Origin of the sequence: Yersinia aldovae ATCC 35236 (assembly GCF_000173735.1) — a bacterium.
Lineage (GTDB): Bacteria > Pseudomonadota > Gammaproteobacteria > Enterobacterales > Enterobacteriaceae > Yersinia > Yersinia aldovae.
The window spans coordinates 115,343-173,013 of record NZ_ACCB01000003.1 but is presented as its reverse complement, the minus strand read 5'-3'; the positions used below and the strand labels follow the sequence as shown (position 1 = coordinate 173,013).

The window sequence follows — 57,671 nt, the reverse complement described above, 5'->3', positions numbered from 1 at the left end:
CCCAGCCAAATTTATGTTCATCGATCAATAAACGCATCATTTCAGGAATTGAAAGCACCGGGTGCGTATCATTGAGGTGAATGGCGATTTTATCTGCCAGATTGCTGAATGGATTGCCAGATGGGTTGTCGGACTTTTTGTGCATCATCCAATGGCGGTTGAGAATGTCCTGCACCGTCGCTGACACTAAAAAGTACTCTTGGCGCAAACGCAGTTCTCGCCCGGAGTAGGTGGAGTCATCGGGATACAGCACGCGGGATACGTTTTCTGAGTGGTTTTTATCTTCAACCGCGGCAAAATAGTCACCTTGATTGAATTTACCCAGATTGATTTCATTACTGGCCTGTGCAGACCATAAGCGCAGTGTATTGGTGGCATCTGTATCAAAACCAGGAATGATTTGATCGTAAGCACAGGCGAGGATCTCTTCGGTTTCCAGCCAGCGGGCCTTGCTACCTTCCTGCTGGATACGGCCACCAAAGCGCACTTTATAGCGGGTATTGTGCCGTGGGAACTCCCAGGCGTTACCGTATTCCAACCAGTTATCTGGTGATTCCATCTGTTGGCCGTTCACTATCTTCTGGCTGAACATACCGTACTCGTAACGGATACCGTAACCGCGCCCCGGCAGTTCCAGTGTTGCCAGCGAATCAAGGAAACAGGCTGCCAAACGCCCCAGCCCCCCATTACCTAAACCGGGGTCGTTCTCTTCTTGCAACAGCTCAGACAGGTTAAGGCCCATTTCATCCAGCGCCTGCTCGATATCGCCATATATCCCCATCGATAACAGAGCATTAGATAGCGTGCGGCCCAATAAAAACTCCATCGACAAATAGTAAACCTGCCGAACGTCTTGTGATAATTGAGCGCGGTTGGAACGTAACCAGCGTTCGACCATACGGTCGCGAACTGCGAATAACGTCGCGTTCAGCCAGTCATGCTGAGTTGCAATGGAAGGATCTTTGCCAACAATAAACATCAGTTTGTAGGCTATGGAGTGTTTCAACGCATCCACACTGACTATGGGTGAGGTATAACTGAACGGTGATGTCATAGCGGTTTTCCCAATTCGTGTTTACAGTCGTATTTACAACCAATCGTCTTTACAACCGATCGGCAAACTAGAGACGCCGATAAAGTGACAGATAATCTGCCGCAGCGACTTGCCAGCCGAAATCCAACCCCATCGCATGGCGCTGAACATGACGCCAATGCTTTGGCCGGCTCCACAGTACAAAAGCACGGCGTATTGCCCGTACCAATTCCTGCACATCGCATTCATCAAACACAAACCCCGAGGCCGTGCCATCTGCCAGATTCTCCAGCGCACAATCCACCACGGTATCGGCCAGCCCACCGGTATGCCGCACCAGCGGCAAAGTGCCATATTTCAAACCATACAACTGCGTTAACCCGCAGGGTTCAAAGCGGCTCGGTACCAGAATGACATCCGCACCGGCGATAATCCGGTGGGAGAATGCTTCGTGATAGCCAATTTGTACCCCAACCTGGCCGGAATAGTCTGCGGCGGCGGCCAAGAACTCCTCTTGTAAAATGGCATCCCCGGCCCCCAGTACCACCAACTGCCCACCCAGTTGCAGTAAATCTGGCAAGGCTTCCAGCACCAAATCCAACCCTTTTTGTGCCGTCAACCTGCTAACAACCGCAAAGATGGGTTTCTTCTCCGTCACCTCCAGCCCCATCGTGGTTTGCAAGTGTGCTTTGTTCACAGCTTTTGCTTGCAGGTTTTCTACGTCATAGCAAGCATGTAGCAAGGCGTCGCTCTGCGGGCTCCAAATATTGCTATCTACCCCGTTGAGAATCCCGGTTAACCGCCCCTGACTGGCCCGCTCTTGCAGCAGCCCTTCCATGCCGTAACCAAATGCAGGCTGGGTTATCTCTTTGGCGTAAGTCGGGCTGACGGTGGTGACGTGGTCTGCAAAGAATAATCCGGCCTTCAGGTAAGAAATTTGCCCATAAAACTCCAGCCCGTACATTTGAAAAAAGGTTGCTGGCAGTTGTAATTCAGCTAAGTGATGGCCAGAGAATAGCCCTTGGTAAGCCAAATTATGGACGGTAAAGACCGATCGTGCAGGCCGCCCACGCGCCGCGAGATAAGCACAAGCTAGCCCGGCATGCCAATCATGGGCATGAACAACCTCTGGCCACCAGTACCCGTCCAACCCACACGCCAGTTCGCACGCCATCCAGCCCAATAAGGCAAAACGGCGATAGTTATCGGCATAAGCATGTAAAGATTGGGAGTGATAAGGGCTACCCGCCCGGTCATAAAGGCCCGGTGCATCAATCAAATAGATGCCGATCCCCTGATAGTGGCCATAGCGCAGAGAAACTCGGCCAGCAAAGGTATCAATCTCCCTGACCAAAACAGTGTCCGGAATACCTCTGCGCAAATCAGGGAAAGCAGGTAGCATCACCCGGACATCCGCCCCCTCAGCTATCTGAGCGGCAGGTAAAGCACCAACAACATCGGCCAGCCCCCCCGTTTTCAGCAAAGGGAACAGCTCAGTACATACGTGTAAGACCCGCATCGTGACTCCTGACACCTATCAGATAAATAAAATCGCCCTATTTTGCTGCCAGGTTCGCCAGCATTTCACGCGTGACCAGCACCACCCCGCCCTCCGAGCGATAAAAACGCTTACTGTCTTCATCGGCGTTCTCCCCAATAACCGTCCCTTCGGGTATGTGGCAGGCACGGTCAATTATGCAACGGCGCAGGCGGCACGAACGGCCAACATTGACATCCGGCAGCAGAACGGTGGAATCAATGGTGCAAAATGAGTTCACTCGTACCCGCGGGAACAGCACCGAATGCACCACGACCGATCCAGACACAATGCAGCCACCGGAAACCAGCGAGTTCATAGTCATACCGTGGCTGCCTGAGCGATCCTGCACAAACTTGGCGGGCGGCAACGGCTCCATATGAGTACGAATCGGCCAGGCACGGTCGTACATATCCAGCTCGGGTGTCACCGAGGCTAAATCAAGATTCGCCCGCCAGTAGGCATCCAGTGTCCCGACATCACGCCAGTAAGGCGGCAGCTCAGCATTAGACGTCACGCAGGAAAGGTCAAACGGATGCGCCCAAGCCACTTTTTGCGCTGTCAGTTTCGGGATCAAATCTTTGCCAAAATCATGGGTGGAACCGAGGGTGTTCATATCCTCTTCTAATAATTTAAAAAGATAATCAGCATTGAAAATATAGATCCCCATGCTGGCGAGCGCCATATCCGGGCGACCCGGCATTGAGGGTGCATTCGTGGGTTTTTCATAAAATGCGGTGATGCGATAATCATCGGCCACTTCCATCACACCAAACTCATTTGCCTCTTTAATCGGTACGGGAATACAGGCGACAGTACATTCCGCCCCTTTCTCCACATGATCGATTAACATGCGCGAATAATCCATTTTGTAGATGTGGTCACCGGCCAGAATAACGACATATTCCGCCTCATAGCGGCGAATAATATCCAGATTTTGATACACCGCATCAGCGGTGCCTTTGTACCAGTGCTCGGTGCTCAAGCGTTGTTGGGCAGGTAATAAATCCACAAATTCGTTCATTTCTTCGTTCAGGAATGACCAGCCGCGTTGAATGTGCTGAACCAAAGTATGGGATTGATACTGAGTGATGACTCCGATGCGACGAATTCCGGAGTTCAGGCAGTTGGATAAGGCAAAATCAATGATGCGGAATTTACCGCCAAAATGTACCGCAGGTTTGGCTCGGGTGGCGGTCAAATCTTTCAACCGCGAGCCACGCCCCCCTGCCAGAATCAGCGCAACAGATTTGTTTGGTAATACTCGGGCTAACATCAACGGATCTTTGTTTTCGAATTTAACCACAGCTAACCCCTTAAAATTTCTGTACGAACACGCAAACAGCGTGTGCGGCTCCGTTCCATGCAGTAAATGATTCCGCATGTTCTGATGGCCCAAAAGGAGGAATAACCCCCCATTCCCCCGCAGGTAAACACATTTCACACTCTTGGCCGGTAGCGTTAATCACCACCAGCCAGCGCTCAGATAACCGGATTTGCAGCTGTTTTTGACAACCTTGCTCCCAAGCTGCATCACTCAGTACTTGCCCCTGACCATCCAACCATTGCACATTGCCATCACCTTCCCGCCACCATTTATCTTTTATCAGGGCCGGAATTTGCTGACGCAACCGAATTAGTTCAGCGGTAAATGTTATTAACAAATTATCTGCACTGCCCCAATCGAGCCAGGTAAGAATGTTGTTCTGACAATACGCATTATTATTACCTTGCTGACTATGACCATGCTCGTCACCGGCCAGTAACATCGGCGTTCCCTGCGAAAGTAATAAGGTGGTCAATAACGCCCGCTGGCAGGCTTTACGCCGCTGCCAGGTGGCCTCATCTACGACTAACCCCTCACACCCAAAATTAGTGCTGATATTGTTATCACTGCCATCGCGATTATCTTCTCCATTGATTTGATTGTGTTTTTGGTTAAAACACAATAAATCCAATAAAGTAAAACCATCATGGGCGGTAATTTGATTAATACTGGCGGAGGGCTGACGATCCCGTTGTTCGAACAACGCACTGGAGCCGGCAAAATGCTGGGCGAATTGCCCCAGAGGTAAATCATCCCGTAGCCAGAAACGGCGCATCGCGTCACGATACTGATCATTCCATTCGCTAAAACCGGGGGGGAATTGACCCAGTTGATAGCCACCCAGCCCGATATCCCAAGGCTCTGCAATCAGCTTGCAGCGGCTGAGGCGCTCATCAGCTTCCAGTGCGGCAAAGAAAGGCGCATGTTGATCAAAAGCCGGAGTGCGGCCCAAAATAGTCCCTAAGTCAAAACGGAAGCCATCAACATGGCAGCTATCGAGCCAATGATGGAGGCAGTCAATGACCCACTGCATGACATAAGGCTGACTCAAGCGCAGTGCATTGCCGCAGCCTGTCATGTTGTCGTATTCGCCTTCGGCATTAAGCCAATAGTAGCTGGCGTTATCGATACCACGCTGACACAGCGTTGGGCCAAAAATATCCAGTTCCGCCGTATGGTTAAACACCACGTCCAGAATCACTTCAATACCGGCTTTGTGCAGCGCTTTCACCGCATCACGCAGCTCCTTTAGCGGTGACACGCCCTCACGGCCTGAAGCGTAATCAGGATCAACCGCATAAGGGGCCAACACGTTGTAGCCCCAGTAATTACTCAGCCCCATTCTCTGTAGGCGAGGTTCATCGACGTGGAATTGCACCGGCAGCAGCTCCAGCGTGGTAATGCCCAACTTTTTCAAATACTTAATCATGACCGGATGCGCCAGAGCGGCATAGGTACCACGCAGATCAGCCGGAATATCAGGATGCAATTGGGTGAGGCCACGCACATGAGCTTCATAGATAACCGTATTGCCCCAAGGAATGTTTGGCGAGCTATCCCCCTGCCAGTCATATTCTTCATGGACGACAATGCATTTCGGCACGGCGGCTGCGCTATCACGCTCATCAGGCTGATTAACCCCTCCGTTTAATCGCGGATCATCGCCCACCTTGTGGTCCAGCGCATAAGCGCAAGGGTCTATCAATAACTTATTGGGGTTAAACAGATGACCTTGTTGTGGTTCAAAAGGGCCGCTAACCCGATAACCATAGCGCTGGCCCGGCTTACCGCCGGGCAGATAGCCATGCCAGATATCGCCACTACGGGCAGGTAACGGAATACGCAGCTCTTGGTTATTATCATCAAACAGGCACAGTTCGACCTGTTCTGCATTGGCCGAAAATAGTGTGAAATTTATCCCAGCCCCGTCAAAACAGGCACCCATAGGTTGCGGGGAACCACGAGTCAACATCGTCATCCCGCCTCTCCCACAACAAATTCCTCCCGCAATAAATAGATAGTCGCGAGCGGTGGCAGTGTTAGCAGCAATGAGTGGCTGTGATTATGGCTACCAACATGATGACTATAAATTCCGCCTTGGTTACCCAGATTGCTACCGCGATAAAACTCGGAGTCAGAATTCAGTACTTCGCGATAATGGCCACTTTGCGGAATGCCTACGCGGTAGTTATAACGTGGCACTGGCGTGAAATTACTGATAGCAATCAGCTCGTTGCCGTTAGCATCACGGCGCAGGAAGGCAAAAACCGAGTTCTCATGGTCATCGACCACCAGCCATTCAAAACCGGCAGGCTGGTAATCCAATTCATATAACGGCGCATGTTGTTGATAACAATGGTTAAGGTCACGAACTAACCGCTGAACACCGGTATGCCAGCCATTCTCATCATCCAGCAGATGCCAATCGAGGCTGGTATCGAAATTCCATTCGCGCCCTTGGGCAAATTCACAGCCCATAAACAACAGTTTTTTACCCGGATGCGCCCACATAAATGCGTAATAGGCGCGCAAATTGGCGAATTTCTGCCACGCATCGCCCGGCATCCGATCAAGAACTGACCGTTTGCCATGAACCACTTCATCGTGGGAAATCGGTAGGATAAAGTTCTCGGTATAGGCGTACAACATACCGAAAGTCATCAAATTATGGTGGTATTTGCGGTGAACCGGATCACACTGCATATAGTTCAGCGTGTCATGCATCCAGCCCATATTCCATTTGTAGTTAAAACCTAACCCACCCGCATCCGGTGGCAATGTTACACCGGGGAAGTCGGTGGACTCCTCCGCCATCGTCACACCACCAGGGCGCTCAACGCCAATGGTATGGTTGGTATAACGTAGAAAAGCGATCGCTTCCAGATTCTCCCGCCCACCGTAATAATTAGGCACCCACTGCCCTTCGGCACGGCTGTAATCACGATAAATCATTGAAGCCACCGCATCGATGCGCAATGCGTCGATACCAAAACGCTCCAGCCAGTAAAAAGCATTACCCGCCAGATAGTTACGAACTTCATTACGACCATAGTTATAAATCAGGGTATTCCAGTCCTGATGATAACCTTCGCGCGGATCGGCATATTCATATAACGAGGTACCATCAAATTGCGATAACCCGTGCTCGTCGTTGGGGAGTGGCCGGGCACCCAATCAAGGATAACGTTAATCCCCGCCTCATGAAATTTGGCAACGAAATCTTTAAAATCCTGCGGCGTACCAAAACGGCGGGTTGGCGCATAAAGGCCAAGTGGCTGATAACCCCAACTGCCATCGAATGGATGCTCGTTAATCGGCAACAGTTCGATATGGGTAAAACCCATATATTTGACGTAATCGACCAATTGTTCTGCTAACTCGCCATAACTTAGCCAAAAGTTATTATCCGTGTGGCGACGCCACGAGCCGAGATGGACTTCATAGATGGAGATCGGTGAGCGCAGGTCATTGGCTTTTTGTCGGGCTGGGGTATTCTGCACCACTTCCGGCAGCGGGCTGACCAAAGAAGCCGTTTCTGGGCGCATCTGAGCTTCGAACGCATAAGGGTCAGCCTTCAGCCGCACCTGGCCATTGCTGTCAATCATCTCAAATTTATAGAGTTGCCCCGCTTGCACCCCTGGTAAAAATAACTCCCAAATACCATTTTCACGCCGCCGCCGCATCGGATGGCGGCGACCATCCCAAAAGTTAAACTCACCAACCACTGAGACTCGCTGAGCATTCGGCGCCCAAACAGCAAAACTGACACCCGGCACATCATCAAGCGCCATTAAATGCGCGCCTAAGCGTTCATAAGGGCGCAAATGAGTCCCTTCGGCTAATAACCAGCTATCAATATCTTGCAATAATGTGCCGAAACGGTAGGGATCGTCGATGATTTGGGTGCTTTCTTGCCAGCTAACAGCAAATTGATAACGAAACGGTTTTTTACGGCGCGGAAGCTTGGCAATAAAGAAGCCACGCGGGTCTTCGCTGGTGAGCTGCGCGACATTACGCCCGGAGTCGGTGTCTACCAACCACACTTCTTTAGCATCCGGCAGTAAAGCACATACCTGTAACCCCTGCGCAGTTTGATGCATCCCCAAAATGGAAAAGGGATCGGCATAATGGCCGGAAATAATCTGATGAATCACCTTACGATCGGGAAGTAATGGCATGGTATTCTTCCTATGATTAATGGCATGATTTTTGAGCCAAATTCTGAATACATACACCAGAACCGACCTTTTCATCATGCAATCCATTTAGCGTTTAAAGCGTGACTAAGGTCAATGATTAACCAATTAACTGATTTCATGCCCTAATACACTTTTTCTGACAATAAAGCTCTGTCAGCAAATTTTGCTTACCCAAGCGATAAGCATAGTCAATGGATGCTAAAAATTGCTTTACTGCTAATGAAATTTTTTTCACGTAAAACGATGAGAGAAATATAAAAAATAAGTAACTCACCTGATGTTTACCCACATCAGGCCTTTTTTCCCTTAAAAAGGGTTTCCATCATAATTTTCTGCGCACAAATAGGGCTACAATAGCGGCAATAATAAGCATTTGTGGTTACCAACATGGGCGTAAGCCAGTTTGAACTGATTTTTTCTTTGCTACAGCAGATGTGTGTGTATTTGGTCATTGCCTATCTGTTAAGTAAAACACCGCTTTTTATCCCGTTAATGCAGGTCACCATCCGGTTACCGCACAAACTGGTGTGCTATCTCACGTTTTCCATGTTTTGCATCATGGGCACCTATTTTGGTCTGCATATTGAAGACTCCATCGCCAATACCCGTGCTATCGGGGCAGTATTAGGAGGCGTGCTGGGAGGGCCATCGGTCGGTTTTCTGGTCGGATTGACGGGGGGGTTGCACCGCTATTCAATGGGCGGGATGACCGCCACCGCTTGTATGCTGTCTACCGTCGCTGAAGGGCTGCTAGGGGGCTTCCTGCACAGCTATTTGATACGTAAAAACCGCCTTGACTTGCTCTTCCAACCGCTGGTGGTTGCAGGCATTACGCTGGTCGCTGAAGTTCTGCAAATGCTGATTATTCTGGCAGTCGCTCGCCCGTGGCACGAGGCCGTCGAATTGGTAGGGAATATTGCCCTGCCGATGATGATCACCAATACTATCGGTGCCGCCATGTTTATGCGCATCTTATTGGATAGACGCGCTATTTTCGAGAAATACACCACAGCATTCTCAGCCAAAGCCTTACAGATTGCAGCACGGTCAGAGGGGCTGTTACGGCATGGTTTTGACCAACAAAACAGTATGCGGGTGGCGCGTATTTTGTATGAGGAATTGGGGGTTGGCGCAGTGGCAATTACCGATCGCGAAAAGTTGCTGGCGTTCATCGGCACCGGCTCTGACCACCACTTGGTCGGCGGCACGATCACCTCAGACCATACTCATCGGGCCATTGAACTGAACCAAGTCGTTTACGCCGATGGCAATGCCGTGCCTTATACCTGTTCCATTTCTCCGACCTGCAAACTCGGCTCAACACTGGTTATTCCCCTGCGTGGCGAAGAGCACCGAGTGATTGGCAGCATCAAGCTGTATGAGCCGAAAAGTAAGCTATTCTCCAGCATCAACCGCACATTAGGGGAAGGGATTGCCCACTTGCTGTCAGCCCAGATACTGGCCGGTGAGTTCGAACAGCAAAAGCAAATGCTGGCACAATCTGAAATCAAACTGCTCCATGCTCAGGTGAACCCACACTTCCTGTTTAATGCGCTCAATACTCTGTCGGTAGTGATCCGCCGCAATCCTGATCATGCCCGTAAGTTAGTGCTTTCTCTGTCGACATTTTTCCGCAAAAATCTCAAGCGCAGCCACGATGTAGTCACGCTAAGCGATGAAATTGAGCATGTGAATGCGTATCTAGAAATAGAAAAAGCGCGCTTTGCTGATCGCCTGTCAGTGGCGATCTCATTACCCGATGAATTAATGGATGCACGTTTACCGGCATTTTCTCTGCAACCGGTTGTCGAAAATGCCATTAAGCACGGTACGTCGCAGATGTTCAGCGGTGGGCGTATTACGCTGCGCGGCCAGTTGGATGGCAACACACTGAGACTGGAAGTAGAGGACAACGCCGGTTTATACCAGCCTCGGCCCAACGGCGATGGGCTGGGGATGAACCTTGTGGATCGACGCATTAAAGTGCGCTATGGCAAAGAATATGGCGTAACAGTGCTAAGTGAGGCTGAGCAATTCACCAGGATTATCATCAAGCTGCCGTTTATCACTGCGAATGACAGTTAAGACGGGTTGCTATCAGTTTCACCATGTTCAGCACCGTTGCCGAACGCTCATGGCGACGCCAGGCCATCGTAATTCTGGTTTTTAGTAGGTTATCGTCAATGTCATGATATGTGACATTATTCGCCTGAAGTGTCGCCAGTGAGCGGGGAACAAGCGTGAAACCAAACCCGGCAGAAACCATCGCGATTGCTGAAACCATCTGCGGTGATTGCTGCCCCAGAGTGGGCTGGAAGCCCGCACGGTAGCAGGCTCCAATAATGGTATCAAACAATCCGGGGGCAACTTCGCGTGGGAAAGTAATCAGCTTCTCATGCTGTAACACGTTCAAATTGATTTTTGGGCAGCCATGTAACGGGTGGCTCTGCGGTAGCACCAGCAGCATATCTTCCTCCTCCAACACCGCGCAGGTAAATTCATTACTGGCATCACACGGCTGACGGATAAAGGCCACATCAATATGCTCATTATGCAAATCATTCATTAATATTGGCATTGTCTCTTCACTGGGCGATAACACCACCTCAGGGTATTTCTCCCTATAAACATGGAGAAGCTGCAAAACGATCAACTGAAAAGCGGTAGAGCTGGCAAAACCGACCCGCAGTTTACCCGTTTCTCCACGTGCAATACTTTTGGCTCGCTCAATCGCTTCATCCGTTAACTTCAGTATATGACAAGCATCTGCATAGAAGATTTGCCCCGCCTCAGTCAGTTCAACTCCACGCGCTAATCGCCGTAGCAACGGCGTACCTATCTCTCGCTCCAGTTTTTGAATTTGTTGGCTCAGCGGAGGCTGGGAAATACCCAGCATTTCAGCCGCCCGGGTAAAGTGCCGGGTGGATGCAACAGCGACAAAATAACGTAGATAGCGTAATTCCATATATTTTTGATATCAAAAGAGTGGGGTTTCTATATTGGTACTTAAGTTCTTTCAGCGTCAATCTTTAGATAAGCATAACTTATGTTATTTAAAGACGGAGAAGAACATGATTAGACCAATGGTATCAGCGTGCTCATGCGTTCAGGATGTTACTGACAGCTTCACTGCCTACAAAACCATGCATTCAGAGTGTGTTATTTATCAAACATCACTTATGAGCGCACTCATAGGTGGCGTTTATGAAGGTAATATCACCATGAGCGAGTTGCTTAAATACGGTAATTTTGGATTAGGAACATTTAATAATCTTGATGGCGAACTGGTTGCATTCAATAGTAAAATTTATCAATTGCGATCCGATGGTAGCGCCCGCATGGCACGGCCAGAACAAAAGACGCCTTTTGCGGTAATGACCTTTTTCCAACCGACAGAAGAACGGCGCTTCGAACATAAAATGAGCCGCAAGCAGCTCCACGATGTCATCGACGACGTTGCCAAAACGGATAACCTGTTTTGCGCCTTACGCATCAACGGAAAATTCAGCCATGTTGATACCCGCACCGTCCCTTGCCAACAGCGCCCCTACAAACCCATGTTGGAGGCCATCGCCGAGCAACCTACGTTTGCATTTAAGCATCAAAGTGGCGTGATCATCGGTTTCCGCAGCCCCAACTATACCCAAGGTATTAATGTTGCCGGTTACCATGAACATTTTATTACCGATGACCGCAGCGGCGGTGGCCATGTACTGGATTATCAATTGGAAAACGGCGTACTCACATTTGGTACTGTCGCAAAATTGGTTATCGATTTGCCGCAGGCACCAGATTTTCTTCACGCCAACCTCTCGCCCGATAATCTTAATAACGCCATTCGCACCGTAGAGAGTTAACCCCAGCACACAGCCGCTATCAGTGATAGAGAGGACAAAACATCATGACGAATAAACCGAATATTCTGGCGTGGAAATGCGGAGCCGATCTGGTTGTTAATCATTTAGAGCAGCAGGGGGTGAAGCAGGTTTTCGGCATTCCTGGCGCTAAAATCGACCGGGTATTTGATTCTCTGGAAGACTCCAGTATCAACACCATCGTGGTGCGCCACGAAGCCAATGCAGCCTTTATGGCCGGGGCCATTGGTCGTTTGACCGGTAAAGCCGGAGTCGCGTTAGTCACATCAGGGCCGGGTTGTGCCAACTTAGTGACCGGGCTGGCAACCGCCACCTCCGAAGGCGATCCGGTAGTGGCATTAGGTGGCGCGGTAAAAAGGGCCGATAGCCTGAAAATCACTCATCAAAGTATGGATACCGTCAGTATTTTCCGCCCGGTGACCAAATTCAGTGCAGAAGTCACAGCATCAGCAGCACTTTCGGAAGTGTTAGGCAATGCATTCAGAACCGCTGAGTTTGGCCGGCCGGGAGCCGCATTTGTCAGCTTGCCACAAGATATTCTCAATGAACCCGTCACCAGTCATGCACTGATTCATCAACCCTGCCCCCATAATGGTAGCGCCCCGCTGAATGAAATCATTGCGGTGACAAAGCTGATTGAACAGGCTAAAAATCCTATTTTATTGCTTGGATTGATGGCGAGCCAGCCAGCAAATGCAGAGGCCATACGCCGTTTCCTGCACCACAGTAAAATACCGGTTACCAGCACCTATCAGGCGGCGGGGGTGGTCGATCAGGCACATTTTGACCATTTCGCCGGAAGAGTGGGTTTATTTAATAATCAGGCAGGCGATAAACTGCTACAACAAGCTGATTTGATTATAACTATCGGTTACAGCCCAGTGGAATATGATCCTGCACTGTGGAATAACGGCCAAACCACGCTGATACATATTGATATTTTACCCGCCGAAATAGAGGCCGCCTACCAACCAGAAAAAGAGCTACTAGGCGATATTGCCGCCACTCTGGATGCATTGGATCAGCGGATAAATGGCCCACTAATATTGACTCCACAAACGCAGGAGATATTGAACGATCGTTGCCGCCAACGGCGGGATTTGGCTAATCGGGCAGAACAGATGAGTGGCTTTGCTATCCACCCTTTGCGTCTGGTTCGAGCGATGCAAGATATCGTCAACAGCGACGTGACATTATGTGTTGATATGGGGAGTTTTCATATCTGGATTGCTCGTTACCTTTACAGCTTCCGTGCGCGACAGATTCTTATGTCGAACGGCCAGCAGACAATGGGCGTAGCACTGCCGTGGGCCATTGCCGCTGCGTTGGTGAATCCACACCAGAAGGTAGTATCCGTATCAGGTGATGGGGGCTTTATGCAATCCAGCATGGAGTTAGAAACCGCTGTGCGCCTGAAAAGCAATCTGCTGCATATTATTTGGGTCGATAACGGTTACAACATGGTGGAAATTCAGGAGCAGAAAAAATATAAACGCCCATCAGGTGTCAGCTTTGGCCCCATTGATTTCAAAATGTATGCCGAATCCTTTGGTGCTAAAGGTTTTGCCGTCGAATCAGCCGATGAGCTAACCCGTAAATTGCATCAAGCGATGGATGTATCAGGCCCAGCAGTGATTGCTATCCCAGTGAATTACTCAGATAACCATCGTTTGATGGAAGAGCTTAATATCAGTCAGTTGTTATAGTCGGCCCCATTGGCAACCCGATTTAGACCGACGTCCTTCTGATAAATGAATGTAATATTTATATAATGCATCACCACAGATTGATGATGTATTATATATAAATACACGAATTTAAATAATGATAATCTTTGTTGTAAATAGACTCAAATCCATTGAAATATAATAACTTTCCGTCGTTCATCCTGGGGAATTGAACCTCGGTAACGATTTAATTACATGATGCGCACCATCATAAGTTTCGCCTCCGACAAAGTGACCAAGTGTGGCTTCCCCTTATCTTATTTAAATAACCGCCTCAATATTGAGTCGTTTAATTAATAACCACTCATATACCTGTAAATTAATTTATCGGGATGAAACACACACTAATAATATACAGTTTAAAAAGACAAACCTTCCTAGTATAATCCGCCGTTGGCTAATTACATTATTTCAACTCAGTGTAATTATGCGGTCAGTTGACGCAATGGTTGAAGGCCGGTGGGCAATAATTACCCTGGTAATAGCTAATGCAGCAATACTGGCATTGATATAGGTTTCGTTGGCCAAATCTAAGTGACTGGTCGCTTCATCCATAAACAGAATACCGGGTCGGCGATATAGAGCACGAGCAATTAATAATCGCTGCTTTTGCCCTCCAGATAAACTGCCCCCTAACTCACCAAGCAACGTTTCATACCCCATTGGCATTTTCATTATATCATCATGAATATTGCAATGACGGGCACAGCCCATTACCCACTCCATATCTAAAGACAGCTCAAAACTGGCAATATTCTCAGCGATAGAACCAGCGAACAGTTTGTCATCTTGTAAAATGCAGGCAATGCATTCTCGGTAATTATTAATACCAATCGCGTGGATATCCAGCCCATTGGCTAATAAGCGCCCCGAACTCGGTTCCAATAATCCGCTCATTAATTTCATCAACGTTGTTTTTCCCACTCCAGATGGCCCTATAATAGCAACACTTTCCCCTGGTTTAATTTCAATATTAAGTGCATTAATAATAGCCTTAGATAGGCTGTCATACTGATAAGACAGATTACAGACCGAAAAGGCTACCGGCGCGTTGGGAGGAAATAATTGCCGGGTCGGCATTTCCTTTTCCGGCTCAGACAAAACAATATCTGCCACTCGCTCATTATGTAGGCTGAGCATACGTAATTGCAGCACCATATCAATCAGGCTACTGGCACGCACTGAGAATTGACCACGATAAGCATTGAATGCGACAAACATCCCCAGAGTCATCTGATTATCAATAACCCATGATGCCCCTAACCATAGAATAATGATCTGATCGCAAGCGGCGATAAAAGTATTCACGCCCCCGAATAACATATCTAATCGAGTAATGCGAATACCTGCGTTAGTAGTATCAATATTCAGGTTCAACCAGAATTGGGAACGCGTTTTTAACAATCCCAGCGCTTTCAGGGTGCCAATGCCATAGAGCGTTTCCATAAAATGTGAACTGGCTTTAGCGCCCTTAACCAGTAATGCTTCAGATGCTTGCCGGTAGTGATTATAAGTAATCAGACGCATGATGATATAAATAGTAGTAAACCCCAGCACCACCCAGACCAGCCAACCACCATATAACAACATCATGCCGAGTAAGCCGATAGACATAATGCAGTCGATAATCGAGCTAACAATACTGGTAGTAAAAGTAGTACGGATTGTATCCAGCGAGCCAAAACGTGACTGGATATCACCCAATTTACGTTTTTCAAAATAGGCTAACGGGAGCTTCATAAGATGGTCGAACATACCGGCCTTCCACTGCACATCTATCAGTGAATCCATCACGATAGTTATCCACGAGCGCAGCATCGCGACAGCAGTTCGAAATATAATGAAGAACAGCAATCCAGTACAAATAAGCGCTAATAAATGATGATCGCTGGCTTGAATCACATGGTCTAAAACCAGTTGGGTACCTACAGGCATTAGCAAACTCACTGCTTCAATAACCAGTGAGAGACAAAATATTTTGGTTAAAGCACCTTTTAATCCACTTATATTGGATAATAAACGACGTAACTGTAACCGGCTTTGTTGAGTTGAAGAGGTAAAATCGCTGGCAGGCCATAGTTCCAGCGCAATGCCGGTAAAATGCTGTGATAACTCATGCAAACTAATAACTCTACGTCCAAAGGCGGGATCGTGAATAATGATGCCATTTCGTCTTACCGCGATGAGTACGACAAAATGATTGAGATCCCAATGCAGGATACACGGCGTTTTAAGTGCGAAAAGTTCATCGATATCCAGCGATAAAGCGCGGGATTTAAATTTGAGTGAACTAGCTACATCCATTAATGTATTAAGCGTTGCACCGCGAACTGAAATACCAAACTGCTGACGTAAATTGAATAAATCAATATTCAGTCCAAAATAGTGAAACACCATCGCTAAACTTGCCAACCCACACTCGGATGATTCAGTTTGTAAAATCTGTGGCACTTTTCTCCGCCATGCTAAATTTAACTTACTCATAATAGATGAGAAGACAATGTCATTCATGGATAGGCCCCATCAGGCTTTTTTTCATGTCATAGAAAGGGGAGAACATCCATTGATAGAGGGGACGTTTTTCAAGGAAAAGAGTCGATTGTGCTTTCATTCCCCCAGTAAGGCGTAATGTTTTTTCTTGATAGTGGAACTGGGTTTGATCCAGAACTACCAACATTTTATAGTAAGATTCTGCGCTTAAATTTGAGTGATAACGTGGCGTGCTATTGTAACTGGCCATCTCCTGAGTAGAGGCTGGCACAGAAGAAACAGTTTCAATGCGGCCAGGGAACTGACCAAACTTCTCGAAAGGAAAAGCCTCGTAACGCACATTTACAGAATTACCTACAGTTATATAAGGTATGGCTCCATTAGGCAGCCAAAGTACCAAGTAATACTGAGGTTCAGTACCTGGAATCAATTGTGCCAGGCTGTCCCCTATATTAACCATTTGCCCAGTTGTTACACTAAGTGATTCTATTCGGCCATCGACTGGCGCATTAATAACTAAGGTCCCTGTGGCATCAGTTTCGGCTAGTTGCCTTCGTAGGTCACCATATTGCAATTCATATTGTGAAATCTGATTATCGAAATCAGCTGCACGGGTAACAATCTCACTTTCCAGATTAGCTATTTGTAGTGCTTCCTGCATATTTTGGCCATATAGATTATGGGCGGCACTTTGTTGCTGATAGTAAGAATAGGTTTGATTATTGACTTGTTCTTGGGTAATAAGCCCCTGCCGTAGATATTCTCTATAATCATTCGCCATTCTACGCATAGACTCAACATTATCTTGACTATTTTTTACTAATTGAGAGGATTTTTCATAAGCTATCTCATACTTTATTTTTCTGTCTTGAATGTTACTCAAGGTGGCGAGTTTGTTCCCTTGTAGCTTTTTAATAATGTTCTTAACCTGTACCAACTGACGCTCAATGGCGTGCTGGTTATTCTTACTCACCACACCGGAATCAGTCACTTTACTTACATCTATTTGATAAAGTGCTTGTCCTCTGACCACCTCATCACCCACACTCACCAAACTTTGAGTAATAAAACCTTGGTGAGAAGAAAAAATATTAATTGGACGAGGAAGTGTTGTGATTTCACCATAAACATTCACTCTCCGAGTATAATTACCAAAAATAATAAAAGTCAGAAAAATAATAATAATTACTGATACTCCTGATGCGATGACCCAAACTGGAAGACCAGAAATAAGTAGTACCTTCCCTGTCCACTTTGCTTTCTGGTAATCAAAGGCTTCCTGCCTGAACATATATTATCCTGTTATATTTCACTAACTATCGCGTAAAGCCATTAATAAATACATGTCATGTTAAGCATCAATAACACATAATTAATTAGGTGTATCTTGTGGTTTCATATATCAAAGCCTACATATTAACTACAATTTAACCTTCCGGTCATTCTGAAAATATAATAACTATCAGAGCCACTCAAATAAGCCGTTCCACCCAGTTTGGCTGGATTATAACTCACTGCCGGAATAGTAATTTGGGGAGTGGAATTGATTACGTGAAAGATACCATCATAGGCTTTCCCTTCTGCAACCCCACCCAATGCACAATGCGGCTCTCCCTGCTGCTCTAGCCGTTTCCCCCACCTGCACTCCAACGACAGAACCCACCAAGGAACCAGAAGCCTGAGCTAATTCTCTTCCAGCATCACTGACATGTTAGATTTCTAATACTGATGAATTTTTCATATGATGATTCCCCCGCAATGACCAAAACCAATAATATTAAGTTGAGGTTATTTACTTCTTATACTTAAGTAAGTATCGATAAAGGTCTTCATTCCATCAAATGATGGAATGAATGTACATAGCGTTGCGCAGCCAACTGATATAAAAACCTTACTCCCAACTTCCGGTAAATCACCATCTAACAAAAAACCAGACACATACAGCATAGCCATATAAAATAATGTATAAAAAAGGATCTTTATCAGAATATTTATAATTCCAATAGCAAACCCCGCACCATTCATACAACTCCCCTACCAAGTTAAATGCCAATACAGATCACGATGTTAGACATTACAAAACCCATTTAGGTATAAAAGAAGTTTACATATGCAGTTTTTATATAGTCGGCAACAGATTATATGGATTTTTTATTTAAACAATAACCAAACTTACCCTCTTGGTAATGAATTATTAATAACTATTCTGGTTTCACTCGTCGCTAAAACATTATGACTATCTGTGGAGATGGTTATGTCAGGATTGAAAATAGACTTTGCATAATATGCATTCACACTCATAATTTCGGCGGTTACTGGTGATACTGATGACCACGGTACCTTTCCAGCAGAAGCATTTAAAGCATAGGATGATTGCATTTCAGAATAACCACCGCTAACACTTTTAGTTTCATGTATAGATAAAGTTTTCATATAAAAACCCCTTTCATTAAAGAGAAAAATAAGATAGCAACACTCATCATTACTTTATCTAAATTGACCTTATACATTCACTATAAAGTCTGAAAATGGAACAAGAATGAAAATCATTTAAAATAATGCCGACCGATATAATTTAGTTAAAAACAGTAGCAATTAATAAATATAATTTATAGGACACTTAAACTAAAATCACGATGAACAAGTGCCACGTTACAGTTAATTATTATTTTATTCAAGTCCTAATTTATTTTTTGTAATTTCATTTACTGGTACGACAAAGCCATGCAATAACAAACCATTTCACGTTATTAATTAGGATGAATATATAAAAATTACTTTTATTAATTTAATGGGTTTTATTTAAATAAACATAATTTAAAACAATTAATGCCATATATAAATTAACTATTTAATTAATTTATATTATAAAACAAAAAAGCCCTGACCATAAGGGCCAGAGCTTTACCGCTATTATTCTAAATGACCGTTACAGCAAGATACGCAACATACGGCGCAGTGGCTCTGCTGCACCCCATAATAGCTGGTCACCTACGGTAAAAGCGGAGAGGTATTCCGGCCCCATATTCAGTTTACGCAGGCGACCAACTGGCGTATTTAAAGTACCCGTTACCGCTGCGGGGGTTAGTTCACGCATACTCAGCTCACGGTCATTTGGGATAACACGAACCCAGTCATTGTGAGTTGCCAACATTTGCTCAATTTCTGGCAATGGCACATCTTTTTTCAGTTTCAGCGTAAAGGCTTGGCTATGGCAACGCAGCGCACCAATACGCACGCACAGGCCATCGACTGGAATAACGCTGCTGGTATTCAGAATTTTGTTGGTTTCAGCCTGGCCTTTCCACTCTTCGCGGCTTTGACCATTATCCAGCGCTTTGTCGATCCAAGGAATCAGGCTGCCCGCCAGCGGTACACCAAAGTTATCGGTCGGTAATTTGCCGCTGCGGGTTGCCGCTGTCACTTTACGCTCAATATCCAAAATGGCCGAAGCGGGGTCTTGTAACTCTTTTGCCACATCAGCATGTAACATGCCCATTTGGGTCAGTAACTCACGCATATGGCGCGCGCCACCACCGGATGCTGCCTGATAAGTAGCAACTGATGCCCACTCAACCAAGTTATTAGCAAACAAACCGCCCAGTGACATCAGCATCAGACTCACGGTACAGTTACCACCAGCAAAGGTCTTGATTCCTCTATCCAGCCCCTGCTGAATAACACTCTGGTTTACCGGGTCCAGAATGATAATTGCGTCATCTTGCATCCGTAGAGAAGAAGCGGCGTCAATCCAATAACCTTGCCAGCCAGTTTCGCGCAGCTTTGGATAAATTTCGTTGGTATAATCTCCCCCCTGACAGGTGATGATAATATCCAATGCACTCAGCGCATCAATATCATAAGCATCTTGCAGCGTGCTTTGCTCACCGGTGAACGCCGGTGCAGCTTGACCGTGTTGAGAGGTAGAGAAAAAGACTGGGTGGATACTGTCAAAGTCGCGCTCTTCAATCATGCGTTGCATGAGCACTGAGCCGACCATACCGCGCCAGCCGATAAAACCAACGTTTTTCATGTTTACTGTCCTGCCTTGGAAGGTGACACCGATTAATGGATGCCTGTCTTGTATAACTGCGCGCTGTAAGGGTACGGCAGACTGACTAAGATAGACCTGATACCACCTTACAAAATATGGACAAAGTGGCAAGTGAATTTATTCGATACCAGAATGATTCAAAGCAATCTTCCTAATATGTGGCTTTGATTGGCGGGAAACGCCAGTCCCCTAGAGGTAATAATGACTGAGATGATTGCAGCAACTGTGTTGCTGTTTTTGATTATGGACCCGTTGGGAAACTTGCCGATTTTTATGTCGGTGCTTAAACACCTGGAACCTAAACGGCGGCGAGTGGTTTTGATCCGCGAATTGCTGATCGCACTCACATTGATGCTAATTTTTCTGTTCGCCGGCGAGAAAATCCTGGCATTTCTCAATCTGCGTACAGAAACAGTGTCGATATCAGGCGGTATCATTCTGTTTTTAATTGCTATTAAGATGATTTTCCCCTCGCCTGAAAGTACCGTGACCGGGTTATCTGCGGGGGAGGAACCATTCTTAGTTCCGTTGGCGATTCCACTGGTGGCAGGCCCGTCAATTCTGGCGACCTTGATGCTGCTATCCCATCAATACCCAAATAAAATCAGCCATTTAGTTCTGGCATTGATGATCGCCTGGGGCTTGTCCGCCGCAATTTTGCTGATGTCGAACCTGTTCCTGCGGCTGCTGGGCAGTAAAGGCGTCAGTGCGTTGGAACGGTTGATGGGCTTAATTTTGGTGATGTTATCGACGCAGATGTTTTTGGATGGCGTGCGGGCGTATTTGACTCAATAAGGTTAGGCCCGGTTACACAACCAAAGAGGTGCGCACGCCCTCTTTGGTATTGAATTATATTGGTTTTCAGTAAGGGATTTAAACGCGACCTTTCAATGCCAACACACAGCGCTGCGCCACTTCATCAATATCCGCATCAATATCGACACAAATAACATCAGGCTCTTCCGCTCCGGGTTCTTCCAATGCTTCAAACTGGCTTTTCAGTAAGTCGGTTGGCATAAAATGACCTGACCGCGCTTTGAGCCGTTCCATGATGACGTCAAAACTGCCTTTCAAATATAAAAATACCATCCCCTGATTGCCTTCCCGCAAACGGTCGCGATAGCGGCGCTTTAGCGCCGAACAGACAATAATACCGGTTTCATTTTTATGGTTAAGGCTATAGGCCGCATCGCTCAGGCGCTCTAGCCACGGCATACGGTCTTCATCATTAAGCGGGTGTCCGCTGCCCATCTTTTGAATATTGGCTCGAGGATGCAGGTCGTCACCATCAATAAATTTAGCGTGGATCTGACGCGCTACTGCTTCTCCCACCGTGGTTTTACCACTGCCTGATACACCCATCACGATAATGCTACGTCCCGCCATAATTTTGATCTCTATCTCAGAATGGGAATTTTACCGGTTCTATGGTTCCGTATTTTACCATGTTACCGGTATCATGATACCGGTAACAAATGAAGATGTGATTTTTATCACAAAGGCCACCTTCCTACCCTACTGATGATAAAAAGAAGCTGATCGCAAACCATAACAAAAACGAACTACCTGAAGTTATTGGAGAAACACTATGCCATTAGTCATTGTTGCGGTTGGCGTCGCCATGCTGCTGTTGCTGATGATTCGTTTCAAACTGAACGGATTCATCTCCCTGATACTGGTCGCGTTGGCGGTCGGTATTATGCAAGGAATGCCGGTCGATAAAGTCGTCGGCTCAATCAAAGCCGGGGTCGGCGGAACGCTGGGTAGCCTGGCGCTGATCATGGGCTTTGGTGCCATGCTCGGGAAATTACTGGCTGACTGTGGTGGCGCTCAACGCATCGCCACTACCTTGATTGATAAATTTGGTAAAAAACACATTCAATGGGCGGTGGTGCTGACCGGTTTTACCGTCGGTTTTGCGCTGTTTTATGAAGTGGGTTTTGTGCTGTTACTGCCGCTGGTATTTAGTATCGCCGCATCAGCGCGTATTCCACTACTTTATGTGGGTGTACCGATGGCAGCAGCATTATCTGTCACCCACGGCTTCCTGCCACCGCATCCTGGCCCGACCGCGATCGCTACTATTTTCCATGCTGATATGGGCAAAACCCTGCTGTATGGCACCTTGCTGGCAATTCCGACGGTTATTTTGGCCGGCCCGGTGTTTGCCCGTTTTCTCAAAGGTATTGATAAACCCGTCCCGGAAGGATTGTATAACCCGAAAACCTTTACCAATGAAGAGATGCCAAGCTTTGGTGTCAGTGTCTGTACCGCGCTGGTTCCAGTTATCTTGATGGCACTGCGTGCCGTGGCAGAGATGATTCTACCAAAGGGCCATCCAATTCTTGCTTACGCAAAATTCTTTGGTGATCCGGTTATTGCTACGTTGATTGCGGTATTGATCGCGATTTTCACCTTTGGCTTAAACCGAGGCCGTTCAATGGAATCAGTCATGGAGACGGTGACCGATTCCATCAAAATTATTGCGATGATGCTGTTAGTCATCGGCGGTGGCGGAGCGTTCAAGCAAGTATTAGTCGATAGCGGTGTTGATCACTATATTGCCGGCATGATGAACAGCAGCGGCTTATCACCAATTCTGATGGCATGGTCAATCGCTGCGGTATTACGTATTGCGCTGGGTTCCGCGACCGTTGCAGCAATCACGGCTGGCGGCATCGTGGCACCATTAATCGCGACTACCGGTGCCAGCCCTGAGTTAATGGTGATCGCAGTCGGCTCCGGCAGTGTTATCTTTTCGCACGTCAACGATCCAGGCTTCTGGCTGTTCAAGGAGTATTTCAACCTGACCATCGTCGAAACCTTCAAGTCATGGTCAGTGCTGGAAACCATCATTTCCGTCTGTGGGTTGATCGGCTGCCTGTTGTTAGCAATGGTGATATAACAGCGACTGTGATTTAAATACTGCCACCGGGGAGGATGGTGAACCCGACATCAATCATCTTGGGCGTCACCGCCTCTCCGCACAGCCGAGCCAATAAGCGCTCGGCACCGATTTGCCCCATACGCTCACGGGGTGTCAGTACGCTGGCCAGTTTCGGCACCATCGACTGGCCAATATCATGGCCGTGGAAACCAGCAATGGCCATATCATGTGGGATAGATAGCCCCTGACGTTGGCATTCAAATACCGCACCGATTGCCAGGTCATCATTGGTACAAAAAATACTATCGATCTGCGGGTAGCTCGCTTGCGCTTCACGCAGCAGCTCTGCCCCTGCCGAATATGATGATGAGCGGCTGGTCATCACACTTATCGGAAGCAGACCTGACTCATACATTGCCTGCTCATAACCTTGCTGCTTAATCACCGTTCGTTCATCCTGACGCGCGCCGAAGTAAACCACATGACGATGCCCTTTGGCGATAATCTGTTGTGTCATCTGCCTTGCCGCTTCAAAGTTATTAAAACCCACGGCCAAATCAATACACGGCGAAATACAATCCATCAGCTCAATAACTGGAATCCCCGCGACCTCAATCATTTTCAATGTACGGACTGTATGGTGGCGTTCGGAGAGGATTAAGCCATCAATATTATAAGAGAGTAACGAGGTTAGCCGCTGCTCTTCACGCTCTTTTTGATAGCCATAGTGCGCCAGCATGGTTTGGTAGCCATGTGCATCCGTCACACTCTCAATACCGCGCAAAACCTCGGCAAACACCTGATTAGTTAATGACGGCAACAGCACGCCAATCGCATGGCTGGTGGCATTGGAGAGAATATCGGGGGCACGGTTGGGGATATAACCCAGTTCATCCAACGCCAAGGCAATTTTTACCTGCAATGCAGCCGAAACCTGTTCCGGATTACGCAAATAGCGGCTGACGGTCATTTTAGTAACCCCAACCATATCGGCGACGTCTTGTAGCACTGGCCTTTTTTTCTTCATTATCAATGAGCTGAGGCAGGGTGGGTGGGATATAATTCTAGCAAAAAAAAGGGTATAACGCGATGCGTATACCCTTTATTACTCAGGACTATCAAACTTAAACTGGCGGTAAATCAAACAATAAAATTTCGCTGTCTTCATCCGCATGAATCGAAAGCGCAGTTTCATCCCAGATGGCGAAGGCATCGCTAGTTCCGGCCTGGTGACCATTGATAGATACTTTACCGCGCACCACCTGTATCCAGATACGGCGCTCCGCCTGAATCTGATAAATCGACGTCTCTTCGCGTTTCAATGCCCAGCGCCATAATGTCATGTCCTGGAACACTTTCAATGAGCCATCACGAGCATCCGGTGACAGCACCAGCTGACGGCCTTGTGGATTATCAAACATCTGCTGTTCATAACGCGGCTCAAGACCAGTTTTATTTGGAATAATCCAGATCTGATATAGATGCAGCGGTTGATCGTCACGGCCATTATATTCTGAATGACGAATACCAGTACCGGCGCTCATAATCTGGAACTCACCGGCATGGATCTGCTCTTTGTTGCCCATGCTGTCCTGATGTTCAACAGTACCAGACAGCACATAGGTCAGGATCTCCATATCTTTATGTGGATGAGTTCCAAACCCCTGCCCGGCATCAATAACATCTTCGTTAATGACTCGCAGTGCTGAAAAACCCATAAATTCTGAGTCGTAATAATCGGCGAATGAGAAGGTGTGCCAGCTATCCAGCCAACCGTGATTAGCATGGCCACGTTCTTCTGCTTTGCGTAAATAGATCATGTTCAGTTCTCCTCAACGTTTTCTTTAGTCTAGATATCGCGTGAGAATATGAAAGCGCAAAAAACTCATCTCTCTATTCAAAAAATTCGACCGACTCGAATAGAGAACAATAAATGATTTGGATTTGAAGCTATTAGAGTGAAAATTATTGTGGAATTTAGCGATATCGCCGTTTTCGAATAGAGGATTTGAAGTAAAAATAGCAAAAAAAAAGCCAGCACCCGGCTGGCTAAGTAAACACTGGAAGCAATGTGAGCAATGTCGTGCCTTCGTCATGTGAACACCTAAACTCTGATGCCTCATCTGAAAGCACAGCAATGATAATCATTATCACTCTCACTTGTAAAGCGTTTTTTTTAGCCAATACCAATATTATTGACTCACGTAAAAAAATTGTTACTTTATTAAATTATTCAAACAGTAAGAGTAAGGGTATGTTTATGACAAATGTGCAGATACGCCATGTGGAATCCACCGATTATCCGGCTTTGCAGCAGTTATTTTCTCATCCACAGGTTTATCGCGACACATTACAGCTCCCCCTACCTCCTGAAGATATGTGGGCTAAAAAAATTAAAGACATTCCTGTGGGAATGCATAACCTGGTGGCTTGTATAGACGGGGAAATTGTCGGGCAACTTACTGTTGAAGCGAATCAACGAGCTAGCCGCCGCCATGTGGCGACTTTTGGTATTGCCGTTGCAGCAAATTTTTGCGGTAAGGGTATCGGCAGTCGTCTGATGGCGGCTATGATTGATTTATGTGATAACTGGCTGAATATACAACGTATTGAGCTGACGGTGTTTGTCGACAACGCAGCAGCGATCGCACTTTACCATAAGTTTGGTTTTGAAATTGAGGGCACCAGCCCGCGCTTTGCTTTCCGCGATGGCCAGCATGTTGATGCACATCATATGGGCCGAGTCAGGGTATCAGCCTGACCATTAGGGGATAGTGAATGAATCTATCCCCCTGCGGTTAAAACTAGATTCCTGCGGTTTCTTTAATATAACGGCGTGCTTTTACTGCATATTCGAACGGGTTGGCAATAGCGGGATCCTGCTCTGCTTCAACCACCATCCAGCCCTGATAGCCTTTCTCATCCAATAGTTTAAACACCGGCCTAAAATCAATCACGCCATCACCCGGAACAGTGAACATACCTTTTTTCACGCCATCAAGGAAACTGCGTTTTTTTGGTTTTTAACATCAGCCACGATTTCATCACGCACATCTTTTAAATGGATATGATTAATACGTGGCAGGTATTTCTCCAAAATAGCTAACATTGCTTCCTGGCTACCCTCAGAAACATAAGCATGGCCGGTATCAAATAGCAGATAGACATCATCGTTAACCATACTCATATAACGATCTATTTCTTCGGTGGTTTGAATACCGGTTCCCATATGGTGATGCAAACACACTTGCATCCCTTTAGTGGCAGCTATTTTGGCTAATGCATTATAACCATCAGCAACTCGCTGCCATTCCACATCAGTAAAGTAAGGCTTTTCTTCAAAAACAGCTTTTGTAGTTCCTTGAATACTTTTACTTTGTTCTGAGCAACCAATCACTTTTGCACCCATCGCATGAAGGAAGTTCATATGATTAGTGAATTCATCAATGGTTTTAGCCTGCAGATCATCGGCAAAGAAAGTGCTGAACCATGCATTACAAATCTGCATACCACGCAGCTCAAGCATGGGCTTAAGTATTTTAGGATCTCGTGGATATTTACTGCCGACTTCGCAACCAGTGAATCCGGCAAGCGCCATTTCACTGATACATTGCTGGAAGGTATTTTCTTTCCCTAACTCCGGCATATCATCGTTCGTCCAGCCAATAGGGGCGATTGCCAATTTCACACGTTCTTTATTCATAATAAACCTCTGCGATACATCTAATTTATACAGATGAACACAATTAAAAGGTGATTAATTGCCCGTCCTTTAATACAGAAAATAATCTTTAGAGAAGAATAAGGTTTCTTTTTTGCCTAAAAATCAGATTGCTATACGGCCTTATTTACCCAGCAATTCACGCTCAATTCTCTTGCGGGTGGCGACAGCCTGATGCACCATTTTTTCCGGATAACCAAACAGTGAGGCCGCAATAATAGATTCTCCGCCAACTTTAAAAGTGCGGTTGGCAAAATCCATATCGCGCAGCGCCTGAAATAAAGCAGAGAAATCGACTTCCCCCTCACCAATACCAACATGTTGATGAATAACCGCATCCACACCCGGCGGATTGACAATATAACGGCAGTGTTTGGTGTGATTCATGGTATCGGCAACCAATACATGGGAGAGGTCGTCACCGGCATATTTCAGCATATTGGCAATATCGCCTTTGCCTTTATCGTAGAAAAAAGTATGCGGCACGCTATACAGATACTTCACGTTATCACTGCGGAGTGATTTAACCAGATCCACCGTTTCATTATTCTCTTCGCAGAAATCCCACGGATGCGATTGAATCTCTACGCGAATACCTTCGCGCTCGATAATCGGCAATAGCTCTTCCATCGAGCGATACCACATCTCTTCGCAAATTTCAGGTTCGTTTGGATCACCGGAAAGCTCGGTGTTAATGACTGAAACACCCATTTCAACAGCAATTTCAATCATTCTCTTCCAATTGGTTACCGCCGCCTGACGCCTCGCCTCTAGTGACCCAGACCAGCGATAGACCACGATGAATGACGATATTTGGACACCGGTTTCTTTTAGCGCTTTCTTATATTCAGCAACGACTTCACGCCCTGCTTTGGGGTGTTTATAAAAAGGATTAAGCTGCGGATGTGGCGACTGCTCAATATAGTCATATCCCCAATCTGCTACCTGACGAACCATCTTGGTAATACCCAAGTATTTAATGACATCAACATCAAATGCAATCTTCATAGCGCTCCCAGTTTAAGGTGAGAGATATTGACGGTTTACTCTCAACATGGGCCTTGCAATGCAATGCGACCACATCGAGCTGAGGCACAGGTAGCAGGTAGCAGGTAGCAGGTATTGATATCACTTGTCGTAAAAGACAGGCCGTGGCGGCAGACTCACAGGGACAATCTCACCATTGCTTTGTGCTGCGATACAGGCATCTGCCGTAACAGCGGCAGCATAGCCATCCCAAGCAGAAGGCCCGGTGAGTTTCTCGGCCAGCACATCGTTGATAAAGGCTTGCAGTTCAACATCATAGGCATCGATAAAGCGATCTTTCCAATCGACCAGGATCTCATGTGATAACCGCGCGTCACTACGTAACAGAACCGATGAAGGCTCAGGTAGTTTTGCAATACCGCTATCCCCTACCACTTCACATTGAATATCATAGCCATATTGGCAGTTCACGAAGATTTCTACATCAATACGCGTTCCTTTAGCCGTTTCAAATAAAACGACTTGCGGGTCTCTTAGGTGCGCTTTGGCATGTTTGGCTTTACGTGGGAAAACTACCTGAACAGAGATATAGTCATCGTCCAATAGCCAGCGCAGCACATCGATCTCATGAATTAATGTATCGGTAATCGCCATATCAGTTTTATAGTTATCGCCCACCCTTGGGTTACGGTGAGCACAGTGCAACATTAATGGCTCACCAATTTTCCCGCTGGTAATGACATCTTTCAGCGCACGATAACCTTGATCATAAGGGCGCATAAAACCGACCTGAACCAGACGTTTCCCCTGTGCTGCTTCTGCTTCGACTATCCGTTTACATCCTTCAGCAGTAACTGCCAACGGCTTTTCGCAGAAAACATATTTACCTGCGGCGATAGCTGCCAGAACGAATTCTTCATGACTTGGCCCCCAAGACGTAACCAATACTGCATCAACTTCTTTTGCATTAATCACTTCATGGCCATCGGCGTAAACATTCGCTTCGATACCCAAATCACGAATAACCTGCGTAGCCTGTTCTCGATTGATATCAGTAACCGCGACCACACGGCCACCCTGTAAAACCTTACTGCAACGGCGAATATGATCCTGACCAATAGCGCCCGTTCCGATCACACCAATATTTAGCGACATATTATTTTCCTTATGAAGTTTCGGTTTGCAGGTTATACCTGCTCGTTGTACGACTTCACATCCAGGCCAAAAACACCCAACAATTTGAATTTGTTGGGTATAATCTGTTTATTGCTTATTTAATCAGCACTAATAATCGCGGGCTTTAGCGATATTTTTTTCCAGTTCCCGAACAACAGCGTCAGTCCTTTTACTTTCAGAAACCTGAGCTACCCCGACTCGCCACCAACTCAGGTATTTATGTACCATCGTCTTTGGCAGCACTTTTATGTCTATCAAGGTAGAAATAGTCTGTAAACGAGCATCGGCCAGCGCGTCAATTAGCTGTTGCTCTGTGGAAACCCGATATGTTTTACAGCCATAGGCGGCAGCTAGCATTGCGAAATCTACTGGGACAAACCCACCATCGAGTTGACCCGTTTCCTGATTACGGAAGCGGAACTCGGTGGCATAGCTGTCCATGCCGTGTTCCATCTGAAGATTGTTTATGCAGCCATTCGTCATGTTATCGAACAAGACAACGTTGATTTTGCAGCGCTCCTGAATCGAAGTGACCAGTTCGGAGTGCAGCATCATAAAAGCACCATCGCCTACCAGTGAATAGACTTCGCGGCCCGGTTCAGCCAGCTTCACCCCCAACGCAGCACTGACTTCATAGCCCATGCAGGAATAGCCATACTCAACGTGATAGCCATTATTCCCTTTCGTACGCCACACGCGTTGTAAATCGCCGGGTAAGCTACCTGCGGCCGCAACAATGACAGCGTCTTGAGGTAATTGATGATTTAGAATGCCCAGTACCTGGCTTTGTGTCAGGAATGAGCCGGTTTTATTGATAAACTCAGCAAACACCTGATCTCGATCCAGATGATCATTAATTTCAGGCGTGAAGCCTTCGCCACTGTACTCCACCTGATAAACCCGCCCAGTCTCCGCCAATTGTTCAGCGCGCATCTGGGCTATTTCTCCTTCCCAGCCAGCTTGATAGCCGGTGTGGGCTAACTCCTGATGTAGCGCTGCCAAAGCTTCACGAGCATCAGCCAGCAATTGCAAACCATCCAGTTTGCCGGCATCGAAAGCACTAACGTTAATATTCAGAAATGATACATCGGGATTTTGGAATAACCATTTTGATGAAGTGGTAAAATCGGTATAACGTGTGCCAACGCCAATAACCAAATCGGCCTGTTTTGCCAAGGTATTGGCGGCCAGGCACCCTGTTTCACCAATACCGCCGAGATTCAATTCATGTTCAGAGCTGATAGTCCCTTTACCCGCCTGTGTTTCGACCCACGGTAGACCAAAACACTCTGCAAATTGTTGTAATGCCACGCCTGCCTGCGAGTATTTCACCCCGCCGCCACACACCAGAATCGGTTTACGTTTGGAAGTTAGCAGTGCGATGGCATCGGCCAACATAGCTGAACTCGGTGGGCGGCGATCGAGGCGATGGACTCTTTTTTGGAAGAAATAATCTGGGTAGTCATAGGCTTCCGCCTGAACGTCCTGTGGCAGGCACAGGGTCACAGCCCCTGTTTCAGCCGGGTCAGTCAGTACCCGCATTGCATTAATACATGCACTCATCAGTTGTTCTGGCCGGACAATGCGATCCCAGTATTTACTAACGGGCCTGAATGCATCGTTGGTGCTAATGCTCAAATCATGGGATTGTTCTATCTGTTGTAACACCGGATCGGGTTGGCGTGATGCGAATACGTCACCGGGAAGCAGTAATAGGGGTATACGGTTGGCCGTCGCCGTAGCAGCAGCAGTGATAAGGTTGGCACTGCCTGGGCCGATAGAGGATGTGCAGGCATAAATTTGCTGGCGAAGTTTTTGTTTGGCAAAACCGGTGGCCGCATGAGCCATACCTTGTTCATTTCGCCCCTGATGGACCACCAGGTCGCCACAGTTCTGTTCAAGCGCCTGCCCCATTCCCAGCACGTTTCCGTGACCAAAAATCGCAAAAATGCCTTTGATAAACTTGATTTCCTGACCATCGACTTGCAGATATTGATTATCCAAAAAGCGGACTAATGCCTGTGCGGTGGTAAGCCGAATCTTATTCATTAACTCATCCTTTGCTCTGTTTACGCAGCACCACGGTGGCCAGGAGCCTTAGCCTTCCCCCTGATTGCGCGTGCCGGTGAGAAGTGGCAGACCTGATAGCTTGCGCTACGCTGACGACAGTAAGGTGGAACATTGCAGGGATTATAAACAAATATTTTTTTCATAAAACGGAATTACAGAAGAAATATTTCATTATGCGATGAAGATCAAATAATAAAGTAACAATAGAAAACAAAGAACATCTGATCACAAGCATAAGACGACCTGGATGCCACCGACCGAGGTAAGCATATAACATAATGATATTATTAGTTTATATCTTGTTTTATCTTATTACATCAGTCTCGATTCGCTCATCCATAAGCAGCCCATACATACGCCGAAACATCTATTTTCAGAGGTGATATAAGGCTTTTATCCTCATCACATAACTGGGCAATAAATTTCATTTAATCTTGAGTTTGAAATTTTTATTCCTCATACTACTTTCAGAAACGCGATTACAGGCACATCTCATTGGTCATTTTTCGGGTCGATACTCAACGTCATTAGAATTGCAGGTAGGCTGCAAGTAGACACATCCCGATAAGCTTACTCAAGGTAAGTGGCTCGGGTAGTAAATCTGCCGAGAGCAGATTTGAACGCAGCTAACACCCCAGCAACTTCAAGGACAAAGGGTATATTTAATACAGAAGGAAATGGGTATGGGTACACAACACAAAGTGCTGGATGTCATTTGTATTGGTCGTATTGCCGTCGATTTTTATGGGCAACAGATCGGTGCCCGGCTGGAAGACACCAGTACATTTGCCAAATATTTGGGGGGTCGTCCGGCAATGTTGCTTATGGGACGGCAATTCAGGGCCTGAGGTCAGGTATGCTGGCGCGTGTGGGTGATGAACATATGGGCCGTTTCCTGCGCGAGGAGCTACAACGTGTTGGAGCCGATACTCAATTTCTGATTACAGATAAACATCGGCTAACTGGTCTGGTCATTCTTGGCATTAAGGATCAAGAGACTTTCCCACTCATTTTTTACCGTGATAACTGCGCAGATATGGCATTAACTCCTGATGATATTGATGAGTCTTATATCTCGTCATCGCGAGCACTGGCCATCACCGGCACACATCTTTCTCACCAGAATACCCGGGCCGCGGTGTTGAAAGCATTGAAATACGCACATAAGCATGGCCTGCGGACAGCGCTGGATATCGATTATCGCCCCGTGTTATGGGGCCTGACGTCACTTGGCGACGGTGAAACACGTTTCATTGAATCGCAGAAAGTGACGCAAGAATTGCAAGAAGTTTTGCATCATTTCAATTTAATTGTCGGCACAGAAGAAGAATTCCACATTGCAGGGGGCAGTACCGATACGCTGATCGCCCTCCAGAATGTACGTAAAGCCACGCAGGCCACACTGGTTTGTAAGCGCGGTGCTCAAGGTTGCTCGGTGTTTGAAGGTGAAATACCGTCCAGTTGGCAGTTAGTCAAATTGCACTCTGGTGTCCGTGTCGAGGTTCTTAATGTGCTAGGTGCCGGTGATGCGTTTATGTCCGGTTTACTGCGTGGATACATCAATGATGAAGGCTGGGAGCAAGCTTGTCGCTATGCAAATGCCTGCGGTGCACTGGTGGTTTCACGTCATGGCTGTGCCCCTGCGATGCCAACAAAAATAGAACTGGATGATTACCTTAGCCGCGAGCATTCTGTTCCGCGACCCGATCGCGACCCCCGACTCAACCACCTGCATCGAGTCACCACACGTAAACAACAGTGGCCAGAGCTTTGTGTGTTTGCTTTTGACCACCGCAAACAGTTGGCTGATATGGCCCATGACGCCGGCGTGAGCGAAGACCGAATTCCTAAACTGAAGACATTGCTACTACGAGCGGCACAGCAAGCGGCCAAAGAGTCTGGGTTGGAGAATAATAGCGGGATTTTGGCCGATACCACTTATGGCCAAGAGGCACTGAATGCCATTACGGGTCAAGGCTGGTGGATAGGCCGCCCAATTGAGCTACCCAGTTCCAGGCCGTTACGGCTTGAGCATGGCAATATTGGTTCACAATTAATCGATTGGCCACTAGAACATGTTGTGAAATGCCTGGTTTTTTATCATCCACACGATAGTGCTGAACTGCGCCAGCAACAAGATGAACTGATTCTTGATGTTTATAGCGGGTGCTGTAAATCCGGGCATGAACTGCTATTGGAAATTATTTTACCTGATGACGATAAAGATAAGGACGAGAGCTACTACATTGAAACTATGGAGCATTTTTATCAGCTTGGTATTCAACCAGACTGGTGGAAGCTACCGCCTTTGAGTGCAGAAAACTGGCAACAGGTGGGTAAACTGCTTGAAACCAATGACCCCTATTGCCGTGGTGTCTTAATTCTTGGTTTAGATTCACCACAAGCGCAACTTAAAGCCGGATTTGCCGCAGCAGCACATGCTCCGTGGGTCAAAGGTTTTGCCGTCGGCCGAACCATTTTCGGCCAGGCATCACGTCAATGGCTGCAAGGCGAATTAGACGATGCCGGGCTGATGACACAAGTGAAACAAAATTACCAAACGTTGATCGGCTATTGGCGTGAATATCGCCCCGCAGTTTGAATTAAAACCTCACTATCGGCGCTGACGTCATTCTGTGTCAGCGCCCTCATTATGCCGCCATCTGCACTGTTTATTGCTCATAAAGCCGCAAAAATCCTGATATCTATCAAACTTAATAAAGGAATATCTTTAGATTTCATCCATTTCTATTAATATGGTTTCGTAAATTAATTAAAGTTACGATGAAATAAAAGCAAATACCAACATCAATAAATGAAATTTTCCAACCATCTGTTAGAATATCTAATAGATAACCCCTGAATTTTCCTCTGCCGTGGGCCGAATGGATGAATAACCCAACTCAACTTTCATTGTTACAAGACCAAATTCGTCAACGTTACGAGACACTAAGTAAGCGCTTAAAACAAGTTGCCCGTTATATATTGGATAATAGTAATAGCATTGCATTTGATACGGTTGCTTCCATTGCGGCTCAAGCCAGTGTACCGCCCTCAACACTCATTCGATTTGCTAATGCCTTTGGTTTCAGTGGCTTTAACGAAATGAAACAGGTATTCCGCCAGCATTTGATGGAGGAAACGGTTAACTATACCGAGCGTGCACGGTTATTCCGTCAAACCTCGACAGATGGCAACACCGCACCAGAAAGCCCATCTGAAATCCTGAATGTTTTTACTATGGTAAACTCACAAGCGCTGCAACAATTGGCACAACAAACCAGTGCAGAACAGTTAGAGCGCGCAGTTGAACTGCTGAAGAATGCTGAAAACATTTACGTAATCGGCCTTCGCCGCTCTTTTAGCGTCGCGTCTTATCTGGCCTATGCGTTACGCCATCTGGAACGTCGCGCTTTCCTGATTGATGGTTTAGGGGGAATGTTCGCTGAACAACTGAGCATGGTGAAACCAAAGGACGTTGTGATAGCCATTAGTTATTCACCCTATGCGCAAGAAGCCTTAGAGTTGGTGGAGCTAGGGGCTAAAAGTGGTGCGCAACAAATTGTAATCACGGATAGCCAAGTTAGCCCATTAGTTGCTTTTAGTGATGTGTGTTTTGTCATAAGAGAGGCACAAATTGATGGATTCCGTTCGCAGGTAGCCTCAATGTGCCTGGCACAGACGCTGGCTGTTTCGCTGGCACTGAATAACGCAAAAGCCTAAGGCACCAAGTAGTATGAACGGGCTTTTTGTATCTGGGAAGTGGGTAGGACTCTCCCTACCCATCCAATTAATACATGACAGAAACTACAGGGCCCTCTCCACGGGATAGTGATCACTGTTGATCCAGGCGTGACCTTTCTCCCATGTAAATTTCCATAGCCGTACCGGCCCTGCCATCACATTTAAATAATAATTGTCGTAACCTGCCAAGGTTGCTACTGGGTGATAGCCTCTTGGTACTTTTACTACGTCACGGTCATAAACCGCCATACACTCATCTAACGAACGATCGTCAGTATAAACTCGCTGCATACAAAAACCCTGCTCAGGGTTCAGCCGATGATAATAAGTTTCTTCGAGGTAGGTTTCATCCGCCGCATTTTCCTGATCGTGTTTATGGCTAGGGTATGAGCTGGTATTTCCCTCATCTGTGTATACCTCGACCACCAGTAAACTGTCAGCCGCCGCATTATCCGGTAAAATATTATGTACCAAACGCTGATTGCGCCCCTTGCCGCGCCGCTCGACACCCACTTCAGCAGGGGTGATCAGGCGGGAAGGCAAATGCCCCTTACCGGGTGCACGACATACCGCCAGCTCTAGATCCGTCTCAGCCACTACCTTCGCATGGTCATGATGCGGAACATACACAGAATAAGGTGGCGTTCGCTCAAACGGGCTCATGCGCTTACCGATATGCGGATATTCTGCTCGCAGAGTTGAGACCGAAGCAATCCCGGAAATCAGTACCAGACAAAGTTCATTATTACGGCAGTCCAGAGTCAGAGTCTTCCCTGCCGTAAGGCGATAAACATCGAACCCGACAAAACGCCAACCCGCATTCTCTGGAGAAATGTGCTGAATACGGCCATTCGCATCCGGTGACTGACATTTGGCAAGCAGTGAAGACATAATGACTCTCCTGTTAATAACATGAAATTATTCAGACCAATACCATCAGACACCATTAGCCTAGCGTAGGCATACTGTATTCGGAAACAGTTTGCTGACCTGTTGGCCAACGGGCTGTGGTTGTTTTCATCCGAGTATAAAAACGCACGCCATCGGTGCCGTGGACATTCAGTGCACCAAATACGGAACGTTTCCAGCCACCAAAACTGTGAAACGCCATCGGCACCGGAACAGGCACATTGACGCCCACCATACCGGCCTGAACCTCATGAGCAAACAAGCGCGCATAATGGCCACTGCTAGTAAAAATGGCACTCCCATTGCCAAACTCATGGCTATTGACCGTCTCAATAGCGGTTTTGTAGTCAGGTACTCTCACAATACCCAGTACTGGGCCAAAGATCTCTTCACGGTAAATTTTCATCTCTGACGTGACATGATCAAACAGCGTGCCGCCTACATAATAGCCATGCTCATAGCCATCAACCTTATAATTACGGCCATCCGTAATCAGTGTCGCCCCCTCTTTCACACCTTGATCAATGTAACCGAGGACTTTTTTCTGATGAGTTGCGGAAATCAATGGCCCCATTTCATTTTCTTCACCACCCTGCTGCAAACCTGGGCCAACACGTAAGCGGGCAATAAGTGGTTTTAGTTTTTCAATTAATTTATCCGCGGTGTCATCACCGACAACAACAGCAATGGGTAACGCCATACAACGTTCGCCCGCCGAACCAAATGCGCCGCCCATCAGCGCATTTACCGTCGCATCCAGATCCGCATCAGGCATGATAATCGCTTGGTTTTTTGCGGCACCAAAGGCTTGAACCCGCTTGCCGTGTGCGCTGGCCGTGGTATAGATATGTTCTGCTACAGTGGACGACCCGACAAAGCTTACCGCCTGAATTCGGGGATCAGTGCAAAGTTGAGCGGCATTTTCATTTGCACAATGTATGACATTGAACACACCATCAGGTAAACCGGCTTCTGTCAGCAACTCAGCCAACCGCACTGATGCCGAAGGATCTACTGCCGGTGGCTTCAGGATGAAGGTATTACCGCAAGTTAATGCCACAGGGAACATCCACATTGGCACCATTGCGGGGAAGTTAAATGGCGTGATCCCGGCCACGACACCCAACGGTTGCATCATTGAGAAGCTATCAACTCCCGTGCCAACATCTGCGGAATATTCGCCTTTCAATAAATGAGGAATACCGCAAGCAAACTCAACAACCTCCAGGCCACGGGTAATTTCGCCCAAAGCATCGGAATAGACTTTACCGTGCTCGCGAACAATCAATTCGGCTAGCTCGTCACGGTGTTGTTCAATCAATACTTTGAAATTAAACATAATACGGGCACGGCGCAAAGGCGTGGTTTGCGACCATCCAGCAAACGCCTGATGAGCAACACCAATAGCCTGACTGACCTCTTCAGCCGTACTTTGCGTAACCTGGCTTTCGACTTTACCGGTGGCTGGATTATGAATATCGGCTGTCTGATTGCTGGAACTCAGGGAATTCTTCCCGCCAATAAAATTGCTCACGATTTTCATGTCTAACCCTCTCTCAATAGCTGCAATCGCAAGGTTCGCTCAAAGTGGCTTTTACCAGACACCTCATTCCTAACGGACCATACGCTCAATCAATAAGGGCTATCTTGTTGTGGGACCAAAATAGCCGGCAAGGCGGCCAGCCGCCAAACGAGCAAGAAACCAGCCGATATGCAGATCTTATGCTATTGAAAAAAAAGTTTCAAATAACTTTCTTTGGAAATTTTGTTTTGTGCGATGTATCGCAAGTTCCTGCAAGTGCAACAAACAATAACCCAAAAAGCCAGATGGCCCGCGCAGTAAGCTCATCAAGCTGAAATGTCTTAGTATCTTGCTATAAATAAGCTGCTAATATTAAAAAAACAGCCTGACTAATGAGAATGAGAGCGCTTTTGCAGTCTGCAATTTGAGCTGAATCGAAAAATTAATATTCCGTTATTTAATATAAATGAAATAAATGTTTTCATTTGATGCGACACCAAGAAGAGACTTCTCACCCGGATTTACCACAGCAGGAGCAGATCACCATGTCCATCGCGCAAAGCCGTTTCTGTATTAATCGCAAAATTGCCCCAAAACTCAGCATTGAGAGATTTTTCCATCTGGTCAAAAAGTGTGGCTTGAATAAGGTTGAGCTACGTAACGATATGACAGGTGGCAAAGTAACTGACGACCTCACCATTGCACAACTCAATGCACTGGCAGATGAATACGAAATTGAAATCATTACTATTAATGCATTGCAATATTTCAACCTGCCTGAGCAACAAATTACTCTGCTCCAAGAGGCCGAAGCCCTATTGAAACTGGCACGAGATATCAATTGCGGCGGGATCATTCTATGCCCAAACTGTAGTGCCAGTGACCGGCGTTCAGCAGAGCAAAAAGAACAAAATACGTTAGATGCGTTACTGCTGTTGGCCCCCTGTTTAAAAAATATCAGGTCACCGGATTGATTGAGCCATTAGGTTTCGGTATTAGTTCATTGCGTTCTCATCTGTTAACGCAAACCATTCTTCGCAAATCGGCAGCCCCTTACAAAATGGTCTTGGATACTTTCCATTACTATCTAAGTGATATCGCTCAAGCTGAATTTGATGCACACATTGACGTCGATACCATTGGCTTGGTGCATCTTTCCGGCGTCGAAGAAACACGCTTAAAATCCATGCTGACCGATGAAGACCGCATCATGCTTAGCGCTCAAGACAAACTTAACAGTAAACAACAAGTCGCTAATCTTGAACGACTTGGCTACAAGGGGATATATGCTTTTGAACCATTCTCATCACAACTGAACATATGGTCAGAGGCCGATATTGAGCGAGAGATTCATCAAAGCATTGCCTATTTGCAAAGTTGATAGCTCTGATTTAAATCCCGGCCCGGTGTATTGATAGTTAATTCCATCGGTAAATCTGGCCGACTAAAGAGTATGCACATTGTTGAATATTAAAAAAGAAGGGATACTTTTGATGCGTTTCCCTTCTCTGCTAAGAATAGCAAAACATATAATCACCAATTGTTTTTATTATATTCAGTTGGTTATGAGTATTACCTTATATCTCCTTGTTGTTACCACAAATCGGCAAACCGCCTTGTTAAGTTGCGACCTTCTGAAATGGTAGCTATCGAGCGAACAGCCAAAACGTAGCTAATACAAAGCTCCGGCATGTCCAACTCAAACTCTTTATCGCTCCCAAGTTTATCCATTATTACTGTGTAATGGCCAACTCATGCAGTACCCGCAGACAGTCAGCCTGAGAGCTTCATGTTCTGCGCTGCGCCAAAAACTGTCATTTTCACCAGGTGTTATGGGTGAAATATTACGTTGTGCGCAAACTTTACTTTTGCTTCACAGTCGCCAATGCTTGCGCACAAGCCCATGCAGAACTCCATGCCCATTGGAAGTTATAACCGCCCAACCAACCGGAGACATCAACCACTTCGCCAATAAAGTACAATCCTGGCACTTTATGGGTCTCCATCGTTTTGGAAGATAGCTCCTGCGTGTCCACACCGCCGATGGTGACCTCGGCGGTACGGTAACCTTCTGTTCCATTAGGTTGTACCCGCCATTGCTGAAGATTTGTCACCAGTACTGCCTGTTGCGGTGCATTTAATTGTTTCAGCGTGACATCCGGTAGTTGTTCCAATGTCTGTAGGCACTCCACCAACCGTTTAGGTAACAACTGTGCCAAAGTATTCTTTAGCGTCTGATTAGGATGCGCTTGTCGCTCATTATTGAGGAAGGTATCTAAATCGGTGTCAGGAAGTAAGTTAATGCTCACATACTCCCCAGCTTGCCAATAGCTAGATAGTTGCAAGATAGCTGGCCCAGAAAGTCCACGATGAGTAAATAAAATACTCTCACGGAAGCAGACACCATTTTCCGCAGTGACCACTGCCGGAACTGAAACACCAGAGAGCGTTTGCAAGTGGTCTAGCAACGGTTTATGCAGGGTGAAAGGCACCAATGCCGCGCGGGTCGGTAATACTTTCAAACCAAACTGTTCTGCCAGCTTGTAACCGAATGGTGAAGCCCCTAATCCAGGCATAGACAAGCCACCAGAAGCAACCACCAGTGAGTTAGTGCTCACTTTCATATCATTAATATCTAATACGAAACCGGTGTCACTCTTCTCAACCGACAGAATATTGCAACGTAACCGGACAGTGATTTGTCCCAGCTCACACTCTTTCAATAGCAGCTCAACGACTTGTTGAGCTGAGTCGTCGCAGAACAACTGCCCCAACGTCTTTTCATGCCAGGCAATGCCATAGCGATTCATCAGGTCGATGAAATCCCATTGGGTATAACGTGCCAGTGCCGATTTACAAAAGTGAGGGTTCTGTGACAGATAGGCCGCAGGTTCGACAAACATATTGGTGAAATTGCACCGGCCACCACCTGACATCAGTATCTTACGGCCCGCTTTTTTGCCGTTATCCACCAACAGCACACGGCATCCAGCTTGCCCGGCTTGAGCTGCACAAAACAACCCCGCAGCACCCGCACCTATCACTACCACATCAAACTGTTCCACACTGGGCCTCATTGAGTAAAATCATCATCGCTGCAAAATTGCCCACTTTTAGCGGGTTATCGTAATATTTAGTACATTCAACCGACAAATTAACGGCGAGAGATTGTAAGTCGCGCACCGAAAGTAAACCATAGTAAGAAAATGTCTCATAGGGTAAAACCAAGTAACTTGCTGATATAACATACATATATGGCTCGCAAGCACCATTTTATCTGCAGTCATGTCAAAAAAAGGTCATATTTTCCTTTTCCCCACCCCCCATTGTCACTGATAATGCGCCGCGTTCATGTCCACAAACTGGCGTAACACTTATGCTACATCTTTTCGCTGGCCTGGATTTCCATACCGGCCTAATGTTAGTTCTTGCTTTGTTGTTCGTGCTGTTTTACGAAGCCATCAATGGTTTTCATGATACAGCCAATGCGGTTGCGACCGTAATCTATACCCGTGCCATGCGTTCACAGGTTGCTGTGGTGATGGCAGGGGTGTTTAATTTCCTCGGCGTGATGCTGGGTGGCCTGAGCGTGGCTTATGCCATTGTTCATTTACTGCCTACTGATCTGCTGTTAAACGTGAGTTCGGCACACGGGTTGGCCATGGTCTTCTCGATGCTACTGGCGGCGATTATCTGGAATTTGGGTACTTGGTATTTCGGTATCCCGGCCTCCAGTTCTCATACGCTGATTGGTGCTATCATCGGTATTGGTTTAACCAATGCATTAATGACCAGTACATCTGTAGTGGATGCACTGAACGTTCCTAAGATGATACAAATCTTCCTGTCATTAATCTTATCCCCGATTGTGGGTTTGGTTATTGCGGGCTTGATGGTGTTCCTGTTACGTCGTTACTGGAACGGAACCAAGAAGCAGCAACGTATTCATCTGACCCCCGCTGAACGTGAAAAGAAAGACGGTAAACGTAAACCGCCATTCTGGACCCGTACTGCACTGATCATTTCAGCTATCGGCGTGAGTTTCTCTCACGGCGCTAACGATGGTCAGAAGGGAATTGGCTTGATCATGCTGGTATTAATCGGCGTTGCTCCGGCCGGGTTTGTCGTGAATATGAATGCAACGGGTTATGATATTGCACGCACCCGCGATGCAGTGACCCATTTGCAACAATTCTATCAGCAACACGGTGAAGTATTACCTCATGCCGTCGCGTTGAAACCACTGGTTCCTGCACCGGAAGCGCTGCCGGATACACCGACACAATTCCATTGTGACAACTCACGAGCCATGATCGCTATTGACCATGCACAGGCGCTGCTGACGAATCTGCAAAGCTATGACGACCTGACGGTCGATCAACGCAGCCATATGCGCCGCTTGCTGATGTGCGTCGCAGAAACCGCAGGGACTGTTGCCAAGCTGCCAGAAACCAACGCGGAAAACCGCCGTTTCCTTAACAATCTGCGTAAAGATCTGTTGGAAACTGTGGAATATGCACCAACCTGGATTATCGTCGCCGTCGCTCTGGCCCTCTCTTTGGGTACTATGATCGGCTGGAAACGTGTGGCAGTGACCATCGGTGAGAAAATCGGTAAGAAAGGCATGACTTACGCACAAGGGGTTTCTGCCCAGATGACTGCGGCGGTCTCTATCGGTATTGCAAGTTATACCGGTATGCCAGTATCGACGACTCAAGTGCTCTCTTCAGCGGTTGCCGGAACCATGTTGGTTGATGGCGGAGGCGTGCAGAGTAAGACGGTGAAGAACATTATGTTGGCATGGGTCTTAACCTTACCAATCTCTATTGTTCTTTCCGGTGGATTATACTGGGTGGCACTGAAGTTCATCTAAGCTCGGTTAAACGTATTGTATCCCGTTGCGCCTTGGTGCGTAACGGTGATACAGCCAGGCTGTGATAAGTAAAAAGGCGGCCTAATCAGGCCGCCTTTTTTAACTCTTTTCTGCCGATAATTCATACTAATACCACAACATTAAAGCCACCAAACTAACGACTATCAAGCCACACAATGCACTGGTTAATATAAACTGGCCGCGTAATCTCTCACAACGACGGATAAATTCTGGATCATGATGATCAAGATAACGTTGCGCAAAGATATAACCGACCAATCTAATCTGTTTGCTTGGCTGGCCGTGAGAAGTGAAAAATCCGCCCCCATCGACATATTGATACAGCAACGGGTCACAGCCACGCAATACGACTAACAAGGCACGTAGAGATGAGAAATACCGTGCCATATTAATCACACATACCACACACAAAGCCCAAAAAAGCGCGACGGTACTGATCATAATCATCCTCCCAGCGATATCATACGCACCAGATCTATTGCTCTGAACCCTTGCGCTATCGCTCACTCTAGCCGATACAAACACCCCCAAGGCTTCAAAAGTCACCCCCTATCGTTCATTTTGTTGACCGTGGATCGACGCGCATTTAATCGACACACTATTCGAACGTGTAGGACTCCCTTTATGAGTGTAGGAAATGAAATGGAAAATAGCCTGATAATCTCTAATTTAGGACTATTTCTTCTTTTGTTAAGCACCGATTAATTTTAACTTATAGATAAATTATGTAGCATATAATGGCTGGCAAACCAGATAAAGACCGGTTAAATATTAATCTTCCTTAACTAAATTACATTTATGTTACTTACCAATCTTGTAATTTATATGTACATAGCAAATATGAAATTCCCTTAATCAGGTGGGTTTATCAGCGCTATACTTAAATACAATGATCCGCGTTGAATTCAATCAGCCAGGTTTACTCAGGGGCAATTATCGATAGGATTTGGTCACTTCTTGGTGTAAAACAGCATAGAGTTACTTTAGTGATCATCATCAAAACAGTGTGTTGTGATCCATGAAACACTTCGGTTAGGGGTCATAATGATACTATGCAGATATCGCGTTAGCACCCGTTCGGCAGGTTGAATGTTTGCTTACCCATTAATTAACATTATGGAAGGAGTTTACTTATGGCTTACAAACACATTCTGATTGCGGTTGATCTCTCTCCGGAAAGCAAGGTGTTGGTGGAAAAAGCGGTTTCGATGGCCAGACCGTACAATGCCAAAGTTTCCCTGATCCATGTCGATGTTAACTACTCTGATCTCTACACCGGCCTTATTGATGTCAATCTTGGTGATATGCAAAAACGCATCTCTGAAGAAACCCACAATGCGCTAACCGAGCTTTCGCAAAATGCAGGTTACCCCATTGAGCAAACCCTCAGTGGTAGCGGCGATTTAGGGCAGGTATTGGTTGATGCCATTAAGAAATACGATATGGACTTGGTGTTATGCGGCCATCATCAAGATTTCTGGAGCAAACTGATGTCTTCAGCACGCCAGCTCATCAATACCGTGCACGTCGATATGCTCATTGTGCCACTGCGCGATGACGACGGCGAAGACGATTAAATTTCACGAATATAAACCTGTTTAGCTTAAACGCCCGCCCCTTGCGGGCGTTTTTAATGGTGGGTTCTCCCCGCCACTCATTGATAACCCAGCTAAGTTTTTGTCAAAATCCCTTGCTGTATGAATATAAACCAGTGATATAGTCGATGATGCACAACATCGTCTCCTCACTATTTTTATAATAATAATCGTTCGAAAGAATTGTCGGGAGAGTCTTAATTGGTACAAGGAATTCGTGATGAATGGTTTAACCTCTCTGGAGTCATTTTTAGAATCTTTACAACAACGTGATGCCAACCAACCAGAATATCTCCAGGCCGTGCGTGAAGTTTTTACGTCGCTTTGGCCCTTTCTGGAGCAAAACCCCCATTACCGAGAACAAAGCCTGCTGGAGCGTTTAGTCGAGCCAGAGCGTGTGATTCAGTTCCGTGTCGCCTGGAGTGACGATCAGGGTAAAGTTCAGGTTAACCGCGCCTGGCGGGTGCAGTTTAGTTCAGCCATTGGCCCTTATAAGGGCGGGATGCGTTTCCACCCTTCAGTAAACTTATCAATCCTTAAATTTCTCGGTTTTGAGCAGACGTTTAAAAACGCCCTGACCACCCTGCCAATGGGCGGCGGCAAAGGCGGTTCTGATTTTAATCCAAAAGGAAAAAGTCAAGCTGAAGTGATGCGTTTTTGTCAGGCGCTGATGACCGAGCTTTACCGTCATCTCGGCCCGGATACCGATATTCCGGCCGGTGATATTGGTGTCGGTGGGCGTGAAGTGGCCTTTATGGCCGGTATGATGAAAAAATTATCGAATAACACCTCTTGCGTCTTCACCGGTAAAGGACTTTCCTTTGGTGGCAGCTTGATTCGCCCTGAAGCCACAGGTTACGGCTTGGTCTATTTCACTGACGCCATGCTAAAACGCCACGGTTTAGGTTTTGAAGGGCGGAAAGTCTCGGTTTCCGGTGCCGGTAACGTGGCGCAATACACCATTGAAAAAGCGATGGCATTGGGTGCGCGAGTGATTACGGCCTCAGACTCCGGTGGTACCGTGGTTGACGAAGCGGGTTTCACGCCAGAAAAACTGGCTCATTTGGCTGAGATTAAAAACAAACGTTATGGCAGTATCGAAGATTATGCCCGCGAACGTAATCTGGTCTATTTAGCCAACCAACAGCCGTGGAGTGTGCCGGTTGATATCGCCCTGCCTTGCGCAACTCAGAACGAGCTGGATCTACCTGCTGCGCGTCTGCTGATTGCCAATGGGGTTAAAGCCGTGGCCGAAGGCGCTAATATGCCAACGACCATTCAGGCTACTGATGCTTTCCTCGATGCCGGTGTACTGTTTGCACCAGGTAAAGCCGCTAATGCCGGTGGCGTTGCAACCTCCGGCCTGGAAATGGCACAGAATGCGGCTCGCTTGAGCTGGAAGTCAGAGAAAGTTGATGTCCGCTTGCATCATATCATGCTGGATATTCACCAATCTTGTGTCGAATATGGCGGAGAAGGTAAGCAAACTCACTATGTTCATGGCGCTAATATTGCCGCCTTTGTCAAAGTGGCCGATGCTATGCTGGCCCAAGGCGTGCTGTAAATAATAAAACTCCCATATTCTTTGAGATAAATATTGATAAGAATATGGGATTATACCCAATTACATTCACCACTCGTATTTATATACGTTAACTCATTAATATTAAAATCTCTCTTTAAGATTTCACTTATTTAAAATAGAAATCTCATCAGTAATATCTAACCGCACTAATAAATATCAAAGTATATTATTTTAAATCATTACAGGATGTAAGTATTCATGGAAGAGATAAGAAACGTTATTGATAATAAGTTACGAAATATAAAGCACGCAACAATACCTTATAATGAAAAATGGAAAACAAAAAAAGGCGATAGTATCCCTGTTGTAACTTATTCATTTCCCGAGAGTATTCCAAGTAACTATTATTATTATGAACTCAACCATAAAATCCCAATATCGTCTCTTAATCAGTTGCAGATTGACCAAGCAAAATCCACGTTCAGGAATATATCAGATGTAGCAAATATAAGTTTTACTGAAGTTAAATATACTGAAGTTAATATTCCTATCGTCAATTTCCACCCAGAGAATTACATTAGTGTCGGGGGTTTCGCATATTATCCCAATGCTGGTGAATTCACCCCCGTATGTATTAATGCTGATGTCTCAGAGAATCTTGCCCCCACTCACTTAAACAGTGGCGGTCACGTTATCGTTCATGAAATCTTACATGCTGTTGGTTTGAAGCATACTCATGACACCGCTGGATTGACGCAACGAGAAAGTGTTATGAGCTATTTCTCTGAGCAATATTCAGGTGCCAACTATGGTGGGCATCATGTATCCACGCCACAACTGTATGATATCGCTGCACTCCAATACCTTTATGGTGCCAATATGCACACCCGCACGGGTCATGATATTTATACCTATTCACACCACACGCCAATACTCTGTATATGGGATGCAGGTGGGACTGATATGCTTGATTATTCTGATCAAAACCAAGATCAAGTTATCAACCTTACCGCAGGGAGTTTCTCTAACGTAGGTGGATTAGCAGGGAATGTCTCTATTGCCTATGGCGTAGTGATTGAGAATGCCATTGGCGGTAGTGGCAATGATGAATTGCTTGGTAATGAAAGTGTTAATGTTCTGGCTAGCGGAGGCGGCGACGATAAATTATCTGGCGGCGGCGGTGCCGACCAACTTTGGGGCGGCAAAGGGCATGATACTTTTATCTACCGTCGTGCTGAGGATTCTTTAACCACATCATCTGACACTATTCATGATTTTGAAGTGGGCAAAGATAAAATCGATTTATCGGCTCTTTCTCTACAGGAGAATAAGATTAGGCTAGCGGATAAACTCAGCTTTAGCGGTTATACCGAGATAGTGCAGCAGTATGATGATATTTCTAATATTACCTATCTGATGATTGATTTTAATCCTCAAGTTAGCAAATGCGATATGATGATAAAACTAACGGGTAAACATCAACTATCTTTAAATAACTTTATATTTACCCCACGACTGGCCGTATAGCGTTCAGATATATAATTAAATTAATATATGTTGCCTTGTTATTTACGGCAACATATACCACGCCATTTATCCTATATAACCCATAAAATAACAACAAAAAATATATCTAATAAACACAAAGTATAATACTAAACATTTTTTCATTATTATATTGAGGTATTCCATTAAACATACAATAGAGGACACGATGGAAAACCATCAAGGAAAATACTTAGACACGACTAATATCGAACTAGAACCAACTTATATTTATAGGGATGAAGATATTATCACCCCTAGCTTGGGTAAAGAAAATGCCGTTAAAATAATGACCAGATATACCTACTTTAAATCTGACAGCAAACAGATAAAAACATTTTACTACGCATTTACCACACCAAAATTCAATAGGGTACTGCATGTAAATAAAGATAAATATTCTGGACTCGTCAGTATTGATGAGGGAAAACGAGAGTATATAAGAAAAGCACTACTACTCTGGGCTGAAGTAGCGAATATTGAATTCATTGAAATACCTGAGAATGAGATAAATAAAGGTGACATTACTTTCTCTGCTTTTAAGTTAGCGGCTACTCCACTAGAATTACGCGATAGTGAGAATGAAGAATATGGCAGTGCAGATAAAGAATATATGATAGATGATTATGAAGAATCTGTTACCGTAGGATTTACTTTCTGGGGTGAGTCAGAGATATGGTTAAATGATGCTGGCAATATACTTGCCGATTTGTCACCACAATCGGATGCGCAAGTGACTGTACTACATGAAATCGGTCATGTTTTAGGTTTAAACCATCCGTTTTACGATAATAATGCATTGAAAAACAATACTAAGTTACCAATAACTCATTATGACAATACTATACAGTATTCCCTCATGTCATATACTTCAGAATATTTATCAACAGCATCTTTTTTAACTGATGAAGAAAATGAAGAAAATGAAGAAAATAAGAAAAAAAATTGAGGAAGACGATCATCACGATTTAAAAGTTCGCTGTCCATCAGGGCCACAACTCTATGACGTTGCTACAATTCAATATCTTTATGGTGCAAACCATAAAACCCGTACTGGTGATGATATCTATGGATTCAACGGTAATACCGGACATTCATTTTTAACGTTGGAGAATGAAAAACAACAAATAGTGCATTGTATTTGGGATGCAGATGGCAATGATACTCTTGATTTTTCAGGCTATAGTGTAGATCAAATAATTGATCTCAGGCCAGGGCATTTCTCATGCACCGGTGGATTATATTATAATGTTTCCATCGCTTTTAATACATTTATTGAAAATGCCATTGGTGGCAGTGGTGATGATTACTTAAAAGGTAATAAAGGAAATAACACCCTGAAAGGGGAAAGTGGCAATGATGAGTTAGAGGGGGGCGCTGGGGCTGATGACTTATGGGGGGGCAATGGATACGATATATATATCTATTCAAGTACTCATGACTCCACATCAACTTCCACCGATACCCTACATGATTTTGAAGCAGGTAAAGATAAAATTGATTTATCTGGAATATTACTGTCTAACAGTGATGTTACCGTGGTGAGAAATGCCAGCTCTGGTAGTCAAACGGAAATTCTCCAAAAATATGATGATATAAATCATATTACTTATCTGATGATTGATTTTGACCAAAGTAAATATGAGTGCGATATGATGATAAAACTCACGGGTAGACATCAACTGTCTTTAAATGATTTTATATTTACCCCGCAAATAATCGCATAATTTTATTTTTTTAAAATAAAGAACTTAAGCTGCTGCAAGTTATCACAGCAGCTTGTATTAAGGACGATGGGTATAGAGATCAAAACGATGGCTTTTGGTGGTCACTGCGGCCTGAGCCGCAACACCTGCCAGCGGTTCGGCATAATCAGGGCGCTTAACCACCACCCGCTTAGTTGCCAATGCGCGTGCCGGGGCCAATAAACCATCCGCATCTTCATCGGCTCCTACCAGCGATTGAAACACCCGCATCTCCTTTTTGACCAAGGCACTTTTCTGCCGGTGCGGGTACATCGGATCGAGATAAACCACCTCTGGTCGCGGCTCAATATCAGCCAACGCGGTTAAGCTGGAAGCATGTAGCAGCGTCAGCCGCTCACGCAGCCACGGGCCAATCTCACCATCCTGATAACCACGGCGCAAGCCATCATCCAGTAATGCGGCAACCACCGGATTACGCTCCAGCATCTGCACACGGCAACCCAGTGCCGCCAATACAAAAGCATCTCGCCCAAGGCCTGCGGTGGCATCGACGACGTGCGGAAGGTAGCCTTTTTTGATGCCGACAGCTTTGGCGACAGCCTCACCGCGCCCACCACCGAACTTACGACGATGAGCCTGTGTACCGGAGACGAAGTCAACATAAATACCGCCGAGTTTCGGCTCGTCCCGCTTGCGCAGTTCGAGGCGTTCCGGCGTCAGTACCAGCGCCATAATAGCCTGCTCGTCTGACACCAAGCCCCAGCGTTCAGCCAGAATAGACAAGGCGCCGGGATCGGCGCCTGCTTCAGACAATAAACAAATACTTACCTGTGACACATTCTAGCCCTTAATACCGTAATGACGCAGCATAGCATCCAACTGCGGCTCACGGCCACGGAAGCGCTTGAACAGAGTCATTGGCTCCTCGGAACCGCCACGGGATAGAATATTATCGAGGAACGACTGGCCGGTTGTGGCATTGAAAATACCGTCCTCTTCAAAGCGTGAGAAAGCATCAGCAGAAAGCACTTCCGCCCATAAGTAACTGTAATAACCCGCGGCATAGCCACCGGCAAAGATATGGCTAAAGGCATGTGGGAAACGGCCCCAGATTGGCGATGGTACTACCGCGACCTGTTTTTTCACTTCATACAGCACAGGCAGAATCTGTGCGCCGGTCAGTGGATCGAACTCATAATGCATCCGGAAATCGAACAGGCCGAACTCCAGTTGGCGCAGGATAAACAGTGCCGCCTGATAGTTTTTCGCCGCCAGCAGCTTATCCAGCATCTCTTGTGGCAGTGGCTCATCGGTTTCGTAATGACCGGAAATAAACGCCAGCGCTTCCGGCTCCCAGCACCAGTTCTCCATAAACTGGCTTGGCAATTCCACTGCATCCCACGGCACACCGTTGATACCCGAGACACCAGCAGTATCAATTTGGGTCAACATATGATGTAAGCCATGACCAAATTCATGGAACAGGGTAGTCACTTCGTTATGGGTGAACAGTGCTGGTTTGCCGCCCACTGGCCCGTTAAAGTTACAGGTTAGGTAAGCGACAGGTTTTTGTAATTGGCCATTCGCCAGCCGCAGACTGCCGACACAATCATCCATCCACGCACCGCCACGCTTGTGTTCGCGGGCATACAAATCCAGATAGAAGCTGCCGCGCAGCTCACCGCTGGCATCATATAGCTCGAAGAAACGCACATCCGGATGCCAGGTATCTACATCGTGGCGTTCTTTGGCTGTAATACCATAAATGCGTTTAACCACTTCAAACAAGCCTTCCAGCACCCGCTGTTCCGGGAAGTAAGGCCGCAGTTGTTCATCGCTGATAGAGAACAAGTGCTGTTTTTGCTTCTCAGAATAATAAGTGATATCCCACGCGGCTAACTCACTGACACCATAATGTTTTTCAGCAAAAGCGCGTAATTGAGCCAGCTCTTCTTCTGCCTGTGGACGAGCGCGTTTCGCCAGATCGTTCAGGAAGCCCAGTACCTGTTGTGGGCTTTCTGCCATTTTGGTCGCCAGCGATTTATCGGCATAACTGTTAAAGCCCAGCAGTTGTGCCAGTTCATGACGTAACGTTAGGATTTCGGCCATGATTTCGCTGTTATCCCATTTGCCTGCATTCGGCCCTTGATCAGAGGCGCGAGTAGCAAAAGCGCGGTACATCTCTTCGCGAAGTTCTGCGTTATCGGCATAGGTCAGCACCGGCAAGTAACTCGGCATATCCAGCGTCAGCAACCAGCCATCCTGTTCTTTGGCTTCAGCCATCGCTTTGGCGGCGGCCAATGCACTTTCTGGCAAACCGTTCAGTTGCTCAACATCAGTTATCAGTTTGCTCCAGCCCATCGTGGCATCAAGTACGTTATTGCTGTAGGTAGAACCCAACTCAGACAAGCGAGCAACGATTTCGCCATAACGTTTTTGTTGCTCAGGTTCCAAGCCAATACCGGATAACTGGAAGTCACGTAGCGCGTTTTCTACCGCTTTACGCTGTGGAGCGGTTAGAGCGTCAAACCCCGGCCCTTCTTTCAAGCTGACATAAGCCTGATATAAGCCTTTGTGCTGCCCCACCCAAGTGCCGTACTCAGACAGCAAAGGCAAGCTCTGTTCATAGGCAGCACGCAGCTCTGGGCTGTTTTTGACCGAGTTCAAATGGCCGACCGGCGACCAGATGCGCGATAAACGGTCATCCGATTCAGCCAGCGGCTGGCACAAATTATCCCAAGTGAAAGGCCCAGATTGGGCGACAACCCGCTCCACCGCTTGACGGCATTCATCCAGAGCGGATTTCACCGCAGGCACGATATCTTCAGGGCGAATAGCAGAAAATGGCGGCAGGGAGAACGGGGTCAACAGCGGATTTGTCATAAAGAAGTCCTGATTGTTTTTTGAATTTCAGCGCCAGACAATGCCCAGCAACAGAGAATAAATTACGTATTAATAATTAAGATGAGGTCTGTCAGTATGAAAATCAATGGCTGACGGCTTAAATTGGTCAATCAACAGCCTCAACCTTTCCATTGCGTAACGGTGAGATTTTTATCACCAATTAATGCTTTTCACTTTTTATCCACCAGACAGTTTATACTAGTTGCCATAATGTGTTGGCTGCGGTGACTGACAACGATGTTTTGTCGCATTCACAAAGAAAGGCCGCAAGAAACACTGCCGCAATGTACAGACATATCAATTGGTTAAAATAAAATGTTAAGTTACCGCCATAGTTTTCACGCCGGCAACCATGCCGACGTCCTTAAACACACCGTTCAAAGCCTGATTATTGAGTCTTTGAAAGAAAAAGAAAAACCTTTCCTTTATCTGGATACCCACGCGGGTGCTGGTCGCTACCAATTGAGCGGTGAACATGCTGAGCGCACCGGTGAATACCTTGAGGGTATCGGCCAACTGTGGCAACGCGATGATTTACCAGATGATTTAGCGCCGTACATGAGTGTAATCAATTACTTTAATCGCAATGAGAAACTACGTTACTACCCAGGCTCACCGTTGATTGCTCGCCATTTACTGCGCGAATATGACAAAATTCATCTGACCGAACTGCATCCCAGCGATTATCCGTTGCTGCGTAATGAATTTGCCAAAGATGAGCGAGCCAAAGTGCAGCGAGCCGATGGTTATCAACAGATTAAGTCACAATTACCGCCGCTATCACGCCGTGGTTTTATCCTGATGGATCCGCCATATGAGATGAAAACTGATTATCAAGACGTGGTAAAAGGTATTCAGGAAGGCTATAAACGTTTTGCAACGGGCACCTATGCATTATGGTATCCGGTGGTTTTACGCCAGCAAATCAAACGCTTGTTACGGGATCTGGAAGCCACCGGCATCCGCCGTATCTTGCAAATTGAGCTGGCCGTGCGCCCGGATAGCGACCAACACGGCATGACCGCCTCTGGCATGATTGTAATTAACCCGCCGTGGAAGTTGGAACAGCAAATGAATACGCTATTGCCGTGGTTGCACAAGGCACTGGTGCCGTCCGGTCATGGCCATACACTGGTGAAATGGGTAGTGCCGGAATAACTCTTTCCTAAATGAATCACCTATCAGAGCCATTGATGCATAAAGCTTTATCAAGCGCTACACTGATAGGCAATTTTTTAAACGACTTGGAAACGACACTGATGACCAAACATTACGATTATCTGGCAATTGGCGGCGGCAGTGGCGGGATCGCATCGATCAACCGGGCTGCCATGTATGGCAAAAAATGTGCGCTGATCGAAGCTAAACAGCTCGGCGGAACCTGTGTAAACGTCGGTTGTGTGCCAAAAAAAGTGATGTGGCATGCCGCACAAATTGCGGAAGCCATTAAATTGTATGGCCCGGATTACGGTTTCGACACCACAGTGAACCATTTCGATTGGAAAAAGCTGATTGCTAACCGTACTGCTTACATTGATCGTATTCATCAGTCTTATGAGCGTGGTTTAGGCAATAACAAAGTTGATGTGATTCAGGGTTTCGCTCGCTTTATTGATGCGCACACCGTGGAAGTGAACGGCGAGAAAATCACCGCCGACCACATCCTGATCGCCACCGGTGGCCGCCCAAGCCACCCGGATATTCCTGGAGCAGAATACGGGATTGATTCCGATGGCTTCTTCGAATTGGACGAAATGCCAAAACGGGTTGCCGTGGTCGGTGCCGGTTATATCGCGGTAGAAATCGCGGGTGTACTCAATGGCTTAGGCACAGAAACACACCTGTTTGTACGCAAACATGCACCACTGCGTACTTTTGATCCGTTGATTGTTGAAACCCTGCTGGAAGTGATGAACACCGAAGGGCCGAAACTGCATACCGAAGCGGTGCCAAAAGCGGTTATCAAAAATGCCGATGGCAGCCTAACGCTGCAACTGGAAAATGGCACGGAAGTGACTGTCGACCATCTGATTTGGGCAATCGGCCGTGAACCGGCAACCGATAACCTGAATCTGCCTGCCAGTGGTGTCAAAACCAATGACAAAGGCTATATCGAGGTCGATAAATTCCAGAATACTAACGTCAAAGGTATCTACGCTGTTGGCGATAATACCGGTGCGGTAGAGCTGACGCCGGTCGCCGTGGCCGCAGGCCGCCGCTTGTCGGAACGCCTGTTTAATAACAAGCCAGACGAGCATCTGGATTACAGTAATATCCCAACCGTGGTATTCAGCCACCCACCAATCGGGACGATTGGCCTGACGGAGCCGCAAGCACGCGAGAAGTTTGGCGACGAGCAAGTTAAAGTCTACAAATCGTCGTTCACCGCCATGTACAGCGCCGTGACTCAACATCGCCAACCTTGCCGAATGAAGCTAGTCTGCGTGGGTGCCGAGGAGAAGATTGTCGGTATCCACGGCATCGGTTTTGGTATGGATGAAATTCTGCAAGGGTTCGCTGTCGCCGTGAAGATGGGCGCGACCAAGAAAGATTTCGACAACACCGTTGCTATCCACCCCACTGCCGCTGAAGAATTTGTTACTATGCGCTAAAGCCTGAGAAAGGCACGTCTAAGGCTATGAACTGCAAGGTTTATAGCCTTTTTATTGGGCATATGAAAAGGCCAGAACTAAGCTCTGGCCTGATGATAAACCCTTTACCTACTTTCGTGATTTAGAAGCTCACTTTCACACCCAGATTACCGGCATAGCCATCCATGTTGCCGTCAAAAGCTCGTTGGTATTTCACATCGGCATAGATATCAACATTGCTGTTCACCTTAGCAGTGACACCCGCACCGCCCTGCCAATAGGTTTTGCTAAATTCAGGGCGCAGACTTACCGTATCAACCGTCACCTGAGGGTTTTTGCCCAACTGATATACCACATCAGTAGACAGATAAGGTTTTATCGCCTGCTGTTTGGTTGCTTCGCTAAACACACGGACTCCGGCACGCGCCTGACCAACAGAGTAAGAAGTACCATTGACACCAGAAATCTCATCATTAAAGCTGTTCAGATTCAGGTATTGGTACTTTAGCTGCCCTTGCGGTTCTACTTTCCAGCTACCCACGATTGGATACGCCTGACCGACTTCGGCAGACATCGCCACACCATAACCGTTCTGGTTGGCATCATGTTGGCTCTGATAACTGTTGCGATAGAGCGTCCCTTGACCAACAAGGTCAACATAGCCACCTTGCTGCGTCATTAACGTGTAGTAACCACCCAGACCATAAGCATCGGTTTTAATCTTACCGGTATTCACCGATAACTCAGGGCGTACTGCCCGCGCCTTATCTTGCGTGTCAGTTTCCTGTTTACCCAACGTTATCATGATACCGGCTGTCGCCTGAGTTCCGGCGGAATTCTCAGCTTGATAGATATCATGGCCTAATTGAGCAAACCAGATGTCTGAATCATAACTAAAACGGCCCGCATCAAAGTTATTGTGCTGCCCGCTTACCCGCCCCCAGGAATCCTGATTAAACCCCTTCGCCGCACCTTCAGCCGAACCACGACGCTCGTGCAAACTACCCAGCGTTGTAAAACCGTAGAATGCATTTAACCACGGTGCAGCAATATAGCCCGGTACTTCACTGCGATAAGCGGTGTCAGGTGGTGTTGGGGGTAAGGTCGGGGTGACGACATCAGGTTCACTCGGATCAACAGGCTTCACCACTTCAGGTTTATTCGGATCCACAGTAATAACCTCACCCGGATCAGTCGGGCCAACAGGGGTCAAATTAGACTGCAAGTTCCAGCTATGTTCATCAATCTGGTATAAGAAATACTGATAAGCACCGGCGACCACTGAGTTGCTCATGGTGAATTGCCCATTACTGGTATCACCATCAACCGTAATCAGGTTTATCCCTGCGCCGGTGGTTAATGCCCCCAGCCCACCTTGATTCACCACCCAAACATAATGATCACCGGTCGCATTCCCTGTCACATGCAATTTATCTGCGGGCGAGCTGTCATCACCTAAATACGCATTGAAGACAAAACTGCCATTGCCGGAGAGATTGCTATTAATGGTTAAGGTGCTGAAACTATTCCTCGGTGAACGTGTATTTAGATTACTGCTCGCCGGGATAAAATTCATCTGACCTAAAATATGCATCGACTCAACATCAGCATCGCCAGTCAGATTCCAAATACTGCTGCTATCAATATCAATACTTTTGGCATTATGTGCCGCGCCGGTCCAAACCGAGCTGTCCTTCAGCGTTAAATTAACATTGTTATGTTCTTCCGCCTGAAGATCGCCCACCAGTACCGCATGGTTATTGGCATTAAGATTAACGTTACTGATGATATTTAACGGGGAGGCAACCGTTCCGACGTTAGTGCTGGCATTGACCAATAATCCGTTGCCACCGGTTAACTGCGAACCGTTATTCACATCAACATTGATATTGGCACCATAAGCACGAATACCAGCACCGTTCTCGCTGATAACCTGAGCGTTATCCAACGTAACCTTGCTATAAACCGCATTAGAGCCTGTGGCATAAATCCCACCCGCATTCATACCGGTGGTCGTAATTCGGCTGTCTTTCAGTGCGATAGAACTGCTGGTCTGAGTCCACAAAGCATAAGCACTGGCACCGGTCGATGTTGCGGTGACATTCTTGGCATTAATAGACGATCCCGCAAACGTGCCGAGAACCATGCCTGAAGCACCGGTAGTATCGATGGCCGCCCCGGTCAGATTAAGGTTACCGCCACGCGCAGCGGTCGCCCCAATGCTGCCAACCCCGGCGGTTGAAATGACCATATCTTTGGCATCGAAACTCAGTTCAGAATAGATACCATGCGAATTATTCCCTTTGGTGATTGCCGTCGTATTCTCTACAACCGCCGTACCACGGTTCTCAATAGCCGTCGCATTCGCCCCTTCAGTAACCACGACGGTATTCTTAGCCTTAAACGATGAGGTGTTATCGGGAATCCAAACCCCTGTCGCATTATTACCTTTTGAGTGATAGGAGCCGCCATTAACGGTGAGATCAGCGTTCATGTTCACGTTAAGCATCGTCGCGCCACCGCTGTTAGACACAGCATTGACGTTATTTAGTATGATAATGGCTTTATTACTAAGGCTGTTACCCATCGCCCGCAATACACCACCAGAAGCTAACTCGATGTTCGCATTGCTGATAGTGGCTTTACCGGTAATGTCGAGAACTTGAGCAATATTGCCCGTCGCGTTCAGGCCCTCCATGACAATAGATGAATCGCGACCAACAGTGACACCCGCGTAGGCATTATTCATATTAATAGAGGTATTATCTAAGGTAGCGTTGATACCGCCGTAACCAATATAAATGCCAGTACCACTGGTACTATTGGTGTTATTAATGGTGTTGTTCGCTCCACTGAGAGTACTCCCCAGGTCATTCAGATAAATACCATAGCTACCACCGCCACTGGTATTGACTGTCGTATTATTAACCGTCAGATGAGTACCACCCGAACCCGAAATGCCATAAGCGGATGCGCCACTAGTAGAGATTACGGTGCCATCAATGTCAGCTCGGCTGCCCAAACCCGTCGAGGAAACACCGTAAGCTGAGGAGCCTGTCGTCGTTATCGTCCCCCCCCGTAAGATGACAGTACCTTTGCTATTGCTGATACCACTCGCAACCACACCCTCAGTCTTGATAGCGGCCCCATTCAGGTTCAGAGTACCGCCATTGGTCACATTAACGCCGTTGGCCCCGCGTCCCGTAGTATCAATAGTGACATCTGAAGCGCCCGTAATGGTGCTGTCGGTGCCTTGTACCAGGACGGGCGACAGGTTGTCACCGCCTGTACCATAGCCACCAGAAATTGAAACAGAGCTACCATCTGTTACACTAGCCGTCTGTGCCGCCCAGCTATGCAGCGGGCTTAAAAGTGGCACCAGTAAACTGGCCAACAGTGTTTTACTAAAACGTGGTGACAGGGTTGTTCTGTTTTTTTTCATGGTGATAACCTGAATTTTGACAAAATAATTCAAATAGAACAATTTCTTATCTGTTCGCTATTTATCGCTTCCGGTTGCATTATTTATATTTAATCGCGAGGTTTCATTCCAAGAAAAAAATTAACCCTACCGTACTTATTAATGTATTTATTTATCGGTAAACATGACATAAGATAAAGCCACCACCCACGTAGGAACCTTCCCACAAAAA

Annotated in this window: 38 protein-coding genes and 4 pseudogenes (1 of these 42 cut by a window edge); 17 read left to right on the top strand and 25 right to left on the bottom strand. The window is 46.6% G+C overall.

What is annotated here, in order from left to right; genetic code table 11:
* The 5 genes and pseudogenes from glgP to glgB all read right to left on the bottom strand — a co-directional run.
* A protein-coding gene (glgP, locus tag YALDO0001_RS02795; protein ID WP_004699667.1) for a glycogen phosphorylase crosses the window boundary here: on the bottom strand, positions 1-1,054 show its beginning. 1,418 nt of this gene lie to the left of the window's left edge; the window shows 1,054 of its 2,472 coding nt (coding positions 1-1,054); it begins with the start codon at positions 1,052-1,054; its stop codon lies off the left edge, out of view.
* Positions 1,055-1,121: 67 nt separating this feature from the next.
* Positions 1,122-2,552, bottom strand: a complete 1,431-nt coding sequence (gene glgA, locus YALDO0001_RS02790; protein ID WP_042839317.1) for a glycogen synthase GlgA — start codon at positions 2,550-2,552, stop codon at positions 1,122-1,124.
* 37 nt (positions 2,553-2,589) lie between these two features.
* Complete coding sequence (glgC, locus tag YALDO0001_RS02785; RefSeq protein ID WP_004699663.1) at positions 2,590-3,876, bottom strand: glucose-1-phosphate adenylyltransferase; 1,287 nt, start codon at positions 3,874-3,876, stop codon at positions 2,590-2,592.
* A gap of 10 nt (positions 3,877-3,886) precedes the next feature.
* Positions 3,887-5,875 (bottom strand): glycogen debranching protein GlgX, encoded by a 1,989-nt coding sequence (gene glgX / locus YALDO0001_RS02780; RefSeq protein ID WP_042839316.1) that lies wholly within the window; start codon positions 5,873-5,875, stop codon positions 3,887-3,889.
* A pseudogene (gene glgB / locus YALDO0001_RS02775) lies at positions 5,872-8,075 on the bottom strand (1,4-alpha-glucan branching protein GlgB). Before glgB ends, glgX begins: the two are co-directional and overlap by 4 nt.
* 408 nt (positions 8,076-8,483) lie before the next feature.
* Between glgB and YALDO0001_RS02770 the strand changes: the two are divergent.
* Entirely contained in the window at positions 8,484-10,181 is a 1,698-nt protein-coding gene (locus YALDO0001_RS02770; RefSeq protein ID WP_004699653.1) for a sensor histidine kinase, read from the top strand.
* Here YALDO0001_RS02770 and YALDO0001_RS02765 read toward each other — a convergent pair.
* Positions 10,162-11,061, bottom strand: coding sequence for a LysR family transcriptional regulator (locus tag YALDO0001_RS02765; protein ID WP_042839315.1), 900 nt, complete (start codon positions 11,059-11,061; stop codon positions 10,162-10,164). The two genes, YALDO0001_RS02770 and YALDO0001_RS02765, sit on opposite strands and share 20 nt — an antisense overlap.
* 106 nt (positions 11,062-11,167) lie before the next feature.
* Here YALDO0001_RS02765 and budA point away from each other — a divergent pair, with 106 nt between their 5' ends.
* Both budA and alsS read left to right on the top strand, forming a co-directional pair.
* Positions 11,168-11,953: an acetolactate decarboxylase gene (gene budA, locus YALDO0001_RS02760; RefSeq protein ID WP_042839314.1), complete on the top strand. Its 786-nt coding sequence runs from the start codon at positions 11,168-11,170 to the stop codon at positions 11,951-11,953.
* A 44-nt stretch (positions 11,954-11,997) separates the two neighbouring features.
* On the top strand, positions 11,998-13,677 hold the full coding sequence (gene alsS, locus YALDO0001_RS02755) for an acetolactate synthase AlsS (RefSeq protein ID WP_004699648.1): 1,680 nt from the start codon (positions 11,998-12,000) through the stop codon (positions 13,675-13,677).
* Between the two features lie 432 nt (positions 13,678-14,109).
* On the opposite strand, the gene YALDO0001_RS02750 is transcribed toward alsS, so the two are convergent.
* The 5 genes from YALDO0001_RS02750 to asd all read right to left on the bottom strand — a co-directional run bounded on the left by YALDO0001_RS02750 (position 14,110) and on the right by asd (position 20,221).
* Positions 14,110-16,209 carry a peptidase domain-containing ABC transporter gene (locus YALDO0001_RS02750; RefSeq protein WP_042839313.1) on the bottom strand — a complete coding sequence of 700 codons (2,100 nt, stop codon included), beginning with the start codon at positions 16,207-16,209 and terminating at the stop codon, positions 14,110-14,112.
* Positions 16,202-17,479 (bottom strand): HlyD family secretion protein, encoded by a 1,278-nt coding sequence (locus tag YALDO0001_RS02745; protein ID WP_042839312.1) that lies wholly within the window; start codon positions 17,477-17,479, stop codon positions 16,202-16,204. The genes YALDO0001_RS02750 and YALDO0001_RS02745 overlap by 8 nt, the downstream gene beginning before the upstream one ends.
* A gap of 497 nt (positions 17,480-17,976) precedes the next feature.
* Entirely contained in the window at positions 17,977-18,213 is a 237-nt protein-coding gene (locus tag YALDO0001_RS02740; protein WP_042839311.1) for a hypothetical protein, read from the bottom strand.
* Between the two features lie 147 nt (positions 18,214-18,360).
* Entirely contained in the window at positions 18,361-18,621 is a 261-nt protein-coding gene (locus tag YALDO0001_RS21170) for a hypothetical protein (protein ID WP_145587581.1), read from the bottom strand.
* A gap of 496 nt (positions 18,622-19,117) precedes the next feature.
* Positions 19,118-20,221: an aspartate-semialdehyde dehydrogenase gene (gene asd, locus YALDO0001_RS02735; protein WP_004699640.1), complete on the bottom strand. Its 1,104-nt coding sequence runs from the start codon at positions 20,219-20,221 to the stop codon at positions 19,118-19,120.
* Positions 20,222-20,443: 222 nt separating this feature from the next.
* On the opposite strand from asd, the gene YALDO0001_RS02730 reads away from it, so the two are divergent.
* Positions 20,444-21,037: a YhgN family NAAT transporter gene (locus tag YALDO0001_RS02730; RefSeq protein ID WP_004699638.1), complete on the top strand. Its 594-nt coding sequence runs from the start codon at positions 20,444-20,446 to the stop codon at positions 21,035-21,037.
* Between the two features lie 78 nt (positions 21,038-21,115).
* Here YALDO0001_RS02730 and YALDO0001_RS02725 read toward each other — a convergent pair whose 3' ends face one another.
* Positions 21,116-21,628, bottom strand: coding sequence for a gluconokinase (locus tag YALDO0001_RS02725; protein WP_004699636.1), 513 nt, complete (start codon positions 21,626-21,628; stop codon positions 21,116-21,118).
* Positions 21,629-21,830: 202 nt separating this feature from the next.
* Between YALDO0001_RS02725 and gntT the strand changes: the two genes are divergently transcribed.
* Complete coding sequence (gntT, locus tag YALDO0001_RS02720) at positions 21,831-23,147, top strand: gluconate transporter (RefSeq protein ID WP_004699634.1); 1,317 nt, start codon at positions 21,831-21,833, stop codon at positions 23,145-23,147.
* Positions 23,148-23,160: 13 nt separating this feature from the next.
* Here the strand turns inward: gntT and gntR are convergent, their stop codons facing one another.
* Entirely contained in the window at positions 23,161-24,156 is a 996-nt protein-coding gene (gntR, locus tag YALDO0001_RS02715; protein ID WP_004699632.1) for a gluconate operon transcriptional repressor GntR, read from the bottom strand.
* A 97-nt stretch (positions 24,157-24,253) separates the two neighbouring features.
* Positions 24,254-24,949, bottom strand: coding sequence for a pirin family protein (locus YALDO0001_RS02710; protein WP_004699630.1), 696 nt, complete (start codon positions 24,947-24,949; stop codon positions 24,254-24,256).
* Positions 24,950-25,389: 440 nt separating this feature from the next.
* On the opposite strand from YALDO0001_RS02710, the gene YALDO0001_RS02705 reads away from it, so the two are divergent.
* Positions 25,390-25,890, top strand: coding sequence for a GNAT family N-acetyltransferase (locus tag YALDO0001_RS02705; RefSeq protein WP_042839324.1), 501 nt, complete (start codon positions 25,390-25,392; stop codon positions 25,888-25,890).
* Positions 25,891-25,933: 43 nt separating this feature from the next.
* Here the strand turns inward: YALDO0001_RS02705 and iolE are convergent.
* The 4 genes and pseudogenes from iolE to iolD form a co-directional block, all read right to left on the bottom strand.
* Positions 25,934-26,832 (bottom strand): annotated as a pseudogene (iolE, locus tag YALDO0001_RS02700) (myo-inosose-2 dehydratase).
* A 141-nt stretch (positions 26,833-26,973) separates the two neighbouring features.
* Complete coding sequence (locus YALDO0001_RS02695; RefSeq protein WP_004699622.1) at positions 26,974-27,858, bottom strand: sugar phosphate isomerase/epimerase family protein; 885 nt, start codon at positions 27,856-27,858, stop codon at positions 26,974-26,976.
* A gap of 120 nt (positions 27,859-27,978) precedes the next feature.
* Positions 27,979-28,992 carry a bifunctional inositol 2-dehydrogenase/D-chiro-inositol 1-dehydrogenase gene (gene iolG, locus YALDO0001_RS02690; protein ID WP_004699620.1) on the bottom strand — a complete coding sequence of 338 codons (1,014 nt, stop codon included), beginning with the start codon at positions 28,990-28,992 and terminating at the stop codon, positions 27,979-27,981.
* Between the two features lie 129 nt (positions 28,993-29,121).
* Positions 29,122-31,062, bottom strand: coding sequence for a 3D-(3,5/4)-trihydroxycyclohexane-1,2-dione acylhydrolase (decyclizing) (iolD, locus tag YALDO0001_RS02685; RefSeq protein WP_004699618.1), 1,941 nt, complete (start codon positions 31,060-31,062; stop codon positions 29,122-29,124).
* A 704-nt stretch (positions 31,063-31,766) separates the two neighbouring features.
* On the opposite strand from iolD, the pseudogene YALDO0001_RS02680 reads away from it, so the two are divergent.
* Together YALDO0001_RS02680 and YALDO0001_RS02675 are read left to right on the top strand one after the other, a co-directional pair.
* Positions 31,767-33,685, top strand: a pseudogene (locus tag YALDO0001_RS02680) (bifunctional 5-dehydro-2-deoxygluconokinase/5-dehydro-2-deoxyphosphogluconate aldolase).
* Positions 33,686-33,972: 287 nt separating this feature from the next.
* Positions 33,973-34,806, top strand: a complete 834-nt coding sequence (locus tag YALDO0001_RS02675) for a MurR/RpiR family transcriptional regulator (protein WP_004699613.1) — start codon at positions 33,973-33,975, stop codon at positions 34,804-34,806.
* An 84-nt stretch (positions 34,807-34,890) separates the two neighbouring features.
* Here the strand turns inward: YALDO0001_RS02675 and iolB are convergent, their stop codons facing one another.
* Together iolB and YALDO0001_RS02665 are read right to left on the bottom strand one after the other, a co-directional pair.
* Positions 34,891-35,718, bottom strand: a complete 828-nt coding sequence (gene iolB, locus YALDO0001_RS02670; protein WP_004699611.1) for a 5-deoxy-glucuronate isomerase — start codon at positions 35,716-35,718, stop codon at positions 34,891-34,893.
* Between the two features lie 55 nt (positions 35,719-35,773).
* Positions 35,774-37,279 carry a CoA-acylating methylmalonate-semialdehyde dehydrogenase gene (locus YALDO0001_RS02665; RefSeq protein WP_004699609.1) on the bottom strand — a complete coding sequence of 502 codons (1,506 nt, stop codon included), beginning with the start codon at positions 37,277-37,279 and terminating at the stop codon, positions 35,774-35,776.
* Between the two features lie 524 nt (positions 37,280-37,803).
* Between YALDO0001_RS02665 and YALDO0001_RS02660 the strand changes: the two are divergent.
* Positions 37,804-38,639, top strand: a pseudogene (locus tag YALDO0001_RS02660) (sugar phosphate isomerase/epimerase family protein).
* Positions 38,640-39,120: 481 nt separating this feature from the next.
* Here the strand turns inward: YALDO0001_RS02660 and YALDO0001_RS02655 are convergent.
* Positions 39,121-40,323: a BaiN/RdsA family NAD(P)/FAD-dependent oxidoreductase gene (locus YALDO0001_RS02655; RefSeq protein WP_004699603.1), complete on the bottom strand. Its 1,203-nt coding sequence runs from the start codon at positions 40,321-40,323 to the stop codon at positions 39,121-39,123.
* Between the two features lie 311 nt (positions 40,324-40,634).
* Between YALDO0001_RS02655 and pitA the strand changes: the two genes are divergently transcribed.
* Positions 40,635-42,131, top strand: a complete 1,497-nt coding sequence (gene pitA, locus YALDO0001_RS02650) for an inorganic phosphate transporter PitA (RefSeq protein WP_004699601.1) — start codon at positions 40,635-40,637, stop codon at positions 42,129-42,131.
* A gap of 126 nt (positions 42,132-42,257) precedes the next feature.
* Here pitA and uspB read toward each other — a convergent pair whose 3' ends face one another.
* A complete protein-coding gene (uspB, locus tag YALDO0001_RS02645) occupies positions 42,258-42,593 on the bottom strand; it encodes a universal stress protein UspB (RefSeq protein WP_004699600.1) in 336 nt (111 codons plus the stop codon).
* Positions 42,594-43,285: 692 nt separating this feature from the next.
* On the opposite strand from uspB, the gene uspA reads away from it, so the two are divergent.
* The 5 genes from uspA to YALDO0001_RS02625 all read left to right on the top strand — a co-directional run bounded on the left by uspA (position 43,286) and on the right by YALDO0001_RS02625 (position 48,544).
* Positions 43,286-43,729 (top strand): universal stress protein UspA, encoded by a 444-nt coding sequence (gene uspA, locus YALDO0001_RS02640; protein WP_004699598.1) that lies wholly within the window; start codon positions 43,286-43,288, stop codon positions 43,727-43,729.
* Positions 43,730-43,967: 238 nt separating this feature from the next.
* A complete protein-coding gene (gdhA, locus tag YALDO0001_RS02635) occupies positions 43,968-45,311 on the top strand; it encodes an NADP-specific glutamate dehydrogenase (RefSeq protein ID WP_004699597.1) in 1,344 nt (447 codons plus the stop codon).
* A 219-nt stretch (positions 45,312-45,530) separates the two neighbouring features.
* Positions 45,531-46,799 carry a M10 family metallopeptidase gene (locus YALDO0001_RS02630; RefSeq protein ID WP_004699596.1) on the top strand — a complete coding sequence of 423 codons (1,269 nt, stop codon included), beginning with the start codon at positions 45,531-45,533 and terminating at the stop codon, positions 46,797-46,799.
* A gap of 187 nt (positions 46,800-46,986) precedes the next feature.
* On the top strand, positions 46,987-47,766 hold the full coding sequence (locus YALDO0001_RS19650) for a matrixin family metalloprotease (protein ID WP_004699595.1): 780 nt from the start codon (positions 46,987-46,989) through the stop codon (positions 47,764-47,766).
* On the top strand, positions 47,723-48,544 hold the full coding sequence (locus tag YALDO0001_RS02625; protein WP_084742728.1) for a M10 family metallopeptidase C-terminal domain-containing protein: 822 nt from the start codon (positions 47,723-47,725) through the stop codon (positions 48,542-48,544). The genes YALDO0001_RS19650 and YALDO0001_RS02625 overlap by 44 nt, the downstream gene beginning before the upstream one ends.
* 57 nt (positions 48,545-48,601) lie before the next feature.
* Here the strand turns inward: YALDO0001_RS02625 and rsmJ are convergent, their stop codons facing one another.
* Positions 48,602-49,360 carry a 16S rRNA (guanine(1516)-N(2))-methyltransferase RsmJ gene (gene rsmJ, locus YALDO0001_RS02620; RefSeq protein ID WP_042547442.1) on the bottom strand — a complete coding sequence of 253 codons (759 nt, stop codon included), beginning with the start codon at positions 49,358-49,360 and terminating at the stop codon, positions 48,602-48,604.
* A 3-nt stretch (positions 49,361-49,363) separates the two neighbouring features.
* A complete protein-coding gene (prlC, locus tag YALDO0001_RS02615; protein ID WP_004699592.1) occupies positions 49,364-51,406 on the bottom strand; it encodes an oligopeptidase A in 2,043 nt (680 codons plus the stop codon).
* 336 nt (positions 51,407-51,742) lie between these two features.
* Between prlC and YALDO0001_RS02610 the strand changes: the two genes are divergently transcribed.
* Positions 51,743-52,585 (top strand): 23S rRNA (adenine(2030)-N(6))-methyltransferase RlmJ, encoded by an 843-nt coding sequence (locus YALDO0001_RS02610; RefSeq protein ID WP_004699591.1) that lies wholly within the window; start codon positions 51,743-51,745, stop codon positions 52,583-52,585.
* A gap of 101 nt (positions 52,586-52,686) precedes the next feature.
* Positions 52,687-54,039: a glutathione-disulfide reductase gene (gene gorA, locus YALDO0001_RS02605; RefSeq protein ID WP_042839323.1), complete on the top strand. Its 1,353-nt coding sequence runs from the start codon at positions 52,687-52,689 to the stop codon at positions 54,037-54,039.
* Between the two features lie 121 nt (positions 54,040-54,160).
* Here the strand turns inward: gorA and YALDO0001_RS02600 are convergent, their stop codons facing one another.
* Positions 54,161-57,460, bottom strand: coding sequence for an autotransporter outer membrane beta-barrel domain-containing protein (locus tag YALDO0001_RS02600; protein ID WP_042839310.1), 3,300 nt, complete (start codon positions 57,458-57,460; stop codon positions 54,161-54,163).
* Between the last annotated feature and the right edge of the window lie 211 nt (positions 57,461-57,671).

Bases quoted from the DNA above. Each gene is read 5' to 3' on its own strand.
- iolG (WP_004699620.1), bottom strand. From the start codon at position 28,992: ATGTCGCTAAATATTGGTGTGATCGGAACGGGCGCTATTGGTCAGGAT.
- YALDO0001_RS02770 (WP_004699653.1), top strand. From the start codon at position 8,484: ATGGGCGTAAGCCAGTTTGAACTGATTTTTTCTTTGCTACAGCAGATG.
- YALDO0001_RS02765 (WP_042839315.1), bottom strand. From the start codon at position 11,061: ATGGAATTACGCTATCTACGTTATTTTGTCGCTGTTGCATCCACCCGG.
- YALDO0001_RS02750 (WP_042839313.1), bottom strand. From the start codon at position 16,209: ATGAATGACATTGTCTTCTCATCTATTATGAGTAAGTTAAATTTAGCA.
- alsS (WP_004699648.1), top strand. From the start codon at position 11,998: ATGACGAATAAACCGAATATTCTGGCGTGGAAATGCGGAGCCGATCTG.
- gntR (WP_004699632.1), bottom strand. From the start codon at position 24,156: ATGAAGAAAAAAAGGCCAGTGCTACAAGACGTCGCCGATATGGTTGGG.
- YALDO0001_RS02600 (WP_042839310.1), bottom strand. From the start codon at position 57,460: ATGAAAAAAAACAGAACAACCCTGTCACCACGTTTTAGTAAAACACTG.
- asd (WP_004699640.1), bottom strand. From the start codon at position 20,221: ATGAAAAACGTTGGTTTTATCGGCTGGCGCGGTATGGTCGGCTCAGTG.
- iolB (WP_004699611.1), bottom strand. From the start codon at position 35,718: ATGTCTTCACTGCTTGCCAAATGTCAGTCACCGGATGCGAATGGCCGT.
- YALDO0001_RS02710 (WP_004699630.1), bottom strand. From the start codon at position 24,949: ATGATCTATTTACGCAAAGCAGAAGAACGTGGCCATGCTAATCACGGT.
- YALDO0001_RS02740 (WP_042839311.1), bottom strand. From the start codon at position 18,213: ATGAATGGTGCGGGGTTTGCTATTGGAATTATAAATATTCTGATAAAG.
- uspA (WP_004699598.1), top strand. From the start codon at position 43,286: ATGGCTTACAAACACATTCTGATTGCGGTTGATCTCTCTCCGGAAAGC.
- YALDO0001_RS02705 (WP_042839324.1), top strand. From the start codon at position 25,390: ATGACAAATGTGCAGATACGCCATGTGGAATCCACCGATTATCCGGCT.
- YALDO0001_RS02745 (WP_042839312.1), bottom strand. From the start codon at position 17,479: ATGTTCAGGCAGGAAGCCTTTGATTACCAGAAAGCAAAGTGGACAGGG.
- YALDO0001_RS19650 (WP_004699595.1), top strand. From the start codon at position 46,987: ATGGAAAACCATCAAGGAAAATACTTAGACACGACTAATATCGAACTA.
- YALDO0001_RS02695 (WP_004699622.1), bottom strand. From the start codon at position 27,858: ATGAAGATTGCATTTGATGTTGATGTCATTAAATACTTGGGTATTACC.
- YALDO0001_RS02610 (WP_004699591.1), top strand. From the start codon at position 51,743: ATGTTAAGTTACCGCCATAGTTTTCACGCCGGCAACCATGCCGACGTC.
- YALDO0001_RS02665 (WP_004699609.1), bottom strand. From the start codon at position 37,279: ATGAAAATCGTGAGCAATTTTATTGGCGGGAAGAATTCCCTGAGTTCC.
- gntT (WP_004699634.1), top strand. From the start codon at position 21,831: ATGCCATTAGTCATTGTTGCGGTTGGCGTCGCCATGCTGCTGTTGCTG.
- pitA (WP_004699601.1), top strand. From the start codon at position 40,635: ATGCTACATCTTTTCGCTGGCCTGGATTTCCATACCGGCCTAATGTTA.
- YALDO0001_RS02730 (WP_004699638.1), top strand. From the start codon at position 20,444: ATGACTGAGATGATTGCAGCAACTGTGTTGCTGTTTTTGATTATGGAC.
- glgA (WP_042839317.1), bottom strand. From the start codon at position 2,552: ATGCGGGTCTTACACGTATGTACTGAGCTGTTCCCTTTGCTGAAAACG.
- gorA (WP_042839323.1), top strand. From the start codon at position 52,687: ATGACCAAACATTACGATTATCTGGCAATTGGCGGCGGCAGTGGCGGG.
- iolD (WP_004699618.1), bottom strand. From the start codon at position 31,062: ATGAATAAGATTCGGCTTACCACCGCACAGGCATTAGTCCGCTTTTTG.
- YALDO0001_RS02625 (WP_084742728.1), top strand. From the start codon at position 47,723: ATGAAGAAAATGAAGAAAATGAAGAAAATAAGAAAAAAAATTGAGGAA.
- YALDO0001_RS02725 (WP_004699636.1), bottom strand. From the start codon at position 21,628: ATGGCGGGACGTAGCATTATCGTGATGGGTGTATCAGGCAGTGGTAAA.
- YALDO0001_RS21170 (WP_145587581.1), bottom strand. From the start codon at position 18,621: ATGAAAACTTTATCTATACATGAAACTAAAAGTGTTAGCGGTGGTTAT.
- YALDO0001_RS02630 (WP_004699596.1), top strand. From the start codon at position 45,531: ATGGAAGAGATAAGAAACGTTATTGATAATAAGTTACGAAATATAAAG.
- YALDO0001_RS02675 (WP_004699613.1), top strand. From the start codon at position 33,973: ATGAATAACCCAACTCAACTTTCATTGTTACAAGACCAAATTCGTCAA.
- prlC (WP_004699592.1), bottom strand. From the start codon at position 51,406: ATGACAAATCCGCTGTTGACCCCGTTCTCCCTGCCGCCATTTTCTGCT.
- uspB (WP_004699600.1), bottom strand. From the start codon at position 42,593: ATGATCAGTACCGTCGCGCTTTTTTGGGCTTTGTGTGTGGTATGTGTG.
- glgX (WP_042839316.1), bottom strand. From the start codon at position 5,875: ATGACGATGTTGACTCGTGGTTCCCCGCAACCTATGGGTGCCTGTTTT.
- budA (WP_042839314.1), top strand. From the start codon at position 11,168: ATGATTAGACCAATGGTATCAGCGTGCTCATGCGTTCAGGATGTTACT.
- gdhA (WP_004699597.1), top strand. From the start codon at position 43,968: ATGAATGGTTTAACCTCTCTGGAGTCATTTTTAGAATCTTTACAACAA.